We start from the raw sequence: 43,957 nt of genomic DNA, 5'->3' as shown, positions 1-43,957 counted from the left end.
GGCTAGCTAGTTACCGTAATGTAGCTCCTACGGAGCTGTTTGATAGTCAGCATTGATCAGGCTTCCCAAGTACCACAGGATAGTTAAGTACTCCACTGACAGCAACAACCCTAGCACTACTGTAAGGACTATTTTATGTTTCTGTTGGTAGTAAGGTGGACTATAATGTCACCCCTATGGGGCTTAAGGGCTCTGCTGTAGCTCAGTTACCGTACTATAGCTCCTACGGAGCTTTGGTACAGGCCGCTTGGCTAGCTAGTTACCGTAATGTAGCTCCTACGGAGCTGTTTGATAGTCAGCATTGTTCAGGCTTCACAAGTACCACAGGATAGTTAAGTACTCCACTGACGGCAACAACCCTAGCACTACTGTAAGGACTATTTTATGCTTCTGTTGGTAGTAAGGTGGACTATAATGTCACCCCTATGGGGCTTAGGGGCTCAGGAGTAGCTCAGTTACCGTACTGTATGTTTGATTGTATGCATTGTTCAGGCTTTCCAAGTCCCATCGGGACGACCGTACGGTAACCGCTAATGAGCGGAACACCCCAGCCCTGTAGGGGCGACATTACCATGATACCCGTAAAAAAACACTTAGAAACTTTTCTAATCAAGTAACAATTCCTAGCTTTTAAATTGAAAAAATCAACCATGGCCAATACCTACTCCCAAATCAATATTCACTGTGTTTTTGCTGTTAAAGGTCGGAAATATCAACTCACAAAAGATATTCGGCCCCAGCTTTTCAAATACCTCTACGGAATTCTAAAAAACGATGAAGCATATCCGCTTGCAGTAAATGGATGGAAAGATCACGTACATGTCTTTTTTGAGCTAGCTCCAAAAATGTCAATTGCTGATCATATGATGAAGCTAAAATCATCCTCTTCAAAATGGCTTAACGATCACTTCTTTGAAAATCGTGAGTTCAAGTGGCAAGAAGGGTATGGGGCATTTTCTTATTCAAAATCTCAACGCTCCAGTGTCATCAATTACATTGAAAACCAAGAGATTCATCATCAATCTGTATCTTTCAAAGAGGAGTACATCAACTTTTTGAATAAATATGATGTTGACTTCGATCAACGCTATCTGTTTGACTTCTATTAACTGCACATGAGCTAGAAATTTTTAACATAAATAGCTCGACCTTAACCTCATATGCAAAAGCTACCTTCACACCAAAAAGTTCTTTTACTATAAATTCATGGGGAGAATAATCAAGTGATCTATTCTCCTATTAAAAAAAGAAAAAACTCTTGAATCATAAAAAAATCCCTAAATTGACCACCAAAAAAAAGCAAAATCATGGGAAAGAAAATTTTAATTGGAGTTGGAATAGTGATCTTACTATTCATTCTATGGGTAGTATATGGCTTATTTATAGCTGAACCCGTAAGCCCGACCGCTACAGTTAGTTACAATGAATCGGGTTTAGAAATGACGATTGATTATAGCCAACCTTCTAAAAAAGGTAGATTAATTTTTGGTGAAGAAGCAGATGGTGCACTTCAGCCTTATGGAAAGTATTGGCGGTTGGGCGCCAATGCCGCAACCGAAATTAGCTTTAATAAAGATGTGACATTTGGCGGTGAGCCTGTGGAAGCTGGAACGTACAGAATGTACGCAGTTCCAGGTTCTGATGCATTTGAAATCATCTTAAACAGTGAAACTGATGTTTTCTTCGGTGCTGTGGAACCAGATGAAGAGCTGGATGTTCTAGCTATTCAAGCACCAGTTCAGATACCGGCATCACCCGTTGAGACTTTTACGATTGGTTTTAGTTCAACCGCTTCTGGCGCCAATATTAATTTTAGCTGGGACGAAACCATGTTTCAAGTACCAGTAGCACTACAGTAATCTATGGCATTTTCAGCAAAGAAATGGGTGTTATTGCCCATTTCTATTTTAGTTTTTCTTGGCATTACTTATTGGTTGATCGGTAGAATTCAATATCGATTAAATGTGATGGATGTCGAAGAATATGAGCCTGTTTCTACCCTCACAGTACAAGAGCATCTTTTAACTCAGGCCAAATTCCCCTTCATTGACGTACATAATCACCAATGGACCATGCCGGTTCAAGACCTGGGCAAGCTGGTTGAAGAAATGGATGATTTAAATATGGCCGTAATGGTGAATTTAAGTGGGTTCAGAGGCAAATATTTGGAATGGTCGTTGGAGAATGTCAATGAAGAATACAGCAATAGGTTTGTACTCTTTATGAATATTGATTTCGAAAAAATTGATGACCAAGGCTGGCCCAATGAAACGCTAAGCATGATGGAAGAGGCTGTCAAAATGGGCGTTAAAGGACTTAAAGTCTATAAGAGCCTTGGACTAACGGATACCGACAGTGAAGGGAATAGAATTAAAGTGAACGATCCACGATTAGATCCTATCTGGGCAAAATGTGGAGAATTGGGAATTCCAGTACTAATTCACACTGGTGAGCCGGCTGCTTTTTGGTTGCCCAAGGATAAAAATAATGAGCGTTGGTTAGAGTTAAAGCAATACCCCAGTCGCTATAAAGATCCAGAAAAGAATCCCTCTTTTGAAGAGGTTATGGCCGAGCAGCATGCGATCTTCCGTAAGCATCCTGAAACTAAATTTATTGCTGCCCATTTAGGCTGGTTTGGAAATGATCTGAGTCGATTAGGACAATTGTTGGATGAGTTACCGAATGTCTATACCGAAATAGGTGCAGTATTGGCAGAATTAGGTCGGCAACCGATTACGGCAAGGGAGTTTATGATCAATTACCAAGATCGTGTACTAATGGGCAAGGATTCTTACAATAAAGAAGAGTATTATACTTATTTCAGAGTGCTCGAAACTCGCGATGAGTACTTTGATTATTATAGAAAACGTCACGCCCATTGGAAAATGTATGGGCTGGGCCTCCCCGACTCTGTTTTGAAAAAAGTCTATTATGAAAATGCACTGGAAGTAATTCCCGGGATTGACCGAAATTTGTTTGAATGAAGAAAATGTCCTAACTAATGCATTGCTTTACTTCACTGATTAACTATGCTCCTAAAAGCTAAGTCGCTCACAAATAAGCGTTTAATAATATTTTACTACATTTAAGTAATGAAGCGCCTTTTTTTCATATTATACTTCTTTTCAGGCCTAGTTTTGAATGCTCAGGATCTCAATATTTCCGGCTATTGGCATGGAACGGTCAATGTTCCGCTATCCTCAGCATTAAGCAGCACTTTTTATTTCGAACAAAACGGGAGTTCAGTGGAAGGTTATGTGCAGATGAAAAAGAAGGATGGTGCTGATTCAGCTAAAGCGAATTTAGTAGGAAGTCTCTCAGGTACTAATCTTAGTTTTAGAACTACAGATTTTGAATACACTTTTCTTGGCGCTTGTCTTTCAATCCATGAGTTAAGCTATGAAAGCAACGGAGATGTAGAGCGCCTATCCGGAAAGTGGAAGGGCAATTGGGAGCTCAGTACCTGTCCTCCTAGTGTATCTGGAAAAATTCATTTGGTTAAGCAAAATATTCCAGATCCTGAACGTTCAGTTCCTATTTCCCCAAGCCAAGAGCGTAATCCAATTGCCTCTGATGAATTTACTGAATTTGTAGTTTCTGAATTAAAGGAACGAAAATACTACGCATTATTGATTGGAATTGAAGAGTATCAAGATGAAGAGATAACCGATTTAAATCACCCGGTGACTGATGCTGAAAAGATAGCCGAGGTGCTGGGTAATTTCTATACTTTTGAAAAGGAAAACATTAGGCTATTAAAAAACGCCTCCCGATCCACAATTATTGAAGCCTTAGATCAGCTGAGCAATAGTATTACTGACAGAGATCAACTGCTCATATTCTATGCTGGCCATGGCATCTGGGATCAGAAACTGAATCAAGGATATTGGTTACCTACAAATGCTTCCTCCAAAAACAAAGCCGAATGGATTTCAAACAGTACGATCCGAGATTACATTGGAGGAATCAACACCAAACATACCTTACTTATTACGGATGCTTGTTTTAGTGGCGGGATCTTTAAAGAACGAGATGTACAATTCAATAATGGCAGAGCAATTTTGGAGATGTACAAATTGAGTAGTAGAAAGGCGATTACAAGCGGTACACTTAAAACAGTCCCAGATGAAAGCGTTTTTCTAAAATATCTATCGCAGCGCCTGATAGACAATACTAGTATTCTGCTGTCGGCAGAAGAGCTTTTCAATTCGTTCAAAATAGCAGTCATTAATAACAGTAAAAATGGGCAAGTACCGCAGTATGGTGCTATCTATCAAGCAGGTGATGAAGGTGGTGACTTTATATTTTTACGAAAAGAGTAAATTCCTGCGATCAAATTCTAGTCTTCTTAGCGGCATTGATAAAAGAATCAATTCAGTTGAATTATTTTTTTGTACTTTTGGACTGAGTGAAAACTTATAAAAATTAACACCCATATGAGCAAAATAAAATATTTGATTATAGATGATGACCATGTATTCAGCTTATGGTTGAAAACCAATTTGGCAGATCTGTTTCCTGATTTTGAGCATATCAGTTCTCGAGTGGATACCTTAGGCGGCTTGCTTGATAATCATAGAAATGAGCCAGATTTGCTTTTCTTGGATCAGTATATTGATGGCCTCACTGGTTTTGATGTTTTAGATTTAATGAAACATCAACCCAAAACCATTATGATATCATCAGAAAGCATCGATAAATCCAAGTTGAGTGAATACCCGAATGTGATAGGATTTATGGATAAACCAGTCGATTTAGATAAGTTGACAGCTGTTCTGAAAAAAAATCAACTTATTTGATAAGAAAACTGGCTGATTCAATTTCTTTAAAACAAAATGATTTTAATTATGTTCTATCAGCTCACTTAATCAAATCACTATGAAAAAATTAAATTACGTATTCGCATTCGGGTTAATCTTTACTTTCTTAGCATGTGGAGGTGGAGAATCTAAAACAGAAGGAACTGAAGAAAATTCAATGGAAGTAGCAGTTTCAGAAGAAACTCCTGCTGTTGAAGAGACAATGGAAATGGACGAATCAACAAAGGATATCGTAGCTTTAGCGATGGAAACAGAATCACTTTCCACTTTAGTTGCTGCGGTTAAAGCAGGCGGTCTTGTTGAAACACTTCAAGGAGATGGTCCATTTACAGTGTTTGCACCAACTAATGAAGCTTTTGCAGCTCTACCAGAAGGAACACTAGACGACTTATTGAAGCCAGAGAATAAAGAAAAATTGGCTTCTATTCTAACCTATCACGTTGTTGCTGGAAAAGTGATGTCAACAGATCTTTCTGACGGCATGAAAGCCAAAACTGTTAATGGCGCTCAAGTAACGATTACAACAGCTGATGGTGCTAAAGTCAATGGAGCCAATGTGGTATCTGCTGATGTAGCAGCTTCTAATGGAGTGGTACATGTTATCGATGCAGTGATTATGCCTCCAAAGAAGTAATTAAAATTTGACCAACTATTTATAAAGAGCTCCTGTCAGGGAGCTTTTTTTATGTTCAAAACCTGTAGATTTCTTTATTCTAATTCTCTAGAAGCTTTTCTGGCGGCTCTATCTACCAAGGTAAATACTCGTTCGTAATCTTTTTTATTCTCGCTTGGTTGATGCCCTTTCACTTTTACAAATTCACAATGCATCTTGTCAGTAATTTCAAAGAAGGCTCGATATAATTCATGATGATTTAAAAGCTTTCCTTTTTTAGAATGAAAATCATTTTCTTCTAAGGTTTTACGTCTGCCTGGTAAACCCATGATATTTTGAGAATCGGTGTAAATCACAACTTTTTGAGCGCTACCCACCAGCTCTTCTATTGCCCAAATTAAAGTTTGCAGCTCCAATTTCGTAGAAGAAGTATACACAAACTTTCGAATCACAATTTTCTCCTTTAGGTTGCTTTGAAATAATTCATTTTCACAAAGCAACAGAGCAGCACCATAGCCCACTCTGAGTTGGTTATTTACACTTCCGTCTATGAATAATAATTGCTTGTTTTTCAAAGATAGCCTTATTTAATTCCGAAAAATAACCAAGGTTATTTTCTAATGTGTTCTCTTGTCTCTTTTGTGGTAGGAATTTGCTAATGTTGATATAGATAAACAAACATTATTTTTTACCACAAAAGATACAATAGAAAACAAAAGTTTTTTTCGCTTTAGCGAAAAATTCGTTACATGAACACCTTAATTTAATAGCAATGATAATCTCCACAAGGAACACACCTATGGTCCCCGCCATTTGGCGGGGACAGTCTCATGGATTTTAATGAGTAGTAAATAGTTAAGTTCAGCAATTTATAATGAATATTATTGCTGAATATAATCAAATTGAACTCCAAAAGAATTTCTGTGCGACTGCCCCCATTGGGGGCTGGGGCTAGGGATTGGGGCTTACCAGTCAATCGGTCTATAATCCTTCAAGAACTTACCACACCAATGTTTTCCGGTATTGATCCCATCAAACAAAGGATCCATAACACGAGCGGCACCATCCACTATATCTAATGGCGGTTGGAAGTCATGCTCCTTTTCTTTCTTTTTGGCTAATTCAGCAGGATCTTCATCGGTTACCCAGCCCGTATCTACTGCATTCATATAAATGCCATATTTAGCAAAATCTGATGCGGCAGTATGTGTCATCATATTTAAGGCTGCTTTTGCCATATTCGTATGAGGATGACGGTCTTCCTTATGATATCGGTGGAACTTACCCTCCATAGCTGATACATTGATGATATGTTTCTTTCCAGTGTCATCTTTCTTCATCAAATCGGCTAATCGATTGCATAATACAAAAGGAGCTACAGCATTCACCAATTGTACTTCCACCATTTCAATAGTATTAATCTCTCCTAGCTTCAATCTCCAGCTATTGGTTTTTCTTAAATCTACTTGTTGCAAATCAGCATCTAATTTTCCTTCTGGGAACACCTCTTCTGGACTCAACGAATTATCAATACTATACGGGATTTGAGAAAGCTTAGCTGATGAACTTAGCCCCACTCCTAGTCTTTTTCCATGCCAACTTACGGGTAAATTCTTCTGACCATCTGCAACTCCCTCGGTAAGTTCTTGAAGTTCTTGAACACACGCTTCATGATCTGATAAGAGTTCCTGCGCAAATGCAGGCAGAGCAGATATGGGTTTCTCTTCATTCGGCATCAAATGCTGATAAAAACCAGCCGGACGCCTCACTGTCTGTGCTGCATTATTAATCAAGATATCCAGACGGTCATATTGCTGCTCGATGAAATTACAGAAAATCTCAACACTCGGAATATGTCTTAAATCCAGTCCATGAATTTTCAATCGATGGCTCCATTTATGATAATCCTCTTCTTTGGCAAAGCGTAATGCAGAGTCGACTGGAAAACGAGTAGTCGCAATGACGGTGGCACCAGCTCTTAGCATCATCAAGGTAATATGATAGCCAATCTTCAAACGAGAGCCTGTAATAAGAGCAACTTGTCCAGTTAAGTCTGCAGTTTGATAGCGCTTAGCATAATTGAAATCACCGCAGCTTGGACACATGGTATCATAAAAATGATGCAGAATGTCGTATTGATCCTTACAAACATAGCACTCTCTTGACTTTTCTAATTTTACATCCGATTTGGGAATATTGCCTGTTAAGGAAATCATTTTGGGTGCTTCAAAAATTAAAGCTTCTCGAGCACTTCTAATGCCGGTATTATCCCTGGCATTTTTATCTTTTTGCTTAATTTTCCTTTTCTCAGATTTCCTCGCTTCTTTCTTTCGCCTTCTGAATTCTTCTCTGCTAGGTCTAGAAAATAGTCCTGCCGCCATAATTAGTGCTGTTCTCTTCTCTTTAGGGATATTAAATATTTGATTGGTATCTAAATTCAATGTCTCTAAAAGCGAGATGCATTGATCAATTTGTTCTTCACTGAAAGCGGTGGGATTGCTTTCTTGCTGAATTTCTATCATATTCTAATTTTGAAGGCGCAAAAGTAGTCATGAATATTCAGTAATTTTTATGTTTGGCTAAATATAAAACAGCTTTCCAACTAAAGCTCATTGATTTGATATCCTAGTCTGACCACAAAATCAAACAAGATAGGATCTGTTGCATAGAGCACTCCTAATTGATTCATGAAGGTCGATTTCGGATTGTTCAAATAAAGTTGTTTACCAAAACCATCAGTCACAATAAGGCCTAGCTCCTCAAAGAATAGACGAGTGGCAGCAAAATCCCAAATACTGCCCCCTCCTTTTTTCTTCTTGGGAAACTTAAAGTAGCAAGCCATAGGATTGTTCAATACCGCAATCGCATTCCTGACCGCTCCATATCCTAATTGATATTCCAATTTTTTTTCTTTTTCGTCAGTCCAAATTTGAAGCTCTTTCTTCAATAAATCGAAATAGGGAGTAGATTGTAGGCTTCGATCCATATAAACCTTCAAAACATCAGCTTTTCCAGTATTTCGTTTGAAAGCCTTATCATTTAAAAGCAAGCCTTTTCCTTTTATGGAAGTGTAACAATCCCCCAAGTCAGGTATATAAACTACTCCAATAAGCGGATCTCCAGATTTCGACACCAAGGCAATAGATACGGCATATCCCGTCCTTCCTTGCGTAAAAGCTAAAGTTCCATCTAAGGGATCAATACACCAAAAATGATCCTTTTCCAATCGAGAGGCATCATCTGCTGCTTCTTCAGTCAATACCCCCAGATCATATTCTTTAATGCTATCCTTCAAATGTTGAAGAATGATCTCCTGAGCCTTATAATCAACCGCAGTCACCACTTGTGAAGCCAAAGAATCACCGCTTTCTTTCTGTTCCTTTTGATAATGTTGATCAAACTGCGATTGAATGTATTCACCCGCTGCTATTGCTGCCCTTTTTGCAGTTTTACATAGTGAATTTAAATCTTTTTCTGTAAGCATTATTTGACTTTTAATTCTTTCAAGACGATTTGAGTAAGCTTTTTACTATACTCGTGCATCTTCCAATGGCCTGGACTCCAGCCATCTAAAAATCTATAGAAATCAGCCCATGAATAGCGATAAAGTTCGCTCCACTCCTTTTTAACTTCTGGATAATCAATAGTGTTGTCTAATGCATTCTTGAGTTGGCTAAAGTAATGCTGCAGCAGTTCTTCCTCGTATTTCTCACATTTCTCTTCCTCAAAACAACTGCTAATAAAATAAGCAACATCTTTCATTCCACATCCTTGGCCTACATATTGAAAATCAACAGCTGCTACAGTGCCATCTTCAGCAAAACAGAAATTAGCCAACTTGGCATCTCCATGTATAATCGTTTGATATTGAGCATTTTGAAGCTTTTCATCTATCAGGCTCGCAGCATTCTTCAAGGAGGTATTTTCCATTCGCTCCCATTCATCAGGTCGAGTTTCTAGATGCCAGTAAGTCCCCACTTCCCAAAGCCCCTTTGCATTGGTATTCATAAACTTAGCGTGAAAATGCGCCAACCAACTTAAACAGCTTTTAGCATGGTCCAAAGTCACTTCATTATGATGTAAACGAAACGGATACCCGCTAGCATCCAAGTCTTCCATGATCAATAACAGCTCGTTTTCTGCTTCAACAGCATGATAGCTCTGTGGAACTCTGCAATATGCATCTGTTTTATCAGCGTATTCCTGATACCATTGTCGTTCTACTTGATAAGATTTAAGCTTTCGCTGATGTGATAATGGGGTATTCCAACCTTTGGGGTGATGCTTAGCATCTGGCAATTGAATATGTTTAACGATTACGCTAGTGTACTTTCCTCCTTCCAGAAAATACCGTCTGATTTCGCCATAGCCACTCCAGAGCGTTTGCACAGATTCAGAACGGATGATCTTTGAAGCCTTTGTGATAGCCACTATTTCCTTTGTCACCTCTACCATAGAAGCTCAAAGTTGGCTTTTTTTGATGGGATCAACAAGGGCTGCACACTCTTAGATCAGGATTAATATCGCACACTTTTCCTCCGGATCAGATAAAAGCTAACAAGCAATCTTTCCTAAAGTGAATACAGGTGATTAAAGATCTTCATCATTGAGCAAGGCTACAACAAGCCGTTCTGCAGCTTTTGCAATGGCATCTTCCTGTGCAGTTTCAATAATTTGCTGATGATCTTGCTCCATTTTTGCTTTTTCTTCTTCTATTAAACGGGTCATCTCTTTCTCTTTTTGCTGTATAGCCTCTTTGTCCTTGGCTTTATTAAAACCACCTAGCTCTTGTAGAAAAAGCCAAAAATCTAATCGCTCCTGACAAGAAACCACCCAAACATTAGGCACTGCAGCTTTATATAATTGGTTTTCCTCATCGATGAGCCAAATAAATGGAATTTTGCCATAAAGCTTTGCCTCATCTAATTCCAAATAGGTACTAAGCGGAATTAAATAATCAGTATTGTAAGCATCAGGTACTATCATCAGTTCCTCTATTTTTTGCGGAAAGCAAGCTTTATAGTCCGCATAGGTAAAGGCTACATCAATATTCGTTTCTTTGCTTTCATCTACATTGGCTTTCAGCGTAAAAGAGGGCCAGTTTTCTTCAGGCTGAATATTATTTGCTAAATCAAACCTTCCTCCCCATTTACTACCTTTTGCAGGGTCATATTGGATAGCAGGAAAGTAACGGCTCGCATTTGCTGCTTTTGCCACGAGGTATTGACTCATTTCAGCTGATACATCCTGCATTGGTACAGATAGGTGACATAATCCTGGAGCTGTGGACTTGAAACAATTCGTTAATCCTTGGTGTACGCTCGAAGGATCAGCCATACTACTTTGGAAGGTATACACGTTGCGATGCGCCATAGCCAATGCAGCAACTTCTTGTCTGAATTGATGAGAGGCATCTTCCCAAAGTAGCTCTTGCTTGGGAGTAGAAATATGTTCATGGTTTAATACTACCACCTTTATGGGTTTGTTTGATGCCATTAGACTTGAAAGAGAGCTTAGATGATCAAACACATAGGGCTGATTAACAACTACTACTATCGGATAAAAAAGCTTTAACTCTTCAGCCAATAATCGATACCAATTGAAGTCTTCAAAATAGTCTTTATGGATATCCTCTTGGTATTCCCCCTCAATTTCCAGTTTTGCTATTCGATAGGCTTTCATCAAGGAAGTAAAAGATTTCACCTCTTTCTGAAATAGCTTTTGACCATGCTCAAAAAGATCGTCTTTGGTCTCAATTAGCAGTGTATTCTGAAAAAGCGGAGCTTTCTCCAGACTCTTTTTAACTTCCTTTTCAAGCAGCACTATTCCTTCATGCTTACCAAATAATTCCAGTCCTTCTTTCAATGTGCCAATTACTGAGATCAGACGAGATGACCGCGCTTGGGACAACTCTTCTGCTTTAGCTTTTGGGATTATGTCTGCCATTTGATCAAAAGCAATCAACTCATTTGCAAAATCATAATCTCCTTTAAGTGTCTCAACTACAGTGTCTTTATCGTCAATTCGTAATAATTTATTTAAACCTGTAATAAGTGAAGCTAATTGCCCTTTAAATGCTTTTCGATGTTCTTGATGGAGTTCTGAAAGCATAAAGTCAAGAAAGTAGAAAGGCGTTTCTTCCTCCAGCTCGATCACTAGTTTTTTGGAATTTGCCTCCATTGTAAAAGGATATGCTGATTGCTTATCATCCAAAAAATGCAGCAAGGCCGAAGAACAGCGGTTTTGCTGGGAGTCAGAATGCTTTCCTGTTCTATAAAAATGCCTTAATTTTTTCCAGAAAGATTGCATTTCCAATTCAGGAGCAGGATTACCTTTCTTCCAATAAAAGGAAGAGGTATCTGGTGTTAGCTTGTTAGGAGTTTCCATAATTCATGCTTTTAAATGGCATATCTATCCATGAGTGAGTTAATGGCATCAATCCGATCTTCAACCGGAACTCCCAGATTATGGGCACCATATTCATCATATCTAGTCCCTTCTTTATTCTGGTAAAAAAGCCCTATAGGTGTAGTGGTCTTAACCAATTCGGCTATTTCTCTTGCTTTCACAAGATTTGAGGGGTCATGCTCTTGAATATGTCTGAATTTCTTCAATGCCTGCTCTTCCAATACAATTCCATTCTCATGGTTCAAAACGGTTATAGCATCGGGATCTTTAACAGTGGGCTCATAGTTCTCTCGCATCCAAATCGGACATCTTTGCACTATTCGAACGAAAGCCAAACCAGGATGGTCGTAGGCCTTTTTAAGGGTAGCGTTCAGATGAGCAGGTTTCCAATCAACGGTTTGCGCCACAAAAGAGACATTTGCTAAGCCTAAGGTAGATTGTATAGGGTTTATAGGCGGAAGAACCGAGCCTGTCGGGTGAGTATTTGTATGGGTTCCCAGCGGACTGGTAGGAGAAGTCTGCTTTTTAGTCAGTCCATAAATAGAATTATCAAAAAGCAATACCACCATTTTCATATTATACCTGATCGCATGTACCCAATGCCCTGCACCAATAGAACAACAATCCCCGTCTCCAGTGATCACGAATACATGCAAGTCAGGTCTTCGAAATTTCACTCCACTTGCTACCGGAAAAGCTCTGCCATGAAGTCCGTGAAAGCCGTAAGTCTTCATATAATGTGGAAACCGGCTACTACAGCCTATTCCGGATACAAAAACCGTTTTTTCGGGTGGTAATTGTTCATCAGTACAAAGCTTTTGCACGGAATGTAAAATAGTGTGCGCACCGCAACCAGAACACCATCGCGCCTTGCTGCTTGAATAGTCCTCGATGCTATAATTCTCTTTTTCTGGTATTTCTATATCGCAAAAATCCGGCTGTAAGCTAATCATGTCTTATTCTGTTAAAGTTAAATCAAGTTTCTTCTCAAGCATTTCCAATATTTGGATCGGGCTCAAGGGCTGACCATAGACATTGCTAAAGCAATCTATGTCTGTTAGCGTTTGTGCCCGCAGGTACCAGGCTAATTGTGCATAACGCCTGTTCTCTTCTGTTATCAAGGGATTGCCAATGGTATCGCTATAGTTAATTTCCACCGTCATTACCTTTTTGAAATTCTTGAATATAGATTTCAGACCTGGTTCCATGGGACTTAAAAAGTGAAGATGGAGGCTACTAACCTTTGCCCCCCTCTCGCGTGCCCTTTCCACTGCTTCCTCAATTGCACCTCTGGTTGAACCCCATCCCACTAGCAATAAGTCACCTGATTTATCACCCAGTATCTTTGGTTCCTTGAGCGTTTTATGCAAGGCGGCCAACTTTCGGCTTCTACTTTCAGCTGCACGTTGGTTGATAGCTGGATCGTAAGCTACATGACTTTCTTCATCATGGGCAAGCCCTGTTAGGGTGTACATGCCTCCTTTTTGACCCGGGATCGGTCGTTTGCTTAATCCAGTATCTGGATCCCAATCGTAGGCCTTCACTCCTTCTTCCCATTTACTTTGATCAATTGGATCTGGAAACCAGGCCGATTTTATTTTGGGTCTTGGAAAGGGTTGTACGCCAGTTGCTAGATTGGCATCGGTCAACACAAAGACAGGAGTCCTGAATGACTCTGCTAATTTTCTGGCTAAAATGATATAGTGAAAACACTCTTCAATGGTGGATGGGGCCAGAACAATTTTAGGTGCATCTCCTGCTGCTCCGTATAATACCGCTAAGAGATCGCCCTGTTCTACCTTGGTAGGCAAGCCCGTTGAGGGGCCTCCCCGCTGCACATCCACAATCACCAGTGGAACCTCGGCCATAACTGCCAAGCCTATAAATTCAGTCTTTAGCGCTATCCCTGGACCTGATGTGATAGTGACAGCTGTTTGACCTGCGTATGAAGCACCAATCGCAAAACCTATTGCTGCTATTTCATCTTCAGCTTGATGTATGAGGCCTCCTGCTGATTCCATTTTTTCGGCCATGGCATGGCTCGCTGAAGTGGCAGGTGTGATCGGATACATTGAACATACTTCAATTCCAGCAGCCATTACCCCTAAACTAACCGCCTCATTCCCATTCATCACGACAAAATCTTCCTTACTTATTTTACTTGGTATAGTAAAATGCATAGGCAGCTTATCATTTGCATATGCATATCCGGCATGCAATAAGTCTATATTGCTTTGAATAATGTCATCACTCTTTTTACTGAATATAGCTTTGACCTGCTCAGCTGCAATACTAAGATCGCGGTCGTAAATATTACATAATAAGCCCAACACCCACATATTCTTTCCTTTACGAGGATCGCTTACGTGTTTTAAGCATTCTTTTTCCATTGGGATTTCATGGATGATATACCCAAGGGCTTTAAATTTCTGAATAGATTCTGTATATGCTGCATTCGTTTCTTCCGTATCAGTGGCCCATTTATTTTCAATGAGTAGGTATGTGCCAGATTTATACGCATTTTGATCTATTCTACCGTATAGTACCTGCTCATTTAAAGCCACTACCATATCGGCATGATCTCCCATATTGGTGACTTTCTTGCTGCCCATTCTTACCCTTATCCCCGAAGCACCTGCTTTTGACCTAGCTGGTGGGCGTATTTCTGCAGGGATAATTTCTACCGTCCATACGCCATTGCCCATTTTTGCCGAGATCGTTCCAAGGCTTTGACCACATTTTTGTGCCCCTTCACCTGAATCACTGACTATTTCAACGACAGCCTCTCTGATTTGCTTCCTTTCAATTTTGACTGGCTCAGACTTTATGGTTTCAGAATTATTGCTCATGATTTCTACTTTATCATTAATCAATTAAGATAATTTTATACTACTTTTCCCTGATGTAGATCATATGAAAGAAGGATCTATATCAACTCTTCCTGTTTAAACTATCTTGTGTCACGGATTCTATCTTTTCTGATTCCTGCTGACAACTGAAAAGCTTTACGCAATTATGAATAGCCCATATTTCGCTCCCCTTTTCTCACGATCTTCTTACTTTCTTTGCCTTTGATAGCCCCTGCTTTCTTATCTAGCCAGACAATAGCACCCGTTGGGCATCTTTGTATAGGTAATGGGGTTTGTTCTGCAATAGAATAATTAACCACAGGAAGGTTATATTCCATCGTAATCAGGTCTCCGGGAGCATCCATGGCACAGCGTCCACATGCAGTACAAGCTACCTGACATTCCTCCATCACTTCATCCCCTTTTTCAAGGTTTTTACATGCCACCCAAAGCTGGTGGCTCACCGGCTCTATTGAAAATAAGTCTTTAGGACAAACTTCTACGCAATCTCCGCATGCCGTGCATTTGTCTACATCCACCACGGGTAAGCCATGTTCATCCATATGAATGGCATCAAAATCACAAACATTCATGCAGTCGCCAAAGCCCAAGCAGCCCCAGAAACATCCTTTTCCACCTCCTGATACTAGCGCGGCCGCTTGGCAATTTTGAAAGCCTTCATATTCCGCTTTGTTTCTGGCAACATTTGTCCCGCCTGCACAGGCAAGACGAGCCACTTGTTTTTCTTCTGCTCCCACTGATACGCCTAGATAATTTCCAATCTCGGTTCTTCCCTCATCTGAGCTGACCGTACATTTTCCGGGTAATACTTCGCCAGCAACTAAGGCTTCAGCAAAAGGTCGACAACCGGGAAATCCACAAGCACCACAATTAGCATGCGGCAACATATCTTCTACTACATCAATGCGTGGATCTTCATAGACATAGAGTTTCTTGTTGGCAATTACCAACATGATTGACAATACTAATGTCAATCCCCCTAATGCGAGTATTGCAATGATGACAGTCATATAATATGCTTTAATAAACTAATTCAACCCACTTTTTCCCTGCGATGAGCTCCGCTTTTCGAGTTTGCCATTTTTCCTCTGAACCCATAATTTCAGAAAATGCTTTATCTAGACCTTCTTTCACTTTAGCATGACCGGCAACATAGATATGGGTATTCAGCACTGATAACATATCAACAATCTCCTCGGCACGCTCTTCTATTGATTGGTCAAGGACAACCGTATCGTTCCAAAGTGGCCGAGGACTATAGGCGTGAATGGCCTTAAATGTATCTTCGCTATAATAATTAGTGAGATCATCATCCTTTTCATTTTGATACAATAGCTCTAGGCCTGTTTTTGCCCCGTAAAAGAGAAGAATCCTGCCAGTCCAATCTTCAATATTATTATAAATATGCTTTATGAAGGCTCTAAATGGGGCAATGCCCGTTCCCATTCCTATTAGAATTAGGTTTGCACTTCTGTCTTCCGGTATTTTAAATGGCAGTTCATAAGGTCCTGTGATCGTGATTTTATCGCCCGCTTTCCTATCGCATAAATAGTTAGAGACAATTCCATCATAAAGCTCACCACTGAAAGCATCGACATAAGAGCAGCGCTTCACCAACATAGTTATCGTAGTATGGTTTTTAGTCCTTTTTGGAAGGTCTGCAACGCTATAGAGGCGAAGATGATCTGTATTCCCAAAGTCGTCATTAGATTTCACCAAAACACCAAAGCTTTGATCGATTTCACAAGCAAACTCTGGATCTTTCACTTCAAGCACTAATTCTCGTACTTCCTCACTACCTTCCGGACTTAGCCTTCGCGTCTTTTTAACAATTGCGAAATATTGCTTTCTAGTGTCGTAATCTGATAAATGTGCCATGGCCTTATCGTTTTAATTCTTTAATTCTACTTTTTTATTCTTACAAATGGTACCGCAACCACAACTTCCACAAGTTGATCTGCCAGCTAACACATCTTCATCCTTTTGCTGATCAGAAAAGGTCCTTCGCCACAGGTTCTGAATAATGACCCAAAGGATCATTAAGCCTGTAATTCCTATTATTCCTATTAAATATTTTAACATAATTCTTACTCAATTACTTCCTAAACCTGAAAATCCCATAAAAGCCAGCGATAATATTCCAGCAACTATCAAAGTCAATACTGTCCCTTTAATTGCAGTGGGAACTTCAGCTAATTCAAGCTGCTCTCTAAGTCCTGAGATTAAAAGTAAAGCCAATGTAAAACCTGCTCCGGCACCCAAGGCGTAGACTATACTTTGAAAAAAATCATATCCTTTGTTCGTTTGGAACAAGGCAACCGCCAGAATTGCACAATTAGTGGTGATTAAGGGCAAGAAAATACCCAATGCCTTAAAAAGTGCCGGGCTCATTTTCTTAACAAACATTTCCACCAACTGCACTGTGGAAGCAATCACCACGATATAGCTGATCAATTGAAGAAATGGAGCATTTATGGCCACTAATAATGCATGAATTCCATAGGCACAGATCGAACTGATTAACATTACAAATGTGACGGCCGCCCCCATTTTACTGGAGGTTTCGATTTTACCTGAAACACCAAGGAATGGGCAGATGCCCAGGAAGTAAGCTAACACGAAGTTGTTCACTAAGCAGGCACTGATGAATATCTGACTATATGATTCCTGATTCATGATTGAGCTCTTTTTTGTTTAATCAAATTGAAAACCAATAACCAAGCGGCTAGTGTAAAAAAACCTCCAGCCGGAAGGATCATAATTACCCATTCCTGAAAACCATCAGGAAACAAGCTAAATCCAAAAAACGCCCCGTTTCCCAATATCTCCCGTACCACTCCAAGGCTAAACAGTGCTATAATAAATCCAATACCCATTCCCAGTGCATCCATGATGGACTTTCCTACGGTGTTTTTTGAAGCAAAGGCTTCTGCCCTGCTTAATATTAAGCAGTTCACTACAATTAGTGAGATAAATGCCCCCAGGCTTTTATGCAAATCCACACTAATCGCTTGAATGACATAATCTGTAATGGTGACAAATGTGGCGATGATAAGAATGTAAGAAGCGATTCTTACTTCCTTAGGGATGAAATTTCGGAGCATGGATACCAGAATATTGGACATCAGCAATACAAATGCCGTGGCTACTCCCATGGCGAGCGCATTTTCTGCTGTATTGGAAACCGCTAAAACCGGGCACATTCCCAATACTTGTACAAAAACCGGATTTTCCCTCCATAAGCCTTTAATGAACTCATCAGTGGAAGTGGGGACAGTTTTTAAGCTTTCGTTATGGTTTTGATTATTACTCATTATCGATATTTTTAAAAATACTCCTATTTTTATGAATAATTGGCATCCACTTTTCTGCACTGCTTGCTATGATATCTCCTATAGCTCGAGAGGAAATGGTAGCCCCTGTAATTCCATCAATTTCATATTCATTTACTTTAGAGCCACTTTTTACGGTGGTCACTTTATTCTTAAGGCCATCTTTATCCTCGTTTAAGGAGACATCGAGATCAGTGAAGTTGTTGAGGAAATCAGGATCTTTTTCGATCTTATCACCAAGGCCAGGCGTCTCCTTACTTTCTAATACATAAAACCCTATAACCTCCTGTTGATCAATGTTATACCCATATATGATTCGAATAACATCTGCATATCCCTGTCCCGCTGCAACGATGGCTAGTCCTTTGAAAACACCGCTATCGTCATAGCCAGCGTAAACCACATCTTTATCAGACTTATCTCCTGCTTTGAATGTATTATCTTGATAAACATAGGGCTGCATTTGAGTACTTCCTGGAATAACTTTGAAAATAGCTTCTTTTAAGGCTTCTGCTCTTAAGTTTTCGATACGAGGCTTTGTGCCTTCATAGGTAAATACGATCAGGAGACCGCACAAAATACCGATTCCAGCCATAGCTCTGATCATTTTGAAACTGTTGGGCGCTATGGTCTCTTGCTCTTTCATGAGGTTTTTAATGAAGTACCGTAAACTCTATATCGAACTAATCTATCTATATGAGGTGAGATGGCATTAGCTAACAGAATGGCGTACATCACGCCTTCCGGTAATCCACCCCACAGCCGTATAATCACAACCAAAGCTCCAATGATAATTCCGTAAATCATTACTCCCCAACTAGTTATAGGGGAAGCAACCATATCGGTAGCCATAAAAACCGCTCCCAACATTAAGCCACCAGAAAAAAGCATGAATAATGGAGAAGGGTATTCTACAGGGTCAACCCAATAAAGGATGCCACTGAACACGAATACGGTAGCGAGTATGGAAACTGGTATTCTCCAGTTCATGAAATTGCGCCATACCAAATACAATCCTCCCAGAAGGATAAATACAGAAGATGTTTCTCCTGTTGATCCGCTCACTAAACCTAATGCTAAATCGCTTGCTTCAGTAGTGATTCCATCAAACTTGAATGCTGAAAGTGGTGTCGCACCAGAAGTTCCATCAATAACAGGTTCCATAAAAGGGACTGCCAAGACTGCAGAATGAAGTGTGGTAAATCGGTCCGCAGAAAAGCTAGCGAACCAAGTGGTGATGGCAACCGGAAACGCCCCTTGCAACACTGCCCTTCCTACTAAGGCCGGGTTAAATACATTGTATCCTAAACCGCCAAAAAGAAACTTACCCATACCTATGCCAAAGACACCACCCAAAAATGTCATCCAAAGCGGGAAAATAGGTGGTAATGTTAAGCCCAAAAGCAATCCGGTGATAATGGCAGACCAATCAGAAACAGTGCTTCTTTTATTGGCGAGTCGGCATAATACATGCTCTGTTATTAGACACGAAACAACTGCCGTAATCAGAACCAAAGCAGCATTCCATCCAAAAGCGTAGATCGAAAACAAAGCAGCAGGCATCAATGCAATAACAACATTTCGCATAATCACCTCTACACTAGTGCCTTGTGTCAGGTGAGGTGATGTACTAATATGGAGTGTTTGCTTTTTCATCAGGCTACTTTTCTTTTTCGTATAATAGATTTTGATAGTCGGAAGTATTGCACTAATGGAATATGAGAAGGGCACACATACGAGCAGGAACCACATTCAAAGCAATCCATCAAATGATATTCCTCAGCCATTTTTTCATAGGATTCGAATTTTGCGAGAATACCTAACTTCGAAGGGTTTAATGAAAGTGGGCATGCATCTACACAGGCGCCACATTTGATACACGGGTAAACTTGAGGTGCTTGCTCAATTTGCTCTTTGTTAAAGACTACTACACCGGAAGTTCCCTTCACTATTGAAATATCCAGATTAGCCACAGCAACTCCCATCATGGGTCCGCCCATATAGACTTCACTGACAGATTCGTCCACTCCGACCTGCTCCAATACATATCGAAGTGGAGTTCCAATGGGAATCAAATAGTTTCCTTTTTTCTTAACCCCAGGTCCTGTAATGGTGATTACACGTTCTTGTATTCCTCTACCATGAGGCAGTAATCGTCCAATTTCCGCTGTAGTGGCCACATTTACCACTACCGCATTCACATCAATTGGTAAGCCTCTTGAAGGCACTTCTTTACCTAAAAGAGAAGTAATTAGCATTTTCTCTGCTCCTTGAGGATATTTGACAGGCACCACTTCTACTGATATTGCTTCATTTTTTGGAAGTCGTTCTTGGAGCAAATCCGCTGCATCTTGCTTATTCGCTTCAATTCCGATGATAGTGCGTTTTGCAGCGGTAGCTTTCATTAAGTATTTGATTCCTAAGAATATATCATCTGATTGCTCAAGCATTACCCGATGATCAGTGGTCAGATAAGGTTCACATTCAATGCCATTAATAATCAAAGTATCGCAATGTTTTCCATCAGGAATTTTTAATTTAGCATGGGTCGGAAATGCGGCCCCTCCCAAGCCTACAATTCCAGCCTGCTGAATTCCCATCAGAATATCATCTGGGGATGCAGCATCTAGGTTAATTGGTTCTCCATCTAAAATCTCTTGTGTGGAAGATGGAAATGGTTCCAAATATATGCCAGTGGTCATCTTGCCTGAAATAGTTGGGACATTACTAATTCTCTTCACCAAGCCACTTACAGGGGCATGCAACGGAACAGATAGATATCCATCTGATTCTGCCAAGATCTGTCCTCTAACGACCTCCTGTCCTTCTCTGATCACCAATTTAGATGGAGCTCCTATATGCTGAGCCAAAGGCAGAATAATCAAAGGCGCAAAGGAAAACTGTCGAATAGGTAATCCATTCGTTTCCTCCTTATTTTCAGGAGGATGTATTCCGTGCTTGAAAGTCTGTTTAGCTGTTCTCATAAGGGATTAATTAAATTTCTCTCCTCTTTTTATCCATTTTTCCATATCCTTAGCATTGGGATCGGCTGGTAATCCAGGATGAATCACCTGCGCAGTACATTTTTCAGCTGCAGTCACCAGATCTTGGTACGGTCCTCCCTTAGGATCTTTGATATAAGCCTGCTTGTCTTCGTTATAAGCGAATATCTTAGAATTGATGTTGATGCATTCATCACAGGAAGTGCAGTCATCACTTTCTATCCAAGGGGAAGACGTAGCTTCTTTTGATGTGCTAGCTTCAGTTTCTGGCTGTGGACTATCAGCAACTTCCAAATTCTCATTCTTTTCAGTCTTGCTAGGCTGTGCAGCCGTTTTCTTCAATAGCTGATCAGTAGCCGGTATTGAGGTTCCGTTTCCTCCTGCAAGTTGCATCAGCTTTTGAGTAATCTTACCGACTACCTCTGCTCTTATTTTACTTTCTAGATCAGTAGCGGTTCCGTCTTCCTGCTTCACGCTTGCAAGATCGCGTAGCAGAATCCAGAAATCTCTTCGTTCTTCACATGATTCTACTATTGGTTTAGCCACCAATACTCTACTCAACTCGCCTGTTCTGTTAACCGCCCAAATAAATGGGAACTTATCCTCTCTTTCGCTTTCATCTAGCGCTAAGAAGTCTGTTAGCAAGATCATATTGTCGTTCCAAGAGTTGCGTGGTACATTCCTGAAATGTTTTCTAAAACGTCCCTCGGTTATGGCAAAATCGGCAAAGGTCATAGGAACCTCCATTGTTTTTTGAATCCCATTTTCTTCATACTTCAACTCATAGGTTGGCCAATCTTGATCCATAGCAGGGTTGCCTGTAAGATCTAAGGCCTCCTGTACTTTTACCCCCAGTTCAGGATTGTACTTAAATATTGGATAAGCTCTTGACTCTACCGCCAATTTTGCTTGATGTACCCCTAAATCATCTGCTACACCATGCTCTGGTTGGCAAGTAGTGTATAAGTTAAATAATGCTGGTCTTCGTGTAGTCAAGCCATCAATAAAACCTTCTATCATATGGCTTGTATTAGCCAGAGTAGCTTGCATGACATATGTATTTCTATGTGCCATTGCGACCAAGCCAATCTCTTTTCTCGGCTCAGCTTTTCCTTTCCATACTTTTCCGTATTGTGCCATATCAGAAATCTGTCCGATAAAGCCTGAAGTACAAGCTTGTCCACCGGTATTTGAATACACCTGAGTATCGACCACAATTACTTTAATAGGTTTACCAGATGCCATCATACGGGATAGATTTTGAAAACCTATATCATACATAGCCCCATCGCCTCCTAAAGCTACCACGGGTGGGCATAAGAGCCACTCCTCATCTGTGAATTGATGCCAGTTGAAATAGGTAAAGAAGTCTTTATCTTCTTCAGGACGGTATTTTCCTTTTAATTCCAGTTCTGCTTTACGGATAGTGGTAAATCCTTCCGCCATTTTAGCCATATGCCCTTCGAAAATACCCATTGCCATAGAGGTTGAATCTTGGAATAGGTGATTAGCCCAAGGGAAAGGATAAGGATTATAAGGATAAGTACTACCCCAAACAGAAGTACATCCAGTGGCATTCGTCATACCCATTGAAGATCTTCCTTTACCTGTGGTTCCATCCGTATATTTCCATTTCAGTCGCTTTAATTGGGAAAGTGTATGTGTTGTTTCCTTTAGCCAATCTTGGTCAATTGGTTTGCTTCCACGTTCAGCTTCCAACTTGGCGGCAATGCCAGACATGGTTAAATCTGAATCATGTGTATCTTTGAGAATTCTTTCTATTGCATCTGTGTCATTTATATTGACATTTTCTATTAAACGAGCCTGGATGTGTTTTTCCATCTGTTTAATGAGGCCATCTAAATAATCTATGTGTTTTTTAATGCGGGGTTGCATTAGAGACTCTAATGTCGCTGTAAATAAATGGACTACAGATTTTTCAGAACATCCTAAGCAGGCTCCATCGCCACTTGCGAAATTCATATAGGCTTCTTTGTTTAAAAGCAAAGTTTCCAATGGCCCAATTTTCTCTTCCAGATCATCAATGCGATTGTATTTCTCTGGCGTTGTTGGCAGATCAGTCCATAAGTCCCAGTCTTTTCTCAATTTTGCTACCGTGCCATCTGTCTGAATAATAGGTCGTAATGCGTCATCTTCGCAGACCTGGATACATTCGTTGCAGCCCTTGCAAGTGTTGGGGTTAATCGTAATGCTAAATAGACCTCCGCTATTGGGTGATTTCTTCTCATGTAGATCATAATATGGTCTGGTAAGTGCAAATTGAAAATCGCCTAGCTCTTCTCTAAACCAGCCCAGCTCTTTTACCATATCAGTCTGATCTTTATTCTCTTCAATCATCTGGTCAATGGCCTCCTGAATGTAATTATTAACCGTTGCACCATTGCCTGATGAATTAAATAGTGTCCTTACTTTACCTTCCATTGTGCGGACAGCTTTCTGCAAATTCTTTACACCTTCATTGTTCTTTTTCACCCGCTTCACCACTGTATCAAGCACATCTTTTAGTTCACTAACTAATCCAGGTATAGCGGTATCAGGACAAACTGTATAACATTTACCACATGCGGTGCAATTATTGGCTATCCACTCCGGATGCTCGAAACGAATACCAGTCATATCACGAAATACTGAGGAAACTGCCGGCATTACGCTCAAGCCAATAAAGGGATCAGTAATATTATCATTTCCCATTCCTTGGGCATAGAAGTTACCTGTCTGCTCCCAAAAGCGATGGATGTCACTTAAGTTGGATTCACTTTGTGGCATCTCCTTAAGCATCTGTGGAATCGGTATCCCTACTGTTCCATTAGCGTAGCCATTAGAAGCTGTTTGAACCTCTTTAATCGTAACTTCATTAACCTCTGTAAAACCACGTTTTACTACACGCATATTATCATCCACAACCCTTTGGCCTTTACCGCCAAATTTGGATTGAAGTTGATCTTCAATGGCTTGCAATAATTCCTTTTCATTTAGTCCAGCGGTTTTCATTAATGGAGAGGCTGCAAAGAAGGCTCCTTGAAAGGCAATTCCCTGCATGCGTAACTGAAGCTCAGGATCTGAAGCTTCCTCTCTGGCGATTTTAAAACCGTCAATATAGTAGACCCGGATATTATTCTTCACAATTAATTTTTGATACTGCTTTGGAATAGTAGCCCACACTTCTTCCTGATTTGCTTTATCGCTTTGAATGATGAAACAGCCTCCCTCTTTCAAGCCTGCCAATGCATTAGTATGTTTAAATACGTTAGGATCAGGAGATAAAACCACATCAACAAAGTAGAATTCACAGTTCATGCGAATAGGTTCAGGTGCCGCTGCCAAGTAATAAGTAGTTGGTTGGCCTTTCTTCTCTGAACCATATTTAGGATTTGCTTTTATGTCATATCCCAGGAGGTCATAAAGGGTCATCGCCAAGTTTTTACCTGTTGTAATTGCGCCCCAGCCTCCAACGGAATGAAAACGGACAGTTGTAGCTCCTTTTGGCATAAGATTCGGACTCTCAGAACCATGCACTGCCAATTCTTTAACTTTAGGGTAGGCAGCTTCTATTGTTTCCTGATAAGCTCTTTGCTTTGGTGTGAAGGCATTATCTCTAATAAAATCAATTGATAAATAGAATAACTTTTTGTGCTTACCATCAGGCAGCATATTTTCAACAGCACCAATGATGCCTTCGGCCTGCAAATCACGGCTACCCATTCCAAAAGATCCGGAATAGATTCTAGGTACATCCTTTGGCTGATAGGATTCGATTTCCGGATAAGACTTATCAGTTTTGGAAAGTCCATTTTCAAGGCATTTTGACATAACGGCCCGAAGTTCACGGGCAATGGGTAAGTCCTCTGCTAATGGTTGATCCAGTCTTTCCAGAACCACTACTCCTTTTTTACCTTTTAGAATTTTTGATAAATGGTCAGCTGGGAATGGACGAAACATCACTAAATCCACTACCCCTACTTTGAGCTTTCGAGTAGTTCTAAGATAATCCACTACTACTTCAGCGCTTGGTATAACACTACCTTGGCCTAAGATAAGGTAATCAGCATCTTCAGCTTTATAGGACATCACCCGTTTGTAATTGCGACCGGTTAATTCCCCATATTCCTTAAAAGCAAGGTCCGTCAACTCTTTAATATGATCAAAAAAGAAAGGTCGTTGTGCAGCCACACTTTGCATATAAGAATCCTGATTTTGCACAATTCCAGCCATCACGGGATTGTCTACATCCCACAGCTCAGGAATGCGCCTGCGCTGATCTCCAAAAATAATTTTTTGGGCTGGAGTTGGCGTGTCGATCATATCATCCGGCCTACCCAAAAACTCATTGATTAGCTCTCGTTCTGGAATTAACAGACTTTCTATTAAGTGCGTGGTCAAAAACCCATCTTGGGCTATAATTCCAGGTGTAAGTGCCAACTCTGCCACCCGGTGGGCAATTACATTTAAATCTGCTACGTGCTGAGCATTTTTAGCAAAAAGCTGGAAAAATCCGGTGTCATCTACTGCATGATAATCATCATGTCCGGCATGCACATTGAGGGTTGATTTGGTCATGGCTCGTGCACCAATATTTAACACATAGGTTAGCCTTTTACCCACTGCAGCATACAAGGACTCGTGCATATAGGCTATCCCCTGCCCTGATGAGAAATTTGCAGCCCGTTGGCCGGTCATCGACAAACCAGCTGTAACGGCTGCGGCTGCATGTTCGCCTTCAGGCTCAATGAATATTAGAGGCTTATTAGAAATATTGAGGTGTCCCTTAGCAGCTTCTTCTGCCCAATACTCTCCCATCTGCGTTGATGGCGTAATGGGATACGCTCCAGCAGCATCTGAAGATTCTCTTTCACACATGATAGCAGCAGTATTTCCATCCATAGCTGCAGATATTCCGGGATATTTGGGTTTGATACTTTTGCTCATAGCAGTGTTATTTAAAGTTGATTTAGGCCTCGCGAACCACTTTGCGTGTATTTTCAGCCATTGCCATAAAGCTGTTGGCAGTATTTAGGCTCATCCAAGTGTCTTGACCCTTTGTAGGATTATAAAGAGGTACAAGGTTTAGCTCATTGAATCTTTTGTCAATTGACCTACAGCTTGACAGCAGATCCTCAACATTTGAAGTTTTTTCAAACTCAACATCATTATCTAAAAGGAAACTTCCTAAATAATTTACGATAGCTTCATATGCATTCTGACAAACGCTGTAATGTACTACGTCTTCTTCAGGTTTGCATAACTCATTATTGGCTCTAGATAATAGCTCATTAGCTGTTTCTAGGAGGGTTTTAGTCATCGGTTCCATATTAGTCGGATTTTGTTATACAAATAAATTTACGAATAGGAATTGACTCATATTATGACATAAATCACGAAAATGGATGATTTGTATCGAGAGGCTACTAGACAAATTGTAGTCCGGCTGCATGAAATTGTCCAATTAGAAATACACCACTACACTTCAGTACATAAGCTTGAAGTAGCCAAAATCTAGAATGGATACTTGAAAATCTTCAATAAAAAAAAGGGAAAGTATTTTCTTTCCCTTTTCATTGCGACAAGACATCTAATATTAATTTAATACTTCATTAAGTGATTAGTAATTTAAAATTCTCAAATAAACACCATATGCGTTCCTTCCCCTTCCGCTAATTCATACATTTGTCCCACAGTAATGATGTCTTTCACTTCCGGAATCATGTCCTCCTTCTTAAGATGAAACATATCAGCCGCTAATTTACAAGCAAATATCTCACCACCACCTGCTTCAATCATTTCGAAAAATTCGCTTACTGGGGGAATATCCAACTTATCCATTTCCTTCTTCATCATGCTAGAAGCCAAAGCCTCAAAGCCGGGTAATCCTCCTATCATAGTAGGCATTCCTCTCATAAAAGCGGGGTTACCTACTGTTGCTGTGTGGAGGTGATCCGCTTTCTTCTTGGTAATGGCATCTAGTCCAAAGAAAGTAAAAAACATTTTAGCTTCTTTTCCTTCTGCTAAGGCACCATTCGCCATGATAAGTGCTGCATAAACATCCTCTAATGTGCCTCTAGCACAGATGACCATTATCTTCTTTACTTCTTTTTTCTCTTTTGCAACCACTTTTTCTGTGGTCATTTCTTTAATTTCTTCCATGATTTCTTCTTTAAAGGATTAAACACAACTTACAGGCTTCGGTATTCCCGCTATCTTACTAGATATTTTTAATGGTCCACCTGGGAAAAGTTTATAGAATTCCTTGATGTCCACGATGCCGGATTTCCCGACTTTACGGATAGAAAGTGGAACTTCCTCCGCATACTTAGTTCTCAAGAAATTAAGAACTTCAAAATGTCTGTCTGTTAGCTCTATATTTTCCTGCTTGGCCATTTCTTTTGCTATATCCTCATTCCACTGGGAAGGATCAGTGAAATAGCCTTCTTCATTTACTTTAATTGCTTCGTTGTTAATTGTTATTGTGTCCATGGTTATGATGTTTGATTATAATATAACTTCTTCTTTTTCAACTTTTTCTTTTTTGTTTTCTACCGGAGGCTTTTCCATTTCTGGCTTAGGTGCTTTCTTACCCGTCATACTCATATTAGTGCTTACTGGTAAACTCTTGCCTGTTAACAGCATATGCCAGTATATCCACTTAAATGCTAGCTTACCCATATGGTTGATTCTGGTTTCTTTTAATAAACCCATAGGACCTAAAATCGGTAGTGGGAATTGTCCTGGTAAAGGCTCAGTAGTATAATTGAAATCAATTAATGCTGCTTTGCCAAAGCCGGTTTCAATAAAACAATTCGCATGCCCGTCAAACTTGGCTTCCAATGGCTCACCTTTAATGAAACTCATGATATTCTCTATCAGAATCTCCCCTTCGAAGTGTGCAACAGAGCCAGCCTTAGAGGTTGGCAAGTTGGTTGCATCTCCAATCACAAAGATGTTTTCATGCTCTTTGTGTTGTAGAGTTTGCTTGTTAGTGGGGATAAAGTTCAAATCATCTTCATCGCTCATATTGCTGTTTTCTACCATATCAGAACCCATATTTGTTGGGACACTAACCAATAAGTCAAATTCTACTTCTTGTCCATCGTAAGAAACGATCTTCTTATTCTCATTGTCAACATGCTCTAGATAGAAATCAGGCACCACATGAATATTCTTCTCTTCCATAAGCTGACTCAACATTTTAGTAGCTATTGGTTTTGTGAATGCGCCAGAAAGTGGCGTTACATATTGAATATCCACTTTGTCTCGCATTCCCTTCTCGGTGAAGTATGCATCTGCAAGGAAGGCAAATTCTAGAGGAGCTACCGGGCATTTAATAAGAGTCTCGGCTAGATTGATAACTAATTTACCACCTTTCCAATCGCGCAGCTTTTTCGCCAATAGTGTGGTGCCTTCAAAAGTGTAAAAATCAAATATATCTTTGTACCAAAGCTCGCCTTCTAGACCTTCTGTTTCACTAGGAACTGGAGTTGTACCTGTTGCTACAACTAGCACATCGTAATCTAATTTGTTCCCACTTTTAAGTAAGACTTCATTTTTATTGGCTTCTATCTTTTCTACCTCATCCATAATAAAGTTAGTCCCTCTTGGAAAAAACTCTTTTCTGCTTTTCACTACATCAGATGGTTTGTAGATACCGAAAGGAATGAACAAGAATCCTGGCTGATAATAATGAGTATCATCTTTGTCGATAATGGTAATTTCCCATTCCTTTTTATCTATTCTTTTATCAAGCTTATTGAGCATCATCGTGCCCGCTGTGCCTGCTCCTAATATTAATAGCTTTTTCATGATATGTCGATTTAGAGGGTTTTCAATTAAATATGAAGTAAAGTTCATGAATTAATTTTTGATATGCGCTGACATTGATTTGCAAAAAACATGATCTATGTCAGTAAAATGAAAAATGAGGATAAAAGACAGTAATTGAACAATTGATGATTTGAAATCCTACTTACAAATCATAAAATCTCCTCAAAAATTCATCGGTTAATGCAGAAGTTATGTAAGCTGGTATGTAAACTCCGGAAACCAAAGTCTATTTGAACCAAGTTTCTAGTTCATATTCATCTGTGCGAGAAGCGGCTTCTCTATTACTCATCAAGTAATGATCTTGATCCAGCACCTTACTCCTATAGCCCAGTAGATGAAAGAAGTCTTTCGTGAAAAATCGAGCAATTTTTCTATTTACCCTTAATGTGGACTGCTTTTCATAGGATACTCCCGGTAGGTAACCCAATAGCCTATCCAGGCCTATATTTCGTAAAACTGCTGATAGTTTAAGGGCAAAGAGTGACACTTTTTTTATAGCAAAGAAGCCTTCGGAGCCCTTAGCCTGATACAATGGCATAAATATTCTAGATCTGGTTTCAGCTAAGACTGACTGATTATCGCTTATAGCTAGTTTTTGTCCCTTTTTGATTGCTTCGAAATTGACAAATCCTGGCAACATTTTAAAATCTTCACCCGGATTGATTTCATATCTGTACAAAATCTCAAAGAAATCTCTCTTAACTACACTACTACTTAAAAGCTTATCGTAATAATCATTTATATCAATAGCCTTTTTTTCTATAAGGCCTGTAAACTGCAGTGATAACATGCAAAAAGCATAATGAAAGTCAATTGAGGCTTCATCGTCATGTTGGCCTGCTTCAAAACCAAAAGCCACATAACCTAATTCATTAATATAGCTAAGTACAGGTCCTTCAAGGTATTCTTCAATTCCCAGTATAGAAGGCAATGGATATAGACTAGTGAATCGTCTATTCAACAAGCTATCGTTCATTACGATGAACGGACTGGTTTCGCAGGAAGTGGTATGAAGATCAATAAAATAAAATGGGCCCTCATCCTGAGCTATAATGTTCTTAATACATTCATATAATTCGATCTGTTCGATAGTGTCTTGATCTTCAATCGCTATTTCTCCTTCTTGTATTTGAAGCAATCTATCCTTCGTCCATAATCGATTCAGATCATGCTTATGGTATCTTTCCCCATTCTCTAGAGCCCATAGACTTCCCGCGAGAGCATAAAGATTTCCATTTAGAGGAATGTTCTTGCTTTGTAAAAAAGACATCATGCGATCTAAGGCTAGGACTCCAGCAGGCTCATTGCCGTGTATCCCTCCTATAAAAATCACGGAAGGCCCCTCACTGGTTGATCTGATTTTACCTATAAAACGATCGATCTCTATGGTTTGCTCAAGTGCTTTACTGTACACTTTTCTCATTATCATAGGGTAGTATATCATCAATAGTAATAATTCCGACCATGTGCTGGTCATGGGTAACGGGAACACAACCAATGCTATTTTTCTTCATGATCTTCAGTGTGCTATCTATCGTAGTTTCTGGTCTTACGGTAATGATATCCTTAGTCATAATTTCCGAAACGGGCAAACCTTCGGTATTGCCTACGTCTTTTCTATATTTTTCGAGATGTGACCAAGTAAGTAAGCCACATAATTCTCCTTTTTTATTTTCCACAGGAAGATGATGAATGTTTTTCCACAGCATGACACTTGTGGCCAAATCGGCAAGATCATTTTCGGTAACTGTAAAAAGCTCTGTACTCATAATATGTGCAGCCATATAAGCAGCCTCATGTGCTTCCAAACAAGGGTCCACCTCTGGCCATTCATGAGATACATGACCTATCTTCTGGTTGGCATGCATTGCTTTCGTCAGCATGAGTAGTGCGTCATCTTTCTTATGTTTCTCCTTTAACTTTCGATAATTACGGATACACCATCGAGAAGCAGTTTCTTTGGCCACTCGCTCCTCAATAATTCCTAAATAATACTCAATATCCTCCTTCGCTATTTTTGCACGTTCTAACCCCTTATAAGCTATTGGTAAAAGCTCTTTGGTGATGAGGTCTCTAGCAGAATATTGCTCTCCTTTCCATCGCAATACAGATTCTTTACCAGTACGTGCGGCCTTAATAAAGTTTGATTTCGCATCTCTGAATTCCATCACAGCCGCCATATCATCAAATTCTTTCGGTCTCCCCATCATCATACCGATCCAAAAGGCAAAATTTGCTATTTCATCTTTTACTGTTGGACCGGCTGGTATATATCTATTTTCTATTCTGACATGCGCTTTGCCGTTTCCTACTCCATAGCAACACCTATTCCAGTGATAAATGGTACCATTATGTAAATTGAGCGCCTGAAGCTTAGGAGTGTTCCCTTTGGCTAATTCCTCCGAAGAGTTTTGCTCAATTTCTCTGGCGATTAGTAGTTTATATCGAGCAATGTCATCCTTAAATATTTCTGCAATAGATCCTGATACCCATGCATTTCCAAAAGTAACTCTTGCTCTTTGATCTTTGAGGGCAAAAGATGAGCTTCTGGTGTCAATACTTTGCTGAAAAAGCGCAATACGGGTTTCACTCCACAATTCACGACCTAGAAGCAAAGGTGAATTACAGCATATGCTTAACAAAGGTCCTGAAATTGCTTGTGCCCAGTTGTAGCTGGATATAAAGTCGTCAGGTGCAATTTGTAAGTGCATTTGAAAGCTAGTGTTACATGCTTCAAATAGCACAGAATCGTGTATGATCGATAATTGGTCAATCCCTCTGATTCGTAGATCAATATCTTTACCACGATGTGCCTTTATGGTATCATTAAGAGCGTAATACCGGGGGCTAGGAGTCATGAAATCCATTCCTAACTCATTCTTTGAAATAGTAGGTAATATACCAGCCAAAATCACTCGATTTTCTTTCTCTTCTGCTGAAACTGCTGCTTTTTTTAGTAAGAGATCGAGGCTTTTTTCATACTCGCTAAAGCATTTGCCCTCTAATTTGATTGGATCAAGATTTATTTCAAGGTTGTAACGTGCCAACTCCGTGGTAAAATGAGGATCATTGATAGCTTCCAGAATTTCTACTGCCTTTTGGGAAGGCCGCCAGTTTTTATTAACAAGGCAAAACTCTTGCTCTGCTCCTATCCTTGTAATATCATCTTCAATTAGGCCTTGATCAAGCATTTTCTCAAGCGACTTGATATCGGTGAGCAAATGTTCTATAAATGAAGTTCGAAGAGCATTATTTAAATCTAAGTTTACGTTTTGTTCACCCATTGTTGACACAGATTGCCTACCTATTTCTAATAAAAATAGATAATTCATAAGGAAAAAGGAAATACTTAGTTAATATTTCAACAAACAATGTATAACTAATAAGGGGAATAGGTTTCCAGATGATGAATGATAAAAACCTATTTAATAGGTAATTGAAATGTTCTATTATACTAATTGATTGAATAAATATGTTTATGAGGTTTAAAGCTATTCCGCTGTTCAAAATTTCTGTATTGTATAGCGCTTTTCTATCTAATATCTCCAAACAAAAGCTTTAGGTAGAACCTCGGCTTCACCAACTCCTTTTTCAAATCCACATTGTCCAACATTGAAGTTAAGAGTGTTCTGACTGAAGAATTATGATTAGCTTTTTTGACCACAAAATTAAAGAGCTTGGGATACTTCAATAGTTTTTGGAGTTGTCTACTAATGCGGAGTTCATTCCACATTTTAGAATAAATCATTTGATCATACTGCTTGTGAAATGTTGCATTAAAAATCTGATCTTCAAATGCTTTGACAATGTGATCTGCAGCAATTCTTCCACTACGTAGTGCATTGCCGATCCCTTCTCCTGTAAAGGGGTCAATGAGGCTTGCGGCATCACCCAATAATAAAAAACGGTCTCCTGAAATCGGTCGTTTCTTGGAACCTATAGGCAAGCCAAAACCTTGTGGTTTTTCAAGGGCAGTAGCATTGTGAAAACGCTGCTTTAAATCTGGTTTCGATTTAATAAGTTCATCTAGTTCTGTTTTCAAATTGAGTTTCCTTTTACTTACCTCACTGGAAAGCATTCCAAGGCCTACATTTGCCTGTCCATTGGGCAAGGGGAAAATCCAAAAGTAACCGGGTAATAATTCTTTGTAAAAGTGCAATTCAATAGCCTGATCACGATTAAATCCACTAACACCTTCGTAATATTGTCTGATTCCCGCGCAATAATGATCTCTTTCTATCTTGATGTTACCTAATTTCTTATTGACTATAGAATGTGCCCCATCTGCTCCTACAATCATTTGAGCTGAGAAAGCTCTTTTATTCGTCTGCAAATTAACTAGACGGGACTCTGTTTCAATATCAATTACTTTTTCCTCTAGAAACACTTCAACATTAGCCTGATTCTGTATCTCTTTAAATAAAAAATAGTCGAAATCAATGCGTTTGCTGATATAACCTGCCGCTTTTCCATGATTGGGGTTCTGATAATTAATATCCAAAAAGGAGTGGTTGGGGGCTACAAATCTCACGCCATTTGAATCAATTTTCTTGGCAAAGCCTTCAAACTTTTCTCCTAGCAGTGGGTCCATTCGATATAATTGGTTGACTACATCTGCACTAAGAGCGTCACCACAGATTTTATCCCTTGGAAAACTGGCCTGATCGATAATGGCAATCTTTAAATCTTGACTCCGAAGTTGATAGGCGCAAGCAAAACCTGCTGGACCTGCCCCTACTATAATTAGATCGAATTGATTTTTAATAGGCATACTTTTTTATCCAATTCGGCTTTCAGAATACAAATCATAAGCAGCCACTAAAGATTCTCTTCCCGTTGAGCTCTCATACCGTTCATATTTTTTGATACTTTCCCTTTCCTCTACATAAAGCGGTTGATAATCATCATCATAATTATCCCAGATAATCAGAAGATATTTGTATCCAATTTTACTAGCCCTACCTGCCTCCAACCAAGCTTCAAACAAATCTTCTTCTAGTGATTTCGGGAAATCAGAACCTTCAAACATATTGTTAAAATCATCAATTTAAAAATCTAAATTAGTAGTATATCTTCACTAATCAGATCGAATAATTGAATTTATTAAGAAACACGTATTATTCAGGGTCAGATGTGAACAGCTACTATATCTTAAGAAGTGATAAAAGTTCAAAGGTCATTATGCTTTAAGACTACTTAAAAATTCTAAAGTATTGCTTCCTTGCCCGTCAATAGGTAATTCTACTCTAAATATAGTTTTACCCGTTTCTTCTGAGGAAACTGTAATTACACCATTTAATAAGTCAACTGATTTTTGAACTATATAAAGACCTAAGCCATTACCATTTGACAACTCGCTTCCAACGTAGAACATTTCAAAAATTTTATGCTGAATATTCTTTTCTATACCAATTCCATTATCAGTAATACTAATTTCAATTTTGTCATCCTTTTCAACAACGTCCAATTCTACACTTGCTATTTTAATATTATTGATCCAACAGAAGAAGAATGCGTTTTCCAGCAAATGATAAATTATTACCTCTACTAATTTAGAAATAGTAAGCAGCTTGTTTTCTACTTTTATATTTGCTTTAAATTCGATTTTTCTATCTACAATAATGGAATTAAAAGAAGAAATACAATCATCACAGATGGCAGCAACATCAATTTCCTCAAAATCACCAGGCTGATGGATTTCACTAATGGTACTTAATTTCTTTAGCAATTTATCCATACGCTTATTAGTCTTCACCAAAAGTCCTGTCAACTCTTTATTCTTGGTCTCCCGGCTAATCAAGTCACTTATCCCAGCAATTGAACTAAGTGGAGCTCTTAAATCGTGCGAAGCCTTGTACAAGACCGTATCAAGCTCATTGAATGTCTTATTTAATAGATAAGTACGCTCCATCACTATATTCTCTAAATTTTCATTGGTTAGTTTAACCACTTTATTAGCCTCGATCAATTCCTTTTGCTGCTTTTTCAATTTGGAACGAAAGTAGAATAGCAGAATAATTAATAGGGCGAATACTAAGGCAATCGCAATGGTCAAAATCAATCGCTGTTGGTAGATTCTTTTTTCTTTTAACCTTTCTCGTTCACTCTCAGAGAGTTTGTTTTCTAATTCCTGAAGATCGAAAAACCTCCTTTTCAGTTCATTTATAACTGTTAGGTACGAATTCAAGCTTTCATTAAATTCACTTTTGTTGTTTTCCAAAATAACTTCAAGCTCTTCAATTTCGGTTAATAAACTGACTTTCGATTCTTCAGTCATTTGTTCAAAACCCACATTAAGCTTATCTATTACCAGTTGAATCTTTTCTTCCAAAACAAGACGCTTTTTGGACATACTGGCGTTATCCTTTTTAACTTGCTGGAATATTTTATCAATATCTTTTTCCACAACGGTGCTGTCTGAGATTTGTCCCAACAGCTCATCAGAATCCGATAGCTTCTCGCTTTGCAATTTATTCAACAGCTCTTCAAATTTTTGGTCAAATTGAAATTGATCTTCCTCACTTATATCGTCTTTGTTTACTTTATTTAGGATATCATAAAATGCTCTAAGTGAATTAATTGTATCCAACTTCTGAAGTAATAAACCAGTTTGATCTTTCTTCTCGTTTTGGGTCGATTGTACAGTAATTGTTTGAGAAATGATTTCTTTTTCTTTGGGCTCAATCCTTTCTACTGTAATCAAGGTATTGGCTTGAATTTTCAAGTCTGTAATCTTATATCCTGGTATTTTGAACTGATCGATACCTTGAATACTTTCATTTAAACCTAAGGGGATATTGATTATACCTTCACTGTCTGTCTGCTTGGAAATGTTTTTATTACCGGAAAATTCAACTTGAACATTCGCTATTCCCACCCCATTTTTATTAACTACCGTTATTTTTTTATCAATGTAGCTTTTCTTACGAATTATTACTTCTAATATACCTTTGCTTAAATTCCAAGAAGCGGCTTCTAGACTCTCATCTTTTAATTTTATAGACTGAATTGGAATATCGGAAGCAGCCAAATTAACAAAAACTACCCCCTTATCATTTAACTCAACATAATTACCTTTATTGATTGAAAGGGTTAAATCTGGATAAGGGCTGAGATTTTCAGAAAAGGCTTTTACTTGTACTACTTGATTGGTCTGCGCAGCTACTCTATGAACGAAAGCATTAAAGCATGTTAATACAAGTAACGTAAGTACAATAAAATAGCGAGTAAAAGTTGACATAATCTCAAACTGCAATCTATTCATTTTCTTCCCTCAAACTGTTTTTAAAGTCATCATTCACTACTACTATTTCGTAACTTAAATCTTGTTTTGCAAATTTCGGCACTTCAAAACTAACAAAACCATCAAGATCATCCCCTTTTATTCGTATTTTATATTTACTGAAATATGGAACCTTTAATTTAAACTTTCCAAATTCATCAGTTTTGGTGATGGATTTTAACACGTTACCTGTTCTATCGATCAATTCCATCTGAACATTAGCCAGTACTTTCAATTCCGAAGAATCCATCCAGTTGTGTTCTATAAATTTCACTACACCTTCCACTTCAAGCGGATAGATTTGTAAGTCCATAGCAAATTCATAAATATCAAAATCAAATCCCTGATTTTTACGATTAGAACTCAAAAACCCTTGTTGGCCAAGACTATCAATATTAAAGGACAATTCATCATAAGTGGAATTTATAGGATAACCTAAGTTCTCTAAGTCCTGAAATCTTCCATCTATCATTTTGGCTTTATACAAATCGAAACCTCCCAGTCCGGGATGTCCATCGGAGGCAAAGTAAAGGTTTGAACGATGTAGAAATGGATACCTTTCATCTGTTTGGGTATTGATTATATTGCCTAAATTCTCGGGTTCGCTCCATCCTTCCTCAGTTCTAACAGATTTATATAGATCTTTTCCCCCTAAGGCATCAGTAAAATTAGCACTAAAAATAAGAGTTACACCGTCATCACTGATGGCTGGTTCAGTTAAATCAGTATTTGGATTATTATGTTCAAATGCAGCACTTTTGATCCATTTCCCTCTTTTCAATTGGGCGAAATAAAGTTGTAATGGATAATTACCATCTTCATTCTTTTTATTAGCGGAAGCTGCATATACCATGTCCTGACCCCTATTAAAGATACTCATAGCCGAAATGTGAAATGCAGTTCCTAGACTTTGTCCGGCTGGTCTTGGGTTTTCATAGTTTAGTGCCACTATGGAAAAAGGATCTTCATAGATCGACCACTTTCGCAAATTATAAAAGGGTGCATTTTCTTTGGTATCGATTTTTTGAATCAGCTCGACCTCAGGATGATTTGAAATTAAGTATACTTCTTTGTTTCCTGCAGGCAACATTTGTAGTTCACTGTAATTTGTATTCATACTTGCATAATGAGCCATATTTTTCACTGAATCCTCATACAAGTATCGGAGATTGTTTATACGCCAAATCTTTTGAACAAATAGTTCGTCATCAGGGTTTTTGTCCATGCAAACATGATAATACTTTAAAGCCTCTACAGTGTCCCCAATAGAAGATAAGGCCTCGGCAAAATAGAAATAGTCTTTTGTAGGGAATTCCAGATTGGTCTTATCATGTTGCCTATAGTATTCCACTGCTCTTTCATATTGATAAGTAAAAAAATAGCTTCTGGCTAATCTCAAAGCTATATTACTCGGAGCCCCTTCCTTTCCTTCTATATGCTCGTAAATACTTAATGCCTGATTATAGTTTTTTGCAATAAAAGCTTTGTCAGCGTCTGCAATGGATTGATTAAAAGCAGAAAAAACTGATTGTCTGGCCACTAAATCGGTTGAGAACATAGCAACTATCAAAAAAGTTAAAATCGATACAAAATGGTATATTTTACAGCAAAATAGTTGATTAATCAATTTCATTGAGGCGAATTCACATTATCGTAGTTAAATTTGAAAATATATCGTAGCATGATTTCATTAGATGCCTGCGCAAGCCTGCTTACATTACCTATGGGATAGTCGTAGGCATAAGCGACTTGAAATTGTGATGATAAGTTAAATCTAATCAAAAAATCTAAAGATTCTTCCTTCCTGTACGAAACTCCTGCTGTAAGCACTCCTCTATATGTTGTCAAAACATTAAGATCATAACTTATAGGTATACCTTGAAAGTACTTGAATAGAAAACCCGGACTTAACACAAAATTACTTCCTAGGGCGATATGGTATTGACTAAAGAGTAAATGATTAAGATTAATCGGATCTAGTGTTATGGAGTCGTTTACGTTAATCGTTTTGTTAATAATAGATGGAATCGAATATCCAGCTTCAAATTTTTCACTGCGGTAATAAAAACCAAAACCAGCATTAAAGTCAGTCCCTGAGAAAATCTCATCATTGACGCTTGGGTCAGGATTGCCGTTTTGCAATGATTGATAATCCGAACGAACATTCAACATTCCCGCTTTAATACCAAAGGAGAGTGTTTTTTGATAGCCTACTGGTAAATGATATGCTAAATTGGTGGCAAGCTGTATATTTTGATGCACTCCAATACTTTCACGATGAATAAATAAGCCCGTTCCTAACTGTGGCTTTCTAAATAAAGAATGAGCTGAAAAAGTCTGAGACTGCGGAGCTCCCTCAAGACCACTCCATTGATCACGATGTAATAGTGAGATACTTAATGCTTCATCAGCTCCAGCATAGGCCGGATTAATAAGTGATCCGTCATACATATATTGCGTATATTGTACTCCTTGTTGTGCATGCAATCCAATACTGATGAATAACAAAACAAATAGAAACTTAATATGGTATTTTAATTTCTTCAATATATATAATTTACTGATTTACATTATGTTATATAAATTTATTTAAACAATAATATAACATCTTTAATCCATTATCTTAGGACTTCCAGATACCCTTTTCTCTGAATGACATCTTGCTCGTTTCTTACCGTAACGAAATAATAATAAGTACCTCTGGGTACCATCTCTCCACTCCTGTTTTCTCCCTTCCAAACTACTTCATTGTTGTTGTATCCACTCGATTTATAAATTTCCGTTCCCCATCTGTCCACCACAATCACCTGATTATTTGGAAATTTTTCTAACCCCTCTATTCTCCAATTATCATTATTTCCATCTCCATTAGGAGTTATTAATCTACTGATTTGGATATCCAATATTAATGGTTCAACTGTCACATCAAACGTGCAATTTTCACTTACTCCATTCTCTTTGGTAAAAGTATAAGTAACTTCTGTAGTGCCCACTTCAAATGCTTCACCTGGATTGTGGCTTGCATCAACAACTAGTTCAGAGCATGCAGCGCTTGCCCTAGGCACTTCCCAATTCACAGTTGCCAACCCATTGCTGTTTTCAGCTGTGACAAAGATGTCTTCTGGACAATTGTTGATGATAATTTCAGATTGGTCTTCTACAGTTACCATAAAACTACATAAACTACGATTACCGTATTCATCGGTAAACTCATATTCAACAGTCGTAATCCCTATAGGAAAAACAGTACCAGGTTCAAAGTTTGAATTTGCACTTACTTCTGTGCAATTATCCAAAGCTGTCGGTATTTCCCAATCCACTATTGCCTCACAATCGTCTGATGCAGATATACTTATATCGTCAGGACAATTGGTTATAATTGGTGGACTTTGGTCAATAACTTCTACTTCAAAGCTACATAGCGTAGTTTTACCATTTATATCTGTTGCTGTGTACTCAATATTAGTAACACCTAGAGGAAGTTCATCTCCTTTCTGATAATTACTGCTGATTGTTAAATTTGAGCAATCATCGAAAACAGGTTCTTCCCATTCTGCAATGCCAATACAATTCTCATTAGCGCTGATAATTTGCTTATCCGGACAAGAAACTAGAACAGCTGCACTTTTGTCTTCCACAATTACATCAAAACTACAAGTATTTGAGTTTCCTGCATCGTCTGTAGCAGTATAAGTGACAGTGGTTATTCCTATTGGGAAACTATCTCCAGATGTAAAGTCACTTTCCAAATTGACATTGTTATCACAATTGTCTGTCACTTCGGGTATTAACCATTCAGCAATAGCTGTACACTGATCATTGGCAGTCAGACTAATATCCGCAATGCAAGTGGTAAAATCTGGAAGTTTATCATCTTCCACAATGACATTAAAGTTACAGCTTTGCTGGTTGCCAGAAGCGTCTGTGGCAGTGTATGTAACCAATGTAGTCCCCAAGGGGAAAATATCCCTAGGATCATGAGTAGAGCTTACGCTTAAGTCACTATTACAATTATCAGAAAATTCAGGTATTTCCCAGCTGGCAATTGACTCACACTTCCCTTTAGCTGAAATAGTGATGTCCTCTGGACAGAAAATAACTTCAGGAGCAGTGTTATCTTCAACTGTAACTTTAAATGAAGCAGACGTCTCATTACCAGCATTATCCTTTGCGATAACTTCTACAATAGATTCTCCAATTTGGAAAAGATCACCTGAATTAAAACTACTTGTAATCTGCACCTCATTATCACAATTGTCCTCAGCGCTAATGGTATTCCAGCTAACAGTTGCTTGACAAGTTCCTTCATCCGCAGTCACCGTTAAGTCATTCAAGTTACTTATAATAGTGGGTGGAGTGTTGTCATTTACAATTACATCAAAACTACAAGTACTGCTGTTTCCTGTTGCATCAGTAGCAGTATAAGTGACCATTGTAGTTCCTTGCGGAAAAACATCTCCTGAATCAAAATCACTTTCAAGTGTAATTTCACTACTGCAGTTATCCGATACTTCAGGTAGTTGCCAGCTAGCTGTTGCCTGACATTGGTTATTTGCTGTCAATACAATATCGGAGACGCAGCTGATAAAAATTGGAGATGAGTCATCTACGACAATCACCTTAAAGCTACTGACTGTATCGTTATCCTCATCATCGATTGCAGTGTAGCTAACCAAAGTCTCACCTAATGGAAAGACATCGCCCGAATTATGAGTAGAAGTAATCTGTAAATCAGCATCACAATTATCTGTAAATGTTGGAATAGTCCAGTTCACAACGGCATTACAATCAGTTGAAGCTGATACTGTTATATCATTTGGGATACTTAATACTTGAGGCGGGGTGTCATCTACTACTGTTACCAGAAAAGAGGAAGAAGATTCATTTCCCGAATCATCTGTGGCTGTTATTTCAACTGTTGTTTCTCCTAGTGTAAAGACATCACCTGAGTTAAAGTTAGTGGCAATGGCTACAGTAGCATCACAATTATCTTCTACAATTATTCCATCCCAGTTTACTGTGGCTTCACAAGCATCAGATTGAGCAGAAACGACTAAATTATCAGGTACAGATGTAAAGGTGGGTGGTGTATTGTCTTCAACAGTTACTATAAAACTGCATAAAGCCTCGTTACCAGCCTCATCAGTTGCAGTATAAATTACTTCGGTATCACCAATTGGAAACACATCTCCCGGGTTATGAGACGAAGCCACTTGAGGGCTGCTATCACAATTATCGGTAAAATTAGGTACGATCCATGTAGCGGTAGCCTCACAGTTGCTGTTGGCAAAAACAATAATATTTGTGGGACAGTTTGAGGTGCTTGGGTCTGTATTATCTTCTACAATTACCGAAAAACTGGAAATCGTTTCATTATCCGCTTCATCGGTAGCAGAATACTCTACAATAGTTTCCCCTAAAGGAAATTCATCACCAGAATTAAAATTGCTATTGATGACGACATTGCTACTACAATTGTCATCAGCTAAAATTTCATCCCAAGTTGCAGTTGCTTCGCAGTTTTCATCAGCGTCAATTCTAAGCTCTGAAGGGATATTAAGGAATTCAGGCCCGGTATTATCGGATACGATTACATCGAATGAACAAGTCGCTGTATTACCTCCCTCATCTGTAGCCGTATAGGTTACGGTAGTAGTACCAATTGGCAAAGTACTTCCATTTGCAAAATTACTTGTTAACGCAGGAGCAAAACCACAATTATCACTGGCCTCAGGAAGAGTCCAAGTACCAACGGCCTCGCAATTTTCATTTGCATCTAAGGTGATATTATTCGGACAAGTGTCGAATACTGGAGGTGTATTATCATTCAAAGTTACAGTAAAACTACATGTTCCATAAATTCGGTTTCCCTCAAATGCCGAATAAGTAACCGTTGTCGTTCCTATAGGAAATTCGTCTCCAGGAGATTTATTACTTGCTAAACTTATACCACATGCAACTTCTGGTTCAAACCACAACACTCTACGGTCACAGCTTGTATTTAAATCAATTACTACATTTGAAGGACAGTTACTAATTGCATAGCTGGGATCAAGAGTTACTTCAACAATGAATGAGCAAATATCAGTTGTATCCCCACTTAGTAAATTTCTTTCAACATATGTCACTGTAGTTTTTCCAACAGGAAAGATATCGCCTGAATTATGCGTTGATTGAACATATCTCAGTAAAATATTGTCTGTAGTAGGTTCTGGCCATGTAACTGAAACTTCACATCCTGCACTAATTGATTTAGTTAAATTACCCGGACAGTTTGACAATGCTAATGGCTTGGTCAAATTATAGTTCAGTCCATTAACATTGTCTAAATACTTACCCGCGAAAAATTCTTCAGTTTCAACAGCGCTGCCATGAAAAGAACTAAAAGAAATGAAGTAAAATATTAGAATAATTATCTTTCCGTACACCTTGCGACAAATTACAGACTATTAAAATTAAAATTATTATAAATAGTAATTTATGGAAAAGGAAATGAATAAAAAAGCTAATTCTATTTTAATTATAGCTAAATAATAATAAATAAAAACCGTTATTTCATAGTTTTTGCCTAAGGAGTCGGTTTATTAAAGTGATTTGGATCAAAAATCGTAAGTTTTTATGATGATTCATTAATAGAAGCTTTTACAAACTTTAATCTTATCCAAATTATCAGTTTTCGGATCTAGTCATCTTCCTACATCTTAAACCAGGACTCTTGCAACAATCGAAACAAATACCCTATTTCCGCTCTTGCAATTGAATGCTTTTCAGCTAATTTTGCATCACAATTAAATTCATAATGAAAGAAGCATCAGAATCACTCAATTTCTTAGAACATATTATAGAAGAAGACCTAAAATCAGGCTTGCCAAAAAACAGCTTGCGATTCAGGTTTCCACCAGAGCCCAACGGATATTTGCATATTGGCCATGCTGCTTCTATCTGCCTAAACTTTGGATTAGGTGAAGATCATCAATCCCCTGTAAATCTGCGCTTTGATGATACAAACCCAATCAAAGAAGAACAAGAATTTGTGGATTCCATCAAACATAATATTGAGTGGTTAGGCTTTAAATGGGCTCAGGAATGTTATACTTCTGACTATTTCCAACAGCTATTTGATTGGGCAGTGGAGCTCATTAAAAAAGGAAAAGCGTATGTAGATGGGCAGTCCCCTGAATTAATAGCAGAACAAAAAGGAACTCCCACTTCGCCAGGGAAACCAAGTCCTCATAGAGATAGGCCTATTGCAGAGAACCTTGAGCTATTTGAAAAAATGAAGAATGGGGATTTTCCTGCTGGGTCTTATGTTTTAAGAGCTAAAATTGATATGGCATCTCCCAATATGTTGATGCGTGATCCGCTGATGTACCGAATTCTAAACAAAGCACACCATAGGACTGGAAATGATTGGTGCATTTACCCCATGTATGATTGGGCACATGGACAATCTGATTATATTGAACAGATCAGTCATTCCTTATGCACCTTAGAATTCAAATCTCATAGGGAATTATATGATTGGTTCCTGGATCAAATCTATGATGAAAATAAAGTAAGACCAAAGCAACGAGAATTTGCCAGACGGAATTTGAGCTATACCGTTATGAGTAAGCGAAAATTATTGGAATTGCTGCAAAGCAAGACTGTAGCAGGATGGGATGATCCAAGGATGCCAACTATTTCGGGATTGAGGAGAAGAGGTTATACGCCTGAGTCAATCCGGAAATTCAGTGAATTATCGGGTATTTCTAAAAGAGATAGTGTAACAGATGTTTCATTATTGGAATATGC

At 38.8% G+C, this 43,957-nt stretch carries 36 protein-coding genes (1 of these 36 cut by a window edge); 8 read left to right on the top strand and 28 right to left on the bottom strand.

Features of this window, described 5'->3' with window-relative positions:
• Positions 1-176: 176 nt before the first annotated feature.
• From AAC601_RS09935 to AAC601_RS09905, 7 genes are all read left to right on the top strand, one after another.
• Complete coding sequence (locus AAC601_RS09935) at positions 177-332, top strand: hypothetical protein (RefSeq protein WP_340153154.1); 156 nt, start codon at positions 177-179, stop codon at positions 330-332.
• 318 nt (positions 333-650) lie between these two features.
• Positions 651-1,109: an IS200/IS605 family transposase gene (gene tnpA / locus AAC601_RS09930; protein WP_340153153.1), complete on the top strand. Its 459-nt coding sequence runs from the start codon at positions 651-653 to the stop codon at positions 1,107-1,109.
• Between the two features lie 198 nt (positions 1,110-1,307).
• Positions 1,308-1,859 (top strand): DUF2911 domain-containing protein, encoded by a 552-nt coding sequence (locus AAC601_RS09925; RefSeq protein ID WP_340153152.1) that lies wholly within the window; start codon positions 1,308-1,310, stop codon positions 1,857-1,859.
• A 3-nt stretch (positions 1,860-1,862) separates the two neighbouring features.
• Complete coding sequence (locus tag AAC601_RS09920; protein ID WP_340153151.1) at positions 1,863-2,984, top strand: amidohydrolase family protein; 1,122 nt, start codon at positions 1,863-1,865, stop codon at positions 2,982-2,984.
• Between the two features lie 108 nt (positions 2,985-3,092).
• Entirely contained in the window at positions 3,093-4,322 is a 1,230-nt protein-coding gene (locus tag AAC601_RS09915) for a caspase family protein (protein ID WP_340153150.1), read from the top strand.
• 114 nt (positions 4,323-4,436) lie between these two features.
• On the top strand, positions 4,437-4,799 hold the full coding sequence (locus AAC601_RS09910) for a response regulator (protein ID WP_303269139.1): 363 nt from the start codon (positions 4,437-4,439) through the stop codon (positions 4,797-4,799).
• Positions 4,800-5,022: 223 nt separating this feature from the next.
• The gene (locus tag AAC601_RS09905; protein ID WP_303272114.1) at positions 5,023-5,454 is read left to right on the top strand and encodes a fasciclin domain-containing protein; all 432 of its coding nucleotides are present in this window, start codon (positions 5,023-5,025) and stop codon (positions 5,452-5,454) included.
• A gap of 74 nt (positions 5,455-5,528) precedes the next feature.
• Here AAC601_RS09905 and AAC601_RS09900 read toward each other — a convergent pair whose 3' ends face one another.
• The 28 genes from AAC601_RS09900 to AAC601_RS09765 all read right to left on the bottom strand — a co-directional run bounded on the left by AAC601_RS09900 (position 5,529) and on the right by AAC601_RS09765 (position 42,591).
• Positions 5,529-6,008: an RNase H family protein gene (locus tag AAC601_RS09900; RefSeq protein ID WP_340153149.1), complete on the bottom strand. Its 480-nt coding sequence runs from the start codon at positions 6,006-6,008 to the stop codon at positions 5,529-5,531.
• A 390-nt stretch (positions 6,009-6,398) separates the two neighbouring features.
• Entirely contained in the window at positions 6,399-7,955 is a 1,557-nt protein-coding gene (locus AAC601_RS09895; RefSeq protein ID WP_340153148.1) for an SDR family oxidoreductase, read from the bottom strand.
• Positions 7,956-8,035: 80 nt separating this feature from the next.
• Positions 8,036-8,917: an inositol monophosphatase family protein gene (locus AAC601_RS09890; RefSeq protein ID WP_340153147.1), complete on the bottom strand. Its 882-nt coding sequence runs from the start codon at positions 8,915-8,917 to the stop codon at positions 8,036-8,038.
• Positions 8,917-9,888 carry a phosphotransferase gene (locus AAC601_RS09885; protein ID WP_340153146.1) on the bottom strand — a complete coding sequence of 324 codons (972 nt, stop codon included), beginning with the start codon at positions 9,886-9,888 and terminating at the stop codon, positions 8,917-8,919. Before AAC601_RS09885 ends, AAC601_RS09890 begins: the two co-directional genes overlap by 1 nt.
• 135 nt (positions 9,889-10,023) lie before the next feature.
• Positions 10,024-11,820 (bottom strand): hypothetical protein, encoded by a 1,797-nt coding sequence (locus AAC601_RS09880; protein ID WP_340153145.1) that lies wholly within the window; start codon positions 11,818-11,820, stop codon positions 10,024-10,026.
• An 11-nt stretch (positions 11,821-11,831) separates the two neighbouring features.
• Positions 11,832-12,794: a thiamine pyrophosphate-dependent enzyme gene (locus AAC601_RS09875; protein WP_340153144.1), complete on the bottom strand. Its 963-nt coding sequence runs from the start codon at positions 12,792-12,794 to the stop codon at positions 11,832-11,834.
• A 3-nt stretch (positions 12,795-12,797) separates the two neighbouring features.
• The gene (locus AAC601_RS09870) at positions 12,798-14,714 is read right to left on the bottom strand and encodes a 2-oxoacid:acceptor oxidoreductase subunit alpha (RefSeq protein WP_340153143.1); all 1,917 of its coding nucleotides are present in this window, start codon (positions 14,712-14,714) and stop codon (positions 12,798-12,800) included.
• Positions 14,715-14,854: 140 nt separating this feature from the next.
• A complete protein-coding gene (locus tag AAC601_RS09865) occupies positions 14,855-15,721 on the bottom strand; it encodes an RnfABCDGE type electron transport complex subunit B (RefSeq protein WP_340153142.1) in 867 nt (288 codons plus the stop codon).
• Between the two features lie 10 nt (positions 15,722-15,731).
• Positions 15,732-16,589, bottom strand: a complete 858-nt coding sequence (locus AAC601_RS09860) for a ferredoxin-NADP reductase (RefSeq protein ID WP_340153141.1) — start codon at positions 16,587-16,589, stop codon at positions 15,732-15,734.
• A gap of 12 nt (positions 16,590-16,601) precedes the next feature.
• Positions 16,602-16,793: a hypothetical protein gene (locus tag AAC601_RS09855; protein ID WP_085515581.1), complete on the bottom strand. Its 192-nt coding sequence runs from the start codon at positions 16,791-16,793 to the stop codon at positions 16,602-16,604.
• A gap of 9 nt (positions 16,794-16,802) precedes the next feature.
• Complete coding sequence (locus AAC601_RS09850; protein ID WP_303269120.1) at positions 16,803-17,387, bottom strand: RnfABCDGE type electron transport complex subunit A; 585 nt, start codon at positions 17,385-17,387, stop codon at positions 16,803-16,805.
• On the bottom strand, positions 17,384-18,025 hold the full coding sequence (locus tag AAC601_RS09845) for an electron transport complex subunit E (RefSeq protein WP_340153140.1): 642 nt from the start codon (positions 18,023-18,025) through the stop codon (positions 17,384-17,386). Before AAC601_RS09845 ends, AAC601_RS09850 begins: the two co-directional genes overlap by 4 nt.
• Complete coding sequence (locus AAC601_RS09840) at positions 18,018-18,689, bottom strand: FMN-binding protein (protein ID WP_340153139.1); 672 nt, start codon at positions 18,687-18,689, stop codon at positions 18,018-18,020. Before AAC601_RS09840 ends, AAC601_RS09845 begins: the two co-directional genes overlap by 8 nt.
• Positions 18,686-19,699 carry an RnfABCDGE type electron transport complex subunit D gene (locus tag AAC601_RS09835; RefSeq protein WP_340153138.1) on the bottom strand — a complete coding sequence of 338 codons (1,014 nt, stop codon included), beginning with the start codon at positions 19,697-19,699 and terminating at the stop codon, positions 18,686-18,688. Before AAC601_RS09835 ends, AAC601_RS09840 begins: the two co-directional genes overlap by 4 nt.
• On the bottom strand, positions 19,699-21,027 hold the full coding sequence (gene rsxC / locus AAC601_RS09830) for an electron transport complex subunit RsxC (RefSeq protein ID WP_340153137.1): 1,329 nt from the start codon (positions 21,025-21,027) through the stop codon (positions 19,699-19,701). Before rsxC ends, AAC601_RS09835 begins: the two co-directional genes overlap by 1 nt.
• A 6-nt stretch (positions 21,028-21,033) precedes the next feature.
• Positions 21,034-25,992 (bottom strand): 2-oxoacid:acceptor oxidoreductase family protein, encoded by a 4,959-nt coding sequence (locus tag AAC601_RS09825; protein WP_340153136.1) that lies wholly within the window; start codon positions 25,990-25,992, stop codon positions 21,034-21,036.
• 22 nt (positions 25,993-26,014) lie between these two features.
• Positions 26,015-26,365 (bottom strand): HEPN domain-containing protein, encoded by a 351-nt coding sequence (locus tag AAC601_RS09820; RefSeq protein WP_340153135.1) that lies wholly within the window; start codon positions 26,363-26,365, stop codon positions 26,015-26,017.
• A 317-nt stretch (positions 26,366-26,682) separates the two neighbouring features.
• Positions 26,683-27,207, bottom strand: coding sequence for a DsrE/DsrF/DrsH-like family protein (locus AAC601_RS09815; RefSeq protein ID WP_303269109.1), 525 nt, complete (start codon positions 27,205-27,207; stop codon positions 26,683-26,685).
• Between the two features lie 18 nt (positions 27,208-27,225).
• On the bottom strand, positions 27,226-27,537 hold the full coding sequence (locus AAC601_RS09810; RefSeq protein WP_303269107.1) for a TusE/DsrC/DsvC family sulfur relay protein: 312 nt from the start codon (positions 27,535-27,537) through the stop codon (positions 27,226-27,228).
• 15 nt (positions 27,538-27,552) lie between these two features.
• Positions 27,553-28,860, bottom strand: coding sequence for an FAD/NAD(P)-binding oxidoreductase (locus tag AAC601_RS09805; RefSeq protein WP_303269106.1), 1,308 nt, complete (start codon positions 28,858-28,860; stop codon positions 27,553-27,555).
• 247 nt (positions 28,861-29,107) lie between these two features.
• Entirely contained in the window at positions 29,108-30,304 is a 1,197-nt protein-coding gene (locus AAC601_RS09800) for a succinylglutamate desuccinylase/aspartoacylase family protein (RefSeq protein WP_340153134.1), read from the bottom strand.
• Entirely contained in the window at positions 30,285-32,213 is a 1,929-nt protein-coding gene (locus AAC601_RS09795; RefSeq protein WP_340153133.1) for a CBS domain-containing protein, read from the bottom strand. The genes AAC601_RS09800 and AAC601_RS09795 overlap by 20 nt, the downstream gene beginning before the upstream one ends.
• Before the next feature lie 200 nt (positions 32,214-32,413).
• Positions 32,414-33,652: a geranylgeranyl reductase family protein gene (locus AAC601_RS09790; RefSeq protein ID WP_340153132.1), complete on the bottom strand. Its 1,239-nt coding sequence runs from the start codon at positions 33,650-33,652 to the stop codon at positions 32,414-32,416.
• A gap of 6 nt (positions 33,653-33,658) precedes the next feature.
• Positions 33,659-33,910 carry a hypothetical protein gene (locus AAC601_RS09785; protein WP_303269093.1) on the bottom strand — a complete coding sequence of 84 codons (252 nt, stop codon included), beginning with the start codon at positions 33,908-33,910 and terminating at the stop codon, positions 33,659-33,661.
• A 150-nt stretch (positions 33,911-34,060) separates the two neighbouring features.
• The gene (locus tag AAC601_RS09780; RefSeq protein ID WP_340153131.1) at positions 34,061-36,145 is read right to left on the bottom strand and encodes a HAMP domain-containing sensor histidine kinase; all 2,085 of its coding nucleotides are present in this window, start codon (positions 36,143-36,145) and stop codon (positions 34,061-34,063) included.
• Positions 36,138-37,796 carry a hypothetical protein gene (locus AAC601_RS09775; protein ID WP_340153130.1) on the bottom strand — a complete coding sequence of 553 codons (1,659 nt, stop codon included), beginning with the start codon at positions 37,794-37,796 and terminating at the stop codon, positions 36,138-36,140. Before AAC601_RS09775 ends, AAC601_RS09780 begins: the two co-directional genes overlap by 8 nt.
• The gene (locus AAC601_RS09770; protein WP_303269090.1) at positions 37,793-38,710 is read right to left on the bottom strand and encodes a type IX secretion system membrane protein PorP/SprF; all 918 of its coding nucleotides are present in this window, start codon (positions 38,708-38,710) and stop codon (positions 37,793-37,795) included. The genes AAC601_RS09775 and AAC601_RS09770 overlap by 4 nt, the downstream gene beginning before the upstream one ends.
• Positions 38,711-38,781: 71 nt before the next feature.
• Positions 38,782-42,591 (bottom strand): HYR domain-containing protein, encoded by a 3,810-nt coding sequence (locus AAC601_RS09765; RefSeq protein WP_340153129.1) that lies wholly within the window; start codon positions 42,589-42,591, stop codon positions 38,782-38,784.
• A 371-nt stretch (positions 42,592-42,962) separates the two neighbouring features.
• Between AAC601_RS09765 and AAC601_RS09760 the strand changes: the two genes are divergently transcribed.
• Positions 42,963-43,957: the 5' end (the start) of a glutamine--tRNA ligase/YqeY domain fusion protein gene (locus AAC601_RS09760; RefSeq protein ID WP_340153128.1), read on the top strand. It continues 1,045 nt past the right edge of the window; 995 of the gene's 2,040 nt are visible here — the first part of the coding sequence; it begins with the start codon at positions 42,963-42,965; its stop codon lies beyond the right edge, outside the window.

Origin of the sequence: uncultured Marivirga sp., assembly GCF_963974845.1 — a bacterium.
Classification (GTDB): domain Bacteria; phylum Bacteroidota; class Bacteroidia; order Cytophagales; family Cyclobacteriaceae; genus Marivirga; species Marivirga harenae.
Note: the sequence above shows the minus strand (reverse complement) of the source record. Positions and strands in the feature narration are given on the sequence as shown.

Coding starts and splice junctions, on each gene's coding strand:
- AAC601_RS09935 (WP_340153154.1), top strand. CDS start 177: ATGGGGCTTAAGGGCTCTGCTGTAGCTCAGTTACCGTACTATAGCTCC.
- tnpA (WP_340153153.1), top strand. CDS start 651: ATGGCCAATACCTACTCCCAAATCAATATTCACTGTGTTTTTGCTGTT.
- AAC601_RS09925 (WP_340153152.1), top strand. CDS start 1,308: ATGGGAAAGAAAATTTTAATTGGAGTTGGAATAGTGATCTTACTATTC.
- AAC601_RS09920 (WP_340153151.1), top strand. CDS start 1,863: ATGGCATTTTCAGCAAAGAAATGGGTGTTATTGCCCATTTCTATTTTA.
- AAC601_RS09915 (WP_340153150.1), top strand. CDS start 3,093: ATGAAGCGCCTTTTTTTCATATTATACTTCTTTTCAGGCCTAGTTTTG.
- AAC601_RS09910 (WP_303269139.1), top strand. CDS start 4,437: ATGAGCAAAATAAAATATTTGATTATAGATGATGACCATGTATTCAGC.
- AAC601_RS09905 (WP_303272114.1), top strand. CDS start 5,023: ATGGAAATGGACGAATCAACAAAGGATATCGTAGCTTTAGCGATGGAA.
- AAC601_RS09895 (WP_340153148.1), bottom strand. CDS start 7,955: ATGATAGAAATTCAGCAAGAAAGCAATCCCACCGCTTTCAGTGAAGAA.
- AAC601_RS09890 (WP_340153147.1), bottom strand. CDS start 8,917: ATGCTTACAGAAAAAGATTTAAATTCACTATGTAAAACTGCAAAAAGG.
- AAC601_RS09885 (WP_340153146.1), bottom strand. CDS start 9,888: ATGGTAGAGGTGACAAAGGAAATAGTGGCTATCACAAAGGCTTCAAAG.
- AAC601_RS09880 (WP_340153145.1), bottom strand. CDS start 11,820: ATGGAAACTCCTAACAAGCTAACACCAGATACCTCTTCCTTTTATTGG.
- AAC601_RS09875 (WP_340153144.1), bottom strand. CDS start 12,794: ATGATTAGCTTACAGCCGGATTTTTGCGATATAGAAATACCAGAAAAA.
- AAC601_RS09865 (WP_340153142.1), bottom strand. CDS start 15,721: ATGACTGTCATCATTGCAATACTCGCATTAGGGGGATTGACATTAGTA.
- AAC601_RS09860 (WP_340153141.1), bottom strand. CDS start 16,589: ATGGCACATTTATCAGATTACGACACTAGAAAGCAATATTTCGCAATT.
- AAC601_RS09855 (WP_085515581.1), bottom strand. CDS start 16,793: ATGTTAAAATATTTAATAGGAATAATAGGAATTACAGGCTTAATGATC.
- AAC601_RS09850 (WP_303269120.1), bottom strand. CDS start 17,387: ATGAATCAGGAATCATATAGTCAGATATTCATCAGTGCCTGCTTAGTG.
- AAC601_RS09845 (WP_340153140.1), bottom strand. CDS start 18,025: ATGAGTAATAATCAAAACCATAACGAAAGCTTAAAAACTGTCCCCACT.
- AAC601_RS09840 (WP_340153139.1), bottom strand. CDS start 18,689: ATGAAAGAGCAAGAGACCATAGCGCCCAACAGTTTCAAAATGATCAGA.
- AAC601_RS09835 (WP_340153138.1), bottom strand. CDS start 19,699: ATGAAAAAGCAAACACTCCATATTAGTACATCACCTCACCTGACACAA.
- rsxC (WP_340153137.1), bottom strand. CDS start 21,027: ATGAGAACAGCTAAACAGACTTTCAAGCACGGAATACATCCTCCTGAA.
- AAC601_RS09825 (WP_340153136.1), bottom strand. CDS start 25,992: ATGAGCAAAAGTATCAAACCCAAATATCCCGGAATATCTGCAGCTATG.
- AAC601_RS09820 (WP_340153135.1), bottom strand. CDS start 26,365: ATGACTAAAACCCTCCTAGAAACAGCTAATGAGCTATTATCTAGAGCC.
- AAC601_RS09815 (WP_303269109.1), bottom strand. CDS start 27,207: ATGGAAGAAATTAAAGAAATGACCACAGAAAAAGTGGTTGCAAAAGAG.
- AAC601_RS09810 (WP_303269107.1), bottom strand. CDS start 27,537: ATGGACACAATAACAATTAACAACGAAGCAATTAAAGTAAATGAAGAA.
- AAC601_RS09805 (WP_303269106.1), bottom strand. CDS start 28,860: ATGAAAAAGCTATTAATATTAGGAGCAGGCACAGCGGGCACGATGATG.
- AAC601_RS09800 (WP_340153134.1), bottom strand. CDS start 30,304: ATGAGAAAAGTGTACAGTAAAGCACTTGAGCAAACCATAGAGATCGAT.
- AAC601_RS09795 (WP_340153133.1), bottom strand. CDS start 32,213: ATGAATTATCTATTTTTATTAGAAATAGGTAGGCAATCTGTGTCAACA.
- AAC601_RS09790 (WP_340153132.1), bottom strand. CDS start 33,652: ATGCCTATTAAAAATCAATTCGATCTAATTATAGTAGGGGCAGGTCCA.
- AAC601_RS09785 (WP_303269093.1), bottom strand. CDS start 33,910: ATGTTTGAAGGTTCTGATTTCCCGAAATCACTAGAAGAAGATTTGTTT.
- AAC601_RS09780 (WP_340153131.1), bottom strand. CDS start 36,145: ATGAATAGATTGCAGTTTGAGATTATGTCAACTTTTACTCGCTATTTT.
- AAC601_RS09775 (WP_340153130.1), bottom strand. CDS start 37,796: ATGAAATTGATTAATCAACTATTTTGCTGTAAAATATACCATTTTGTA.